The organism is Limisphaera sp. VF-2, assembly GCF_049537125.1.
Classification (GTDB): domain Bacteria; phylum Verrucomicrobiota; class Verrucomicrobiia; order Limisphaerales; family Limisphaeraceae; genus Limisphaera.
Genome location: NZ_JBMVQY010000002.1, coordinates 57,672 through 115,342, shown reverse-complemented (window position 1 = coordinate 115,342; position 57,671 = coordinate 57,672). Strand labels below are relative to the sequence as shown.

44 protein-coding genes (2 of these 44 cut by a window edge) are annotated in these 57,671 nt (G+C 65.2%); 18 read left to right on the top strand and 26 right to left on the bottom strand.

Annotated elements, in window-relative coordinates:
• The 16 genes from ACPDIT_RS07915 to ACPDIT_RS07840 all read right to left on the bottom strand — a co-directional run.
• Positions 1–3,577: the 5' portion of a hypothetical protein gene (locus ACPDIT_RS07915; RefSeq protein ID WP_423442659.1), read on the bottom strand. The gene continues 386 nt to the left of window position 1, outside the view; only the first 3,577 of its 3,963 coding nucleotides appear in the window; it begins with the start codon at positions 3,575–3,577; its stop codon lies beyond the left edge, outside the window.
• A complete protein-coding gene (locus tag ACPDIT_RS07910; RefSeq protein WP_423442658.1) occupies positions 3,574–4,404 on the bottom strand; it encodes a PilW family protein in 831 nt (276 codons plus the stop codon). Before ACPDIT_RS07910 ends, ACPDIT_RS07915 begins: the two co-directional genes overlap by 4 nt.
• Before the next feature lie 44 nt (positions 4,405–4,448).
• Complete coding sequence (locus ACPDIT_RS07905) at positions 4,449–5,303, bottom strand: type IV pilus modification PilV family protein (protein WP_423442657.1); 855 nt, start codon at positions 5,301–5,303, stop codon at positions 4,449–4,451.
• A gap of 17 nt (positions 5,304–5,320) precedes the next feature.
• Positions 5,321–6,211 (bottom strand): pilus assembly FimT family protein, encoded by an 891-nt coding sequence (locus ACPDIT_RS07900; protein ID WP_423442656.1) that lies wholly within the window; start codon positions 6,209–6,211, stop codon positions 5,321–5,323.
• Positions 6,208–7,074 carry a type II secretion system protein gene (locus tag ACPDIT_RS07895; RefSeq protein ID WP_423442655.1) on the bottom strand — a complete coding sequence of 289 codons (867 nt, stop codon included), beginning with the start codon at positions 7,072–7,074 and terminating at the stop codon, positions 6,208–6,210. Before ACPDIT_RS07895 ends, ACPDIT_RS07900 begins: the two co-directional genes overlap by 4 nt.
• Positions 7,075–7,223: 149 nt before the next feature.
• The gene (locus tag ACPDIT_RS07890) at positions 7,224–7,940 is read right to left on the bottom strand and encodes a type II secretion system protein (protein WP_423442654.1); all 717 of its coding nucleotides are present in this window, start codon (positions 7,938–7,940) and stop codon (positions 7,224–7,226) included.
• On the bottom strand, positions 7,937–8,230 hold the full coding sequence (locus ACPDIT_RS07885; RefSeq protein ID WP_423442653.1) for a CopG family antitoxin: 294 nt from the start codon (positions 8,228–8,230) through the stop codon (positions 7,937–7,939). The genes ACPDIT_RS07890 and ACPDIT_RS07885 overlap by 4 nt, the downstream gene beginning before the upstream one ends.
• A gap of 47 nt (positions 8,231–8,277) precedes the next feature.
• Positions 8,278–8,565: a hypothetical protein gene (locus tag ACPDIT_RS07880; protein ID WP_423442652.1), complete on the bottom strand. Its 288-nt coding sequence runs from the start codon at positions 8,563–8,565 to the stop codon at positions 8,278–8,280.
• A 205-nt stretch (positions 8,566–8,770) separates the two neighbouring features.
• Positions 8,771–10,093, bottom strand: a complete 1,323-nt coding sequence (locus ACPDIT_RS07875) for a type II secretion system F family protein (protein ID WP_423442651.1) — start codon at positions 10,091–10,093, stop codon at positions 8,771–8,773.
• A gap of 33 nt (positions 10,094–10,126) precedes the next feature.
• Positions 10,127–11,827 carry a type II secretion system ATPase GspE gene (gspE, locus tag ACPDIT_RS07870; RefSeq protein ID WP_423442650.1) on the bottom strand — a complete coding sequence of 567 codons (1,701 nt, stop codon included), beginning with the start codon at positions 11,825–11,827 and terminating at the stop codon, positions 10,127–10,129.
• A gap of 11 nt (positions 11,828–11,838) precedes the next feature.
• Positions 11,839–12,957: a type IV pilus twitching motility protein PilT gene (locus ACPDIT_RS07865; RefSeq protein ID WP_423442649.1), complete on the bottom strand. Its 1,119-nt coding sequence runs from the start codon at positions 12,955–12,957 to the stop codon at positions 11,839–11,841.
• Between the two features lie 80 nt (positions 12,958–13,037).
• Positions 13,038–14,753 (bottom strand): GspE/PulE family protein, encoded by a 1,716-nt coding sequence (locus ACPDIT_RS07860; RefSeq protein ID WP_423442648.1) that lies wholly within the window; start codon positions 14,751–14,753, stop codon positions 13,038–13,040.
• An 897-nt stretch (positions 14,754–15,650) separates the two neighbouring features.
• Positions 15,651–19,061 (bottom strand): efflux RND transporter permease subunit, encoded by a 3,411-nt coding sequence (locus ACPDIT_RS07855; protein ID WP_423442647.1) that lies wholly within the window; start codon positions 19,059–19,061, stop codon positions 15,651–15,653.
• A 16-nt stretch (positions 19,062–19,077) separates the two neighbouring features.
• Positions 19,078–20,538 carry an efflux RND transporter periplasmic adaptor subunit gene (locus ACPDIT_RS07850; RefSeq protein WP_423442646.1) on the bottom strand — a complete coding sequence of 487 codons (1,461 nt, stop codon included), beginning with the start codon at positions 20,536–20,538 and terminating at the stop codon, positions 19,078–19,080.
• On the bottom strand, positions 20,535–22,034 hold the full coding sequence (locus ACPDIT_RS07845) for a TolC family protein (RefSeq protein WP_423442645.1): 1,500 nt from the start codon (positions 22,032–22,034) through the stop codon (positions 20,535–20,537). Before ACPDIT_RS07845 ends, ACPDIT_RS07850 begins: the two co-directional genes overlap by 4 nt.
• Before the next feature lie 444 nt (positions 22,035–22,478).
• The gene (locus ACPDIT_RS07840; RefSeq protein ID WP_423442644.1) at positions 22,479–22,787 is read right to left on the bottom strand and encodes a hypothetical protein; all 309 of its coding nucleotides are present in this window, start codon (positions 22,785–22,787) and stop codon (positions 22,479–22,481) included.
• Positions 22,788–23,317: 530 nt separating this feature from the next.
• Here ACPDIT_RS07840 and ACPDIT_RS07835 point away from each other — a divergent pair.
• The 6 genes from ACPDIT_RS07835 to prsR all read left to right on the top strand — a co-directional run bounded on the left by ACPDIT_RS07835 (position 23,318) and on the right by prsR (position 31,215).
• Positions 23,318–23,638, top strand: coding sequence for a hypothetical protein (locus ACPDIT_RS07835; protein WP_423442643.1), 321 nt, complete (start codon positions 23,318–23,320; stop codon positions 23,636–23,638).
• Positions 23,635–24,135, top strand: coding sequence for a periplasmic heavy metal sensor (locus ACPDIT_RS07830; RefSeq protein ID WP_423442642.1), 501 nt, complete (start codon positions 23,635–23,637; stop codon positions 24,133–24,135). Before ACPDIT_RS07835 ends, ACPDIT_RS07830 begins: the two co-directional genes overlap by 4 nt.
• A gap of 25 nt (positions 24,136–24,160) precedes the next feature.
• Positions 24,161–24,721, top strand: a complete 561-nt coding sequence (locus ACPDIT_RS07825) for an RNA polymerase sigma factor (protein WP_423442641.1) — start codon at positions 24,161–24,163, stop codon at positions 24,719–24,721.
• Positions 24,722–25,580: 859 nt separating this feature from the next.
• Entirely contained in the window at positions 25,581–27,554 is a 1,974-nt protein-coding gene (locus tag ACPDIT_RS07820; RefSeq protein WP_423442640.1) for a LamG-like jellyroll fold domain-containing protein, read from the top strand.
• A gap of 174 nt (positions 27,555–27,728) precedes the next feature.
• Positions 27,729–29,873, top strand: coding sequence for an XrtA/PEP-CTERM system histidine kinase PrsK (prsK, locus tag ACPDIT_RS07815; protein WP_423442639.1), 2,145 nt, complete (start codon positions 27,729–27,731; stop codon positions 29,871–29,873).
• Positions 29,845–31,215 (top strand): PEP-CTERM-box response regulator transcription factor, encoded by a 1,371-nt coding sequence (gene prsR / locus ACPDIT_RS07810; RefSeq protein WP_423442638.1) that lies wholly within the window; start codon positions 29,845–29,847, stop codon positions 31,213–31,215. The genes prsK and prsR overlap by 29 nt, the downstream gene beginning before the upstream one ends.
• Positions 31,216–31,244: 29 nt before the next feature.
• Here prsR and ACPDIT_RS07805 read toward each other — a convergent pair whose 3' ends face one another.
• Positions 31,245–33,092, bottom strand: coding sequence for a hypothetical protein (locus tag ACPDIT_RS07805; RefSeq protein ID WP_423442637.1), 1,848 nt, complete (start codon positions 33,090–33,092; stop codon positions 31,245–31,247).
• A gap of 328 nt (positions 33,093–33,420) precedes the next feature.
• Positions 33,421–34,434 carry a S1C family serine protease gene (locus ACPDIT_RS07800; protein ID WP_423442636.1) on the bottom strand — a complete coding sequence of 338 codons (1,014 nt, stop codon included), beginning with the start codon at positions 34,432–34,434 and terminating at the stop codon, positions 33,421–33,423.
• A 183-nt stretch (positions 34,435–34,617) separates the two neighbouring features.
• On the opposite strand from ACPDIT_RS07800, the gene ACPDIT_RS07795 reads away from it, so the two are divergent.
• Positions 34,618–34,854: a ferredoxin gene (locus ACPDIT_RS07795; RefSeq protein WP_423442635.1), complete on the top strand. Its 237-nt coding sequence runs from the start codon at positions 34,618–34,620 to the stop codon at positions 34,852–34,854.
• 273 nt (positions 34,855–35,127) lie between these two features.
• Here ACPDIT_RS07795 and ACPDIT_RS07790 read toward each other — a convergent pair whose 3' ends face one another.
• Both ACPDIT_RS07790 and hpt read right to left on the bottom strand, forming a co-directional pair.
• Positions 35,128–36,462 carry a nicotinamide-nucleotide amidohydrolase family protein gene (locus ACPDIT_RS07790; protein WP_423442634.1) on the bottom strand — a complete coding sequence of 445 codons (1,335 nt, stop codon included), beginning with the start codon at positions 36,460–36,462 and terminating at the stop codon, positions 35,128–35,130.
• 61 nt (positions 36,463–36,523) lie between these two features.
• The gene (gene hpt / locus ACPDIT_RS07785; protein ID WP_423442633.1) at positions 36,524–37,201 is read right to left on the bottom strand and encodes a hypoxanthine phosphoribosyltransferase; all 678 of its coding nucleotides are present in this window, start codon (positions 37,199–37,201) and stop codon (positions 36,524–36,526) included.
• A 172-nt stretch (positions 37,202–37,373) separates the two neighbouring features.
• On the opposite strand from hpt, the gene ACPDIT_RS07780 reads away from it, so the two are divergent.
• Positions 37,374–40,973 carry a WD40 repeat domain-containing serine/threonine protein kinase gene (locus ACPDIT_RS07780; RefSeq protein ID WP_423442632.1) on the top strand — a complete coding sequence of 1,200 codons (3,600 nt, stop codon included), beginning with the start codon at positions 37,374–37,376 and terminating at the stop codon, positions 40,971–40,973.
• A gap of 30 nt (positions 40,974–41,003) precedes the next feature.
• On the opposite strand, the gene ACPDIT_RS07775 is transcribed toward ACPDIT_RS07780, so the two are convergent.
• Positions 41,004–41,573 (bottom strand): ECF-type sigma factor, encoded by a 570-nt coding sequence (locus ACPDIT_RS07775; RefSeq protein WP_423442631.1) that lies wholly within the window; start codon positions 41,571–41,573, stop codon positions 41,004–41,006.
• A 210-nt stretch (positions 41,574–41,783) separates the two neighbouring features.
• Here ACPDIT_RS07775 and ACPDIT_RS07770 point away from each other — a divergent pair, with 210 nt between their 5' ends.
• The 9 genes from ACPDIT_RS07770 to ACPDIT_RS07730 all read left to right on the top strand — a co-directional run bounded on the left by ACPDIT_RS07770 (position 41,784) and on the right by ACPDIT_RS07730 (position 48,374).
• Positions 41,784–42,419, top strand: a complete 636-nt coding sequence (locus ACPDIT_RS07770) for a tetratricopeptide repeat protein (RefSeq protein ID WP_423442630.1) — start codon at positions 41,784–41,786, stop codon at positions 42,417–42,419.
• Positions 42,403–43,050, top strand: a complete 648-nt coding sequence (gene lepB / locus ACPDIT_RS07765; RefSeq protein ID WP_423442629.1) for a signal peptidase I — start codon at positions 42,403–42,405, stop codon at positions 43,048–43,050. Before ACPDIT_RS07770 ends, lepB begins: the two co-directional genes overlap by 17 nt.
• A 1,602-nt stretch (positions 43,051–44,652) precedes the next feature.
• A complete protein-coding gene (locus ACPDIT_RS07760; RefSeq protein WP_423442628.1) occupies positions 44,653–45,012 on the top strand; it encodes an FtsB family cell division protein in 360 nt (119 codons plus the stop codon).
• Positions 45,013–45,227: 215 nt separating this feature from the next.
• Positions 45,228–45,788, top strand: a complete 561-nt coding sequence (gene frr, locus ACPDIT_RS07755; protein WP_423442627.1) for a ribosome recycling factor — start codon at positions 45,228–45,230, stop codon at positions 45,786–45,788.
• A gap of 37 nt (positions 45,789–45,825) precedes the next feature.
• Complete coding sequence (locus ACPDIT_RS07750) at positions 45,826–46,062, top strand: MoaD/ThiS family protein (protein WP_423442626.1); 237 nt, start codon at positions 45,826–45,828, stop codon at positions 46,060–46,062.
• 9 nt (positions 46,063–46,071) lie between these two features.
• Positions 46,072–46,506, top strand: a complete 435-nt coding sequence (locus ACPDIT_RS07745) for a molybdopterin synthase catalytic subunit (protein WP_423442625.1) — start codon at positions 46,072–46,074, stop codon at positions 46,504–46,506.
• Between the two features lie 82 nt (positions 46,507–46,588).
• Positions 46,589–46,999, top strand: coding sequence for a Holliday junction resolvase RuvX (ruvX, locus tag ACPDIT_RS07740; protein ID WP_423442624.1), 411 nt, complete (start codon positions 46,589–46,591; stop codon positions 46,997–46,999).
• Positions 47,000–47,034: 35 nt separating this feature from the next.
• A complete protein-coding gene (gene truA / locus ACPDIT_RS07735; protein ID WP_423442623.1) occupies positions 47,035–47,877 on the top strand; it encodes a tRNA pseudouridine(38-40) synthase TruA in 843 nt (280 codons plus the stop codon).
• Positions 47,874–48,374, top strand: coding sequence for a tRNA (cytidine(34)-2'-O)-methyltransferase (locus ACPDIT_RS07730; protein ID WP_423442622.1), 501 nt, complete (start codon positions 47,874–47,876; stop codon positions 48,372–48,374). Before truA ends, ACPDIT_RS07730 begins: the two co-directional genes overlap by 4 nt.
• Positions 48,375–48,380: 6 nt before the next feature.
• Here the strand turns inward: ACPDIT_RS07730 and ACPDIT_RS07725 are convergent, their stop codons facing one another.
• The 5 genes from ACPDIT_RS07725 to ACPDIT_RS07705 all read right to left on the bottom strand — a co-directional run bounded on the left by ACPDIT_RS07725 (position 48,381) and on the right by ACPDIT_RS07705 (position 53,621).
• Entirely contained in the window at positions 48,381–48,764 is a 384-nt protein-coding gene (locus ACPDIT_RS07725) for a hypothetical protein (RefSeq protein ID WP_423442621.1), read from the bottom strand.
• 21 nt (positions 48,765–48,785) lie between these two features.
• Positions 48,786–50,246 carry a TonB-dependent receptor gene (locus tag ACPDIT_RS07720; RefSeq protein ID WP_423442620.1) on the bottom strand — a complete coding sequence of 487 codons (1,461 nt, stop codon included), beginning with the start codon at positions 50,244–50,246 and terminating at the stop codon, positions 48,786–48,788.
• Positions 50,247–50,927: 681 nt separating this feature from the next.
• Positions 50,928–51,530 carry a methyltransferase domain-containing protein gene (locus tag ACPDIT_RS07715; RefSeq protein ID WP_423442619.1) on the bottom strand — a complete coding sequence of 201 codons (603 nt, stop codon included), beginning with the start codon at positions 51,528–51,530 and terminating at the stop codon, positions 50,928–50,930.
• 20 nt (positions 51,531–51,550) lie between these two features.
• Positions 51,551–52,207 carry an ABC transporter ATP-binding protein gene (locus ACPDIT_RS07710; protein WP_423443156.1) on the bottom strand — a complete coding sequence of 219 codons (657 nt, stop codon included), beginning with the start codon at positions 52,205–52,207 and terminating at the stop codon, positions 51,551–51,553.
• A gap of 139 nt (positions 52,208–52,346) precedes the next feature.
• The gene (locus ACPDIT_RS07705) at positions 52,347–53,621 is read right to left on the bottom strand and encodes an FtsX-like permease family protein (protein ID WP_423442618.1); all 1,275 of its coding nucleotides are present in this window, start codon (positions 53,619–53,621) and stop codon (positions 52,347–52,349) included.
• 387 nt (positions 53,622–54,008) lie between these two features.
• On the opposite strand from ACPDIT_RS07705, the gene ACPDIT_RS07700 reads away from it, so the two are divergent.
• On the top strand, positions 54,009–57,671 hold the 5' portion of the coding sequence (locus tag ACPDIT_RS07700) for a lamin tail domain-containing protein (RefSeq protein WP_423442617.1). Its footprint extends 2,502 nt past the window's final position; 3,663 of the gene's 6,165 nt are visible here — the first part of the coding sequence; it begins with the start codon at positions 54,009–54,011; its stop codon lies beyond the right edge, outside the window.

The following is a 57,671-nucleotide window of genomic DNA, read 5'->3' as shown; positions in this document are numbered from 1 at the left end:
GCGTCTGATTGATGCCATACACCAGGCGGACCACGGGCGACCAGGTGTTCGTGTTGAACGGATTGTAGATCCCCGCGGGGGCGATCACGAAGGGTTGGTAATGCTCCGCGAGCCATCCCCGTTGCGGGTCTCGCAACCACCGCAAGCGCACCTCGTCGTCGGGCAGGCTGTTGGTCAACGCAATGACGCCACTGAAGATGGCCGACCAGGCTGCAAGATTGGTCTGGTTGACCGAAAGTTTGCCCCGCGACGAGACCAAGTCGTAATCGGTGGTGAAAAGGTCGAACAGCAACCGATCATAAACCGGAGCCGCATTGATGGCGTCGAACAGATTCGTGTTGCCGGTCCAATCCCTGCTCCAATACGTGCGTCCGGCGTCGTCGGCCAAGATGTTGCCGGCCTTCAGGTACACCGTTTGCCACGGGGTGCCACGATGGATTCGTCCCAACCAACCGATATTGGGCAGCGAGTTGGTGGGGAACTCCCAGTCGTCCGAGGCCCGGACGCCCGGATCCTTCAAGGCCATGTCGAACGCCCGCGGGTCGGTGCTACCCAGCGGATGGCCGCCCCAGGGGCGGAAACGGTTGTTCAAGCGACCGATGTTTTCCAGCAACTGGACCGGCACGCCGGGACGAATGGATTCATCGCGAAGCTCCTCCTCCGCCGGCCAGTAACGCAAGTCCGAGGCCATGGCGTGGACCAGGGGATCGTTCGCCTGCCAGGTATGGTGGCGAGAGATCCGACGCGACGGGGTAAAGGGCACCTGTTGTTCGAGGTTGGTATTCACCAGGCCTCCGTACCGCAGCGGAGCCAGTCCCAGAAAGGCCCGGAAAGAGTCGATTTCCCACTCGCGGCTCATCCGCGGCGGGAGCCCGTAGTTCAACCAGTCCACCGTATTGCCACCATAGTCACCCAGAGAGATTCGGATCTGATAATTGATGCCGCGGGTGACATGGTTGACGGTATTCCCACCGATGCGATTGGTGTCCCACAACAAACCCCATGCCAGGCCGTTGGGATCATCCGTGCGGGTGCGGCTGAATTCCTCTGCAAGATCCCGAAGTTCGTCGAGTCCGTTCAACTGCACATAGTCGAGGATCGGTCCACTGGGCCCATCCAACTGGATGATCGCCCGCAAGCGTGCCTGCACGAGCAATCCAAAACGGGGCAGCGGGAAGCCGGGGATGTTGGGGAATCCCAGCAAGTTGGTGTTCAGGTTCGGGGAGTTGTTCTCCCAAAAGGCCGGCGGCACGAAGGTGATATTGGTTCGAACCGGGATGACGAACGACGCCGGCTCGGGGCTTTGCAACGCCCGGTATCCGGGCCACCGGACCAGGTTCGTAACCGCAACAAACGGAATACGGTTGCTCAGCACGGCACCCGAGTTGAGCCGCATCAGTCCGTACTCGTTGGTCAGGACCATCGTCACGTCCCCAACGACCCGAATGTGCACGGGATTGGTAAAGTCCACCCGATACGAATTCCACAACTCCACCGCGAGCGCGTTGGTCAGGCTGACGATGTAAAGCTGGTTGGTCTGGAACTGACTGTGATGGGCATTGACCGAAGGCTTTCGAATCTTCACTTTCCGCGTCACCTCGAACACGGTTTGCATGGCGAATTCATTGAAATTGGGCAGGCCCGACTTGGCCCCGAGGATCCAGGGCACCCCGTACACGTTGACGCGCAGGTTGGAGCCCTGGCCCACCTCCGAGGGCTCCACGGGCGGCAGGAGGTACGGCGTGGGATCGCCCACGACCTGCTCGTAGCCCGTGATGAACACATCGGGCCCCTGCCGGCTGAAGAGGGGTCGGAACACGGACGGCAATCGGTTGGTGTTCTGGGCATCGTACATGTTGGCGGCCAACTGCAGCAGCCGGTTCACCGCCGGGGTGTACACGAAGCGGTTGCTGATCCATACCGGGATGTTGGTGATGCCGAACGGCTGGTTGGTGCCATAGGTCAACAGGTAGTCGGCGGGGCTGCTGCGCAGCCATTCCGCCGTGTACGCGCGCAACATGCGATCGGCGGCGTTGGTAAAGAACGCCAGGGGACGCCACGGATAATAGTTGGTCGGACTGAAGACCCCGGAAACCGGGTTGGCCGTGGTCAAGTTGTCGAAGGTCAAATGCATGCGCTCCGGCGGCACGGGTTCCGAGTCGGTCCCCAACTGCTGCAACAACCGGTAAAAGGTGTAGCGGTCATAGGTGTTGGTTTTCGCCGAGACCGCCAGGAGACGGTCGGTAAAGCTGAACAAATCGGGCTGAGCCGGCGAGGTTTTGGTTTTATCGAAGAGATCCTGCATGCTGAAAAACGCCCGGGGATTCTCCGCGCCGGGCCAGGCGAAGTTGACCCGCAATCCGTCATTGTCGATCGGCGGCAAATGCACCCCGGTCAGCAACGGACCGTTTAACAGGTCGTCGATCCGGTTCGTGCTGAAGAACAGGGTCCCTGCGGGGCCGAACCACTGGCTGACCGAGGGCAGGTTGTTGTAGCTCAGGTTGTATCGGTAACTCAGCAGGGCGACCGCATCCTCAAAGGCGGTCCCACGGCTCGGCTGCGCGAGGTTGGTGATGTACAAATACGGAACCGACGCCGGATACGACTCTTCCAATCCGGGCAAGTTTCCCAAGTTCCACAGGTTGGTGTTCAGGTCCGCCAGGAACGCCGCGAGGTTGATTTCGAAGGGGGCCACGCCCATGTTGCGGACGAAGCCATCCCAGCGCGGATTCAACATCTTGGCCTGGTTGTGGATCGCGTTGAGGTCGAGCGTCTTGCCCGCGGGCAGGGCCAGCCAGGCATAGCGGGCCACAAACAGGTTCGTCGAAGAATGCGGTCGGTCGGGCCGTTCGAGCACCCCGATCCACTCGGGATCTCCCACCATGAATTGAAACACGGCGTTGCTGAGGCTGGTGGTTTCCGTTCCGTCCCACGCCAGATACCCGCCAGAAGGTGTGATGACGGGTTGCCATCCATTCGTGTCGAATCTGCCATTGCGATTGAGGTCCAGGTAGTAGCGAAACTCCACGGTCCCATTGGCATTGGTGACGAAGACCGGAGGGCGCGGGTCGTAATAAAGGTTGGCCAGGTTTTGACGGTAATCGTCCACGTTCAGTGGCGCGCCGTTGGCGTAGGTGTAACTGACGTTGGTCAGCCAGTGCCGGGCCGGGGGCAGGATCTGTCCGCGCGGGCTCTGCCGGGGATCGAAGCCCAAAGGATTGATGTAATTGGTGGACACACGGAGGTCGTAGAGCGCCGGGTTCGTGAACGCCAAGATGGGAGCCAGCAACTGTGCCTGCGCCCGCTCCAGGGCCTGTTCTGCCGCCAATCGGGCCCGCGCCTGGTCCGAGCTGGTCGTCACGGCCCCTTTCTCCCGGCGGGTCAGCACCAGGAATGCCACCGCCAGGAACGTAATGACCGACAACATGATGACCGTCACGACCAGGGCCACACCCCGGCGCGAGGCCTCCCGGGGCGAGGTCCGTTGGCAAACAAGGCCGGCCGGTCGGGGTGACCCGTCGGCGGTCAAGGCGGGCAGTTCTCGCACAGGGGAGAGTCTGGCTGCTGACAGGTTCATTGGTAAGCCGAAGGATCCACCGAGGGGATGTTCACCCTCTGACGGAACAGGTGCGTACGGCCTGCTTGTTGTTCCAGAAACTGGCGACGCGCGGTGGCGTCGGGAATGGACGCGGCCCGTTCCCAGGTGCGACGTTCCACCACGCCCAATTCGATTTCCACGGCCGCCGGCACGGCGTTGCTCTTGAACACGTAAAGGCCCACTTCACCCGGGACCACGCCCGAGGCGCGAATGTCGGTCTTGTGCCGGTTGAAATTGTTGGGCAGGTCCTGAGTGATCCAGACCCCATTGGTGTCAAAGGCGCGGACGCGGAAATGGACGACCCCATCCGCCACGCGGTTGAAATTGGTCAGGGGTGTCTTCATGAACTGAAGCAACTGCGCGCGCAAGGACTCGGGACCCAGATTCGTGGCCGCGTACCGAAACAGGGTGCCGCCGCCCGCGTCCGGCGTGCCCACCCGGTAGCCGATGGCATGCCAGCGGCGGTTTTCCTGGATCAGGAAAAACAGGTCCATCAAAACATTGGTTCGCCGTTGGTCGCCCGGAAGGGATTGGTAAAGCGGTTGATACACAAACGGCGGCGGAATCTCGGCATAAAAGTTGGGCACTCCCGAGAGGCGGGAAGGGGCCAGTTGGACCAACTCCTGACCGAGCATCTCGGTGACCAGCCGGCCGGACTCGAGATAGTCCGTCTGGGTCAGTCCGGCCCGGAACGCCCGTTGCGTCTGCCCGAACATCGCGACCAGACCGAGGACGATCACCGCCAGGAGGGCCGTGACCAGCAGGATTTCGATCAGCGAAAACCCCCTGCGAGCCGCTCTCGGCAAGGCGGTGGCTGATCGCCGTGGGCGAGGCTGGTGCGTCGTGACCTTCATGGGTACCTCGCAAAGGTGCCCGGGTGGAAAAAGTTCAGCGGGCCTGCATTGCTGCGCACGCCGCTGACGGCCCCGCGGAACACCATGCGACCGTTGCCCGTCTGGCCGTTGGGTCGCAGGGGCCAGGTGAAAAGCAGCCGCACCTCGTGCAGGTTGACGTGCAGGTTCCGGGTTACCCACCAGTAATTGGAGCGCTGGACCATCTCCGCAGGGGACAAGCCGGTCGCATCGAAGGCAATCCAGTTGGTGTCCCAATGCGTGTAGGGCATGACTTCCGAAACCATGCGATACCGAAAGGCCAGTTCCTCCACCGCCGGATCCCGCTGCGGGAACTTTTCCACCGCCGACCCGCTGAAGGCGCGCACATGAGCCACCACGTAGTTGCTGCGGAAGGCCACGGGTTGGAAAACGTTGGGCAGATAAACATACCGTGGCGTGCTCAGAACACCTACAATCGTATACCCGTTGGTCAGGGGAAGAAACGGAGGGGGAGAAATGCTGGTAATGTCGGAATTGGTGCGGGTGTAGAGGTCGCGTCCCTGCCCGAGCAGGGTGCCGTTCATGCTCCAGTCGGCCCAGTGGACCGTGATGGTTTCAACCGCATTGGTCAGATCATCATACCCGCGGGCCCCCGCACGAATCGCACTGAGCCAGACCTGGGCGTCCTGCAGAATCACCGTTTCCTCCCGGTTTTCGCGCTGGACCTGCAAACCCAGAGGGAGCACCCCAACGATGGCCACGAGGGCGAACCCAATGATCGCCAGACTCAGGGCGATTTCCACCATGGTAAACGCCGCCTGCCTCCGGCCGCGGACGTTTTTCGCGGTGGGGCTCCGCCCCAACGGGTTCATGCTTGGCCGACCGATTCTCATTGCACCTCCTGCCGAATGACACGCGCGCGACCGGTCAACCATTCGATACAAACCAAATTGAACGCGTTGGTGCTGTTGCCCGGAGGACGCTCGGTCACCGAGGGCGGTTGTTGCAAGGGCGCGCCCTCACGGGTGTAAGCTGCCGATACTCGCCCGCGGGCCAGTGGGATGTAAGCGTCCCGCAGTCCGCCCGGCTCGACTTCGGATACCAACTGGCCCAGGTGATTGAAGGCCAGGTAAGGAAGCCGAAAGTTGGTCGAACCCGTGGCGGAAGGGAACGGGATTCCCATGTCGGGGGTGGTCCATCGGAAGGGCGCCACTTCGTACACGCGCCGGGGTGGCAGCGGAGGCGCCGGATCGTAGATCCGCACCCGGGGCCCGTTGTACTGGAACTTCCAAGGAGGAATGAAAACACCCTCGGGCAGGGTCCGCCACGCGGTCAAGTAACGAGGATTCCGTGCCCCGGGTTGGTCACCCACGCTCCGGACGGTGATGAAATTGTACCCGATGAGTTGCTTGTCATAGAGTTTTTCGGCCCTGGCCTTTTCTTCAGAGGGCAGGCTTTGCCAGGCAGCCGCGTTGCCGGGGGCGCTCGCATCGCTCCAGAATTCGGGCGGGACAAAGACCATGTACACGGTCGTGCGCTGGCTGATGGCCAGTTGGCGGGCGCGGCCGAGCTCGTCCATGAGATGGCGTGTGCCGGAGACCTGGGCCTCTGCCTGAGCGAAGTTCTTCAGGGCCGGGACGGTTAGGGCAGCCAGTACGGCCATGATGCTGAGCACCACCAGCAGCTCGATCAGGGTAAACCCGTTCGGGCCATGGCGGCTCCAGTCATGCCGAACAAGGCTGCTGTGACTCGACGACTGTCGTTCGGCCGGCCTCATCATTCCTTCCAGCTCAGAATGTTGTCCCGGTTGGCGCCCCGGTCGGCTTTCTGATTCGGATCCACCATGCCGTCCGGCCCGGCCGACCAGACCATGATGGGGCCATTGTATTCATAAAAGGTTTGGTTTGCGACGGTCTTGCGGAGCAGTCCATTCAGGCCACGGGCCGGATTGGCAGGGTCGGCGGAAACCTGGGCAGTGCGATAGAAGGCGTCCCGGGCGGTTTCGTCGTAATTCAGGTCCATCGTGATGATGTACGGGTTCCCCCACGGATCCCGGTACACACCATCCAGGCCCACGCCGGGGTCGGTGGTCGTACTGACCATCTTGGGGTTGATCAGCTTTTGTCGCTGAGGGTTCCGCCGATGCCCGGCATTGACCTGGTTGACCTGGGGGGTCGCCGACGGGAACGACTCCACATCCATGAGGATGGCCATGACCTCGGCGTTGTTGGCCACGCCCGGGCCACCCGCCGTGTAACCGGGCGTGCCAATGTTCATGACCCCCACGGGCGTCCGGAACTGGCCGCCGTAAGTGAAGTCGTCAGGCGGGTTGAGTTTCGCGGCGGCTTGTTGGGCTTCGGTGGACGTGGGAAAGCGGCTGTACATGGTTTCGTATTGTCGGATGGCCTGGACCAAATCCGCGATTTCCATCTGGGCGCGTTTCACCAGGGCCTGGCGTTTGGCGCGTCCGAGCGTGGGAAGTAAGAGGCCCGCCAAAATGGCGATGATGGAAATGACCACCAGTAACTCGACCAGCGTGAAGCCCCGTGCTCGGACCTCGTAGGACCTTCGCCGCGGCGCACACCGTCGGAACGACGCGCCGTGGTCGGGAAGGGTCCCGGGGCAAGCACCCGGCTCGGGCACGGGCCGCCGCGAATGGGATCCGGCCGAACGAAACCCGCAAACCGGAGGTTCCCACCTCGTCTGGTACCAGGCCACCGGGACGGACCGTCTGGAGGCCTGCCGCATACGTTGGAAAAGGGCGAAACACATGACGCAAAAGCGGTTGACGGTTAGGGTTGGCTCACGATTTGCACTTTTTGGCTCCAGTTGGAAATGCGGTTCGTCTTGCCCCCGATGAGCACATCCACCCAGAGATCGAACCCGCCGGGATTGTTGGTTGGGTTTTGGGAGACGTATCGCCACGGGTTGACCCCGGGCGCGGTTGGGATGGGCTGGTAAGGGTGGGTATCCGGCCAGTTCACGGAGCAGGTCAGAAGGCGCACGGTTTGCCCTCCAAGCGTCACCTCCCGGTAGTGGCCGGGCCTCACCTGGGTAAGGAACGACCGCGCCCGGGCAGCGTCATCGGGATCCGTAGCCCTCGTGGTATTCAGGAAGCCGCGCAGGGCGGGCCGGCCGTCCACGGTCCCGAACACCGCGCTGAACGCGGCGTCGGTGTCCCGGATTCGCACGGTGCCATCGAGCGTCTCATACACGCGTGTGTCCGGGAGATATCGCGTCCCGAGCAGTTCGAAGTAGAGCGGGTTGATGACGGGGTTGCCCGGGTTGTCGGGCGGGTACTGGCCGTAATGGTCCTTGTAGGCCTCGATGGCCAGGGAGATCTGTTCGAGCTCGGCCTGAGCTTTGGATCGGATGGCCCGGGCCTTGATGGCGGCGCTCAACGGCAGAATGAGCCCGGCCACCACGGCGATGATGGCAATGACCACCAGCAATTCAATGAGCGTAAAGGCCGCCCTGCGGGCCATCGTCATGGTGCGATGCGCTTTCATGGATGCCGGTTTGGGCCGCGATCTCGCAGTTCCTGCTCCATGCGTTCGCTGAGCCACTGCTTGATCATGCTCTGATAGTTGAGGTACCGGGATCGGGCCAGCCGCTTGATCCGGGCCAGCATGCGCGGGTCCATGCGCAGCGTGATGGTCACGGACTCGGTGAGATCGCCGCTCCCGGCCACGGCGCCTTCCATGAGGCGCAAATCGGGTCGGTTTTCCGACCAAAAGTCGGCCTCTGCCTCTTCGCTGTCGAAGAGGGGTACTTCTTCCCACGAGGTAAACGTGCGCATGGCGACCTAGAGTTGTTCGGCCCGCGCCTCCCTGGCTGCGGCGGGCTCTACAGGTTCAGGCTCTCCTGCATCTTGCGCTGGTAAAAAAACTGCTCCTCCGGCTCGAACGGGCGAGCGAAGATCACGCGGATCAGTTTGCCATTGGTGCGGTACACGCTGAAGATGCCCCGCCCCGCGGCGGACATGCCCAGGTTGAAGAACCGGGCCTGCTTGGCGAAGCGGGGCGAATCGGGCATCAAGCGGACGGCAAACGGATCTTCAAAGGATTCTTCGATCTCCCGTTGAGTCAAAGAACTGTTCAGAGCGAAGGGCGGGTTGGACCAATCGAACTCCATTCCGGTTCAATCGTCATGCCATCGCCCATGCATTGTCACTACTTTGTATTTACAGGCACCGCTCCGCTTTGTCAACCAGGGCAATGGAAGCCTGCTGCGCCGCCTTCCATGTCATCGACCGTCCTGCGGCGGCATCCCAACCACGCCGCCACGCCGGCCCCGAACAGGGCGTTCCTCACAAGCCGATGAGGCGGACGTCCCTGCGTCAATCCTCCGCCCCGCGCCGACCGCCGCCGGCTTCGCCCACCCCCTCCATCAGCTTGATCAGCGGCAGGAACATGGCGATGACGATGCTGCCCACGATGACGGCAAGGCAGACAATCATGATCGGCTCCAAGAGCGAGGTCATCGCAGCCACGGCGTTGTCCACCTCGTCATCGTAGTTGTCGGCGATTTTCAGCAGCATTTCCGGCAGGGCACCGGTCTGTTCGCCCACGTCCACCATGCTGATGACCATGGGAGGGAACACGCCCGAGGCTTCCAACGGAGCGGTGATGGTCTCTCCCTCCTTCACACTGTCGTGGACGGCGGCAATGGCGTTGGCGATGACGACGTTGCCGGCGGTTTCCTTGACAATGGTCAGTGCCTGCAAGATGGGCACGCCGCTGCTGACCAGGGTCCCGAGGGTCCGGGTGAAGCGGGCAATGGCCAGCTTGGAGATCAAGGGGCCGATGGCCGGCAGTTTGAGCTTGATCTTGTCCCAGATCAGCCGGCCCAGCTTGGTCTTGGTGGCCAGCTTCAGAAGCACGAAAAAGCCCACGATGACTCCGAACGTCATCAGGATGTTCTCTCGGATCACCCGGCTGATGTTGAGTACGAGGCGCGTGAAGGCGGGCAACGCTTCCCCCTCCAGCAGGCCGGCAAACACTTCCTCGAACTTCGGAATGACGTACACGGTCAGCACCGTGATGATGGTGGCAGCCACGAACAACACCGCCACCGGGTAGAACATGGCGGCCACCACCTTGCCCTTGATCTTTTGGGCTTTTTCTTGGAACTGGGCCAGACGGTTCAGGACCACTTCCAACACGCCGCCCATTTCGCCGGCCTTGACCATGTTTACGTAGAGGCGGTTGAAGATCTTGGGGTGCTGGGCCAGGGCTTCCGAAAACGTGCTGCCGCCTTCGACCGCCAGGGCCAGCTCGCCGATGACGTTTTTCAGGGTGGGATTTCGCTCCTGTTTCTCCAAAACGCGCAGGCCGCGCAGCAGGGGCAGACCGGCATCCACCAGGGTGGCCAACTGTCGGGTGAAGGTCATGAGAACCTTGGGTTTCACCCGACCGCCCAGGCCCGGAATCTTGATCTGGATATCGAGGGCCCCCCGTTTCTTTCCCTTGGCGGCCGGGCGTGCCGGAGCGGCCTTGCCCGTCTTTTTCGCCGCCTTCGCGCCGTCCACCTCCACGATCTTCGTGGGGAACAGGTTCATCTCGCGGATGCGGCCGATGGCCTCGTTTTGGGAGGCGACCTCGATGACGCCCTTGACCTCCTTGCCGTGGGCGTCCATGGCAACGTAGCTGTACTTGGGCATGGCGGCTCCTGGGCTGGATGAGTGACGATGGTCTTACGTGTACTTGACGACCTCTTCGATGGTGGTCTCCCCTTCAAAGATGTTCCGCAAGCCGTCCTCGCGCAAGGTGGTCATGCCCAGTTCAATGGCCTTCTGGCGCAGGACCACGGTGGGCGCGCGTTCATTGATCAGGGCCCGAATCGGCTCGGTAATGACAAGGAGTTCGAAGATGCCCTTGCGGCCCTTGTAGCCGGTGTCGTTGCAATTGGAACAACCGCGGCCGTAATAGAAGACCTTCTCGCCCAGGTCGTGCGGGGACAGGTTCAACAGCGCCAACTGGCTTTCGGTGGGTTCGAACGGAGTGCGGCACTCCCGACAGATCTTGCGCACCAGCCGCTGGGCCAGCACCGCCACCAGAGTGGACGAAATCAGGAACGGCTCGGTGCCCATGTCAATCAGACGGGTAACGGCTCCCGGGGCATCGTTGGTGTGCAACGTGCTGAGAACCAGGTGCCCGGTCAGTGAGGATTGAATGGCGATCTGGGCCGTTTCCAGGTCGCGCATTTCCCCGATCATGATGATGTCCGGGTCCTGACGAAGGAATGCGCGCAGGGCACGGCCGAAGGTCATGCCCACGGCCTCGTTGATGGGGACCTGCATGATCCCTTCGATGTCGTACTCGACGGGGTCTTCGGCGGTGAGCAGTTTCGAGTCGATGGTGTTGATCCGCCGCAGGCAGGCGTACAGAGTGGTCGTTTTGCCGCAGCCGGTCGGGCCGGTCACGATGATGATCCCGTTGGGCCGCTGGATGGCCTCGGTCATGTAGTCGTAGATGAATTTGGGGAAGCCGAGGTTTTCGAGTTCAAGATTGACCGTGGACCGATCCAGCACACGGAGCACCACCGACTCGCCGAACTGGGTGGGGAGGGTGGAAACGCGCAGATCGACCACCCGTCCGCCGATGTTGTGGGTGATGCGGCCGTCCTGGGGGAGCCGGCGCTCCGAAATGTTCAGGTTGGCCATGACTTTGATCCGGGAGATGACCGGCAGCGCCAGATGTTTCGGAGGCGGGGTCATCTCGTAGAGCGCACCGTCCACCCGGTATCGGATCTTGAACTCGTCCTCGAACGGCTCGAAATGGATGTCGCTGGCACGGTCCAAGATGGCCTGCTGGAGCACCAGGTTCACGAATTTGACGATGGGCGCCTGATTGGCCAGGTCCTCGGCCACGGAGATGTCCTCACTGGCTTCCGCTGCTTCCCGGGCCAGCTCGGCGTCGGCGCCCAATTCTTTAAGGACTTCCGACACGCTGGTGGCTTCCTCGCCGTAATGGCGTTCGATGGCCTTCTGGACCTCGGCCGGGTCCGCCACCACGGGTTGGATGTCCCGTTTCACCACGAAACTGACCTCGTCGATCTGGGCCGGGTTCAAGGGATCGGCGAAGGCCACCTTCAGGGTGGAGCCGTCGTCCTCGACGGGAATGCACTGGTAAAGCCGGGCGGTCTCCGCCGGAACGAGCTCGAGGACGTCCGCAGGGATCTGGCGGTCGCGAAGGGAAACGACCTCGGTACCCAGGTGATCAGCCATGACGTGCAGGATGGAGTCCAGGTCCAGCACGCCATAGTCCTGCAGGACCTGGATGACCGGGTTGCCGGTGCGTTTGCACTCGGCCACCACCTCCTCGTACTGGAGGTCGTCGATGAGGCTGCGCTCCCGCAGCAGGGCCAACAACGGACTGTGGAATTCCTCGGCCATGACTCGTCCCTTCAGCCTTTCCGGGCCCTGCCATGGCCCTCGGCGCCCACGGCCCGGGCCAGGTCGAGCTCCTGCAACTTCTGCTGGACCGTCACGGGATCCATGGCTTTGGTGATGACTTCTTCCCGAGCAATAATGCCCTGTTGGTACTTTTCCAGCAAGAAGCTGTCGAGGGTGACCATCCCGTACTTGGCACCGGTTTGGATGTCCGACTGGATCCGGAAGGTCTTGTTGTCGCGGATGAGGGCCGCAATGGAGGGGGTGTTGATCATGATCTCGAAAACGGCGACCCGGCCCGGCTTGTCGATGCGGGGAATCAGCAATTGAGAGATGACCGCCTGCAGCACGGTGGACAGCTGGATTCGAATCTGCTCCTGCTGGTTGGTGGGGAAGGCGTTCACGAGACGGTCGATGGTCTTGGCGGCGCCGGTGGTGTGCAAGGTCCCGAACACCAGGTGGCCGGTCTCGGCGGCGGTGATGGCCGCGTCGATGGTCTCCAGGTCACGCATCTCGCCGACCAGGATCACGTCCGGGTCCTGTCGCAGGGCCCGGCGCAGGGCCTCGGCGAAATTCGGGACGTCCACGCCGATTTCGCGCTGGGTGACGATGGCCTTCTTGTGCGTGTGGTAGTACTCGATGGGGTCCTCGATGGTAATGATGTGGACCTCCTCCCGCTCCTCGTTGATGATGTTGATCATCGAAGCCAGGGTGGTGGTTTTCCCCGAGCCCGTGGGGCCGGTCACCAGAATCAGGCCACGGGGCTTATACAGCAGCTCCTTGACCGAGGGTGGGATGCCAATCTCCTCCATGGTCAGGAGCTTGTTGGGGATCTGGCGGAGCACCAGGCCGAAGTTCCCCTTTTCTTTGAACACGCTGACGCGGAACCGGGCCAGATCGCCGAAAGCAAAGCCGAAGTCGGCACCGCCGCGTTCGCGCACATGCTGGATGTGTTCCTCCGAGGTGATGCTGCGCATCAACTCCTCGGTGTCTTCGGGTTTCAACGCGGGGCCCTCCACCCGGTGCAGGATGCCGTGGACCCGGATCACCGGCGGGGTCCCCACGCGAATGTGCAGGTCGGACGCGCCCTCGGACACGACCAACTGCAGCAGATCAGACATCGAGTAGGACATGGCTTGCTTCGTCTCTCCCTGGTTACGGACCGGCGCGGGCGCCGAGCCGGGCGGGCTCCTCCCACCCGGACCGGCCAGCCTCAGGCTTCATCGCCCACCGTGGCGCGGATCACCTCCTCCGGCGTCGTCAGGCCGGCCAGCACTTTGCGGACGCCGTCCTCGCGCAACGTGCGCATGCCCATCTCCCGGGCCCGATTGCGCAAGACCGAGGCCGGCACCTTCTCGTAAATCAGCTTCCGCGCCTCGTCGTCCACGACGAAAATCTCGAAAATCCCCATGCGACCCCGGTACCCGGTATTGGAACATTCGGGACAGCCCCGGCCGGCCATGCACTTGGCGGTGGCCAGCTGTTCCGGGTCCAGATTCAACTGCCGGATCTCCGCCTCGGTCGGCTGCCGCGGCTCGGCGCATTTCTTGCAAACTTTTCGCACCAGCCGCTGGGCCATGATCGCCCGGGTGGAAGAGGCCACCAGGAAGGGTTTGACTCCGATGTCGATCAACCGGGTCACGGCACTGGGGGCGTCATTGGTGTGCAGCGTGGAGAAAACCAGGTGACCGGTCAGCGAGGCGTTGATGGCGATGGTGGCGGTCTCCAGGTCACGGATTTCCCCCACCATGATGACGTTGGGGGCCTGACGGAGAATCGAGCGCAGGGCGGTGGCAAAGGTCAACCCGACCGCCTCGTTGACCTGCACCTGGTTGATCCCGGCCAGGATGTACTCCACGGGGTCTTCCACGGTGATGATCTTGCGGTCGGGCCGGTTGATGAAGTGCAGGACCGCATAAAGCGTGGTGGTCTTGCCCGAACCGGTCGGCCCCGTCACCAGCAGGATGCCGTCGGGCAACGTGATCAAACGCTCGAACGTCTGCTGGTCGTCGGTAAAGAAGCCCAGCTCGGGCAGGCCCAACCGCAGCCCCTCCTTGTCCAAAATACGCATGACGATGCTCTCGCCGTGCGTCGTGGGGATGCAGGAAACACGCAAGTCCAACACCTTGTTGCCCACCTTGGTCTGGATGCGGCCGTCCTGGGGGATCCGGTGCTCCGAGATGGACATGTTGGACATGATTTTGATCCGGCTGATGATGGCCGCCTGCAGCCGCTTCGGGGGACCCTTGACCTCGTGCAGAATGCCGTCGATGCGGTAGCGGACGCGGAACCGCTTTTCCAGAGGCTCCAGGTGAATGTCCGACGCGCGCATTTTCACGGCGTCGGTGATGATGGAGTTGACCAGCCGAATCAGCGGCGCGTCCGCGTCCACCGCCGTGCCATCGTCCTCCGTCAGGGTCGGGGTGGCCTCCACATGCTCCCGGGTCAGCTCCTCGATGACGCCCTTGAACCGCTCGTCGTCCGCAACGCTGCGCTGGCCGCCATAGTACTTGGACAAGGCGGCCTCGATTTCCGGCTCCGAGGCCACCATGACCACAATTTCCTTGTTCAACAGGTGGGTCAGGGAATCGATGGTGGCCAGGTCCGAGGGATCGGACATCGCCACGGTAAGGGTGTTGTCGTGGAGGTACACCGGCACCACGCGATACTTCTTGGCGATATGGCGCGGGACGGCAGCAAGCACCTGGTCGTCGATCTGCATGCCGGCCAGGTGAACGACCTCGGCCCCGAAGTGCGCCGCTTTGGCCTGGGTCACGTCGGCCGGCCGAAGGATGCCGTTGGCCACCATGTAATCCACCACCCCCACCCCGGCGGCCTGCGCCTCCTTGCGGGCCTGCTCGACCTGGTCACTGGTGACAAATCCCAGGTCCACCAGCAAATCGATCAAATAATCGTCTTTTTCAGCCACAAGCGTGACGTCGTCGATTCCCCCGTTCGTTTCGAGGACACAAGAGACTAATCGCCCGACTTCCCTGCTGTCAAATGTGCACCCGGCCCGTGGCCTGATCCACTGGACCGGCCGCAAAACCGGCCGCCGGGCAGCGTCGCGAAGCCACGGAAGAGCCACCGTAACCGGCCTTTCGGGCCAGGCACGCCGCCCCGCACAGCTCCCCCGCGTTCGCCCAGCCCGGGTCAGTGAAGGCCGGCCTGCGGGGCCATCACAAAGGGCCCAAACAGGGCCTCAGGCGTTTAAAACCGTCACCGCAAGTCGTTGATCACAAAGCTCTGTTTTTCTTTGAAAAGCGCTCCTCAGCGCCTCGGAAGCCCTCGGGCGGCCCCCATTTCCAGCCGATCCACTTGAGAATCAGGATGAGCCAGCCCGGGGTCCAGAGGCCCCCGCAACCTTCGAATGCTCTCCGCCGGGGGACGTCACTCCGCTTCCGAGACCTCACCGCCCGGGCATCTGGAGGAGATGCCACTGCGCCGTGCCGCAGCAGCACTGGGGGACGTCTCGTGAGACAGGCACGAACGGGGGTGGCCCTGATCAGCCGCTGTCGCCCCCACGGCCTGGTCCCTCAGGGCACGGGCCGAAAAGTCTTCGACGACGGGCGGGGCTTGCCGGGAAGGGATCGACTGGTCCCTTTCGGGAAGAGCCGGCCCAGGGCCCCTGACTTCGTCGAAGCTACTGCCGGCTCAGCGCTGCCTCAGCGCCCACAAAACTCAAGCCGGTCATCGTTCACCTTGGAAACAGGAACGGGAGGGTCTTCCTGCCAGGCCGTGGAACGGCGGCGGCGCGACTTCCGAAACGCCACCGGTTGGACCCGGCCCGGGTGCCAGGAAGAAGCCGGTATTTTTGCGCCCGTCTTCAGGACGACGCAGTGCCGTGCCAGCTTTTCTCCCACTCGGCAAACTGGCGGCTCAGCTCCTCCCAGCTCTTCCGCGGGGGCGGAGGACCTTTGACCCACTCGACCTGACGGCCGCGCCACAGACTGTAGATGGCCGGCACGATTTCCAGCGTAAGGACGGTGCTGGTGATCATGCCGCCGACCATCGGCGCTGCAATCCGTTGGATGGCCTCGGCCCCTGCGCCTTCCGCCCACAGGGCCGGCACGAGGCCCAGGGTCATCATCGCCACGGTCATCAGTTTGGGGCGCACGCGCTGGACCGCCCCGTAGGTAATGGCCTCGAAAAGATCGTGTTGCGTCCTCATTCGCCCCGCCCGTTGCCAGGCATAGAAGGCCTCGTCCAGGTAAATGATCATGACCGTGCCGGTTTGGGCCGCCAGTCCGGCCAGCGCAATGATCCCGACCCATACGGCGATGCTCAAATGATAGCCCATCAGCCAGAGCATCCATACGCTGCCGGTCATGGCAAACGGGACGGACAAGAGGATGATGAGGGTCTCCGCCACACTGCGAAAGTTCAGGTACAGCAGCACGAAGATCAGCACCAGGGTCACCGGGACAACCAACTTCAGCCGCTCCCGGACCCGCAACATGTGTTCGTACTGGCCCGACCATTCCAGTCGATACCCGGCCGGCAGCAGGCCGGCCCGGATGATCTTCTCTTCCACGGCCCGGCGAGCCTCCGCCACGTAGCTGCCGATGTCGCGGTCGGCCACATCCACATAGACCCATCCGGTCAAGACCCCGTCTTCACTTCGAATCAACGGAGGGCCTGCGACCAGCCGGATCTCGGCCAACTGGGCCAAGGGCACCTGCGTTGCTGCGGCATTGGCCATGGCCTCGGCCCTGTCCATGCCTTCCATGGCCCCTGTCCCTGCCGGGGGAACCGGCACGAGCACGCGATGCAACTTCTCCACATCGTCACGCAGTTCACGGCTGTAGCGCACGTTGATGGAGTAACGCTCGCGGCCCTCCACGGTGGTGTCCACGGCCATGCCACCGATGGCCGTTTCCACCATCATAAGCACGTCCTCGACATTCAGGCCCAAACGCGCGATTTCATCCCTCCGTGGCACGATTTCCAGGAAGTAGCCGCCGGCGGTCCGTTCGGCATAGACGTTGCGGGTGCCGCGGACCCCTCGCAGCACGACCTCGAGTTGCTCGCCCAGCCGCTGAATCACCTCCAGGTCCGGCCCGAAGACTTTGATCCCCACCGGCGTCCGAATCCCGGTGGTGAGCATGTCGATCCGCGCCTTGATCGGCATGGTCCAGGCGTTGACCTGGCCGGGGATTTGCAGCGCCCGATCCATCTCGTCAATCAGTTCCTCCCAGCGGAGGGGCCGTTCTTCCGGCCAGATGCGACGCAACACACCGCGGAGCCACTCCGGTGCCCACTGCGAGTACCAACGTGGCCGCGGCACCTTACGCCACTCGGACTCGGGACGGAGCACCACGACCGTTTCGAACATCTCCAGGGGCGCCGGGTCCGTGGCGGTTTCCGATCGGCCCACCTTGCCGTGCACGGTCAACACCTCGGGAAACTGGGCAAGGATCCGGTCCTGGATCTGCATCAACCGGGTCGCTTCCGTGATCGAGATCGTGGGCAAGGTGGTGGGCATGTACAGGATGGATCCCTCGTTCAACGGCGGCATGAATTCCGAGCCCAGGCGTTTGTAGATCGGCCAGGCGGAACCCACCGCGAGCACGGCCAGCGCAATGGATAGCAGCCGCCGCCGCATGAGCATGCTGACCCACGGGTAATACAGCCGGTGCAGCAGCCGGCTGACCGGGTGCCGGTGTTCCGGAATGACGCGTGCGCCGGTCAGCCAGACAATCAACGCCGGGCCCAGGGTGACCGACAAAAACGCCGCCCAGGCCATGGTGAACGTCTTCGTGAACGCCAGCGGCTTGAACAGCCGGCCCTCCTGGGCCTCCAGGGTGAACACCGGCAGAAAACTCACCGTGATCACCAGCAGGGCAAAGAACAGCGGTTTGCCCAACTGCCGACAGGCCCGAATGATGATCTCCTGCCGCTGGCGGCGCGACAGCCCGGGCGGGGCATGTTCCAGGTGCTTGTGCACGTTTTCGACCATGACCACCGCCTCGTCGCAAATGGCGCCAATGGAAATCGCGATGCCCGCCAGGGACATGATGTTGGCCGTCAAACCCATGTAATACATGGGGATGAACGCCAGGCATACCGCGATGGGCAGCGTCACGATGGCCCGGACTGCTCCGCCGAAATCGAGCAGGAAAACGATCACGATGATCGCGACCAGGATGGATTCCTCGATCAGGGTCCGCCGCAGCGTCTGAATGGCGCGTCGGATCAGGTCCGAGCGATCGTAGGTGATCACCAGCTCGACCCCGGGCGGCAACGAAGGTTTGATCTCCTCCAGTCGGGCCTTGATCCGCTCGATAACCTGCAGGACGTTTTGGCCGAAGCGGACCACGACGATTCCGCCCACCACCTCGCCCTCGCCGTTCAAATCGCCGGCACCGCGGCGCATCTCGGGTCCCAGGGCGATATTCCGGGCCACATCACGCAATCGCAATGGCGTGCCGCGGCCATCGGTGCCCACCACCACGTCGCGCAAATCCTCCAGCGATCCGATGTACCCGCGTCCGCGCACGATGTAGGTGGTCCCGAACCGCTCCAGCTCCCGTCCGCCCACTTCGTTGTTGGCCGCCCGAATGGCGGCGATGATTTGGGGAACCGTGACGTTGTAAGCCAGCAACCGATTGGGATCCAACTCCACCTGATACTGTTTCTGAAAGCCGCCGAAGGTGGCCACTTCGGCCACCCCTTCCACGCTTTCGAGCCAATAGCGCAGGTACCAATCCTGGAAGGTCCGCAAATCGGCCAGGTCATGGCGGCCGCTGCGGTCCACCAGGGCGTATTGGAACCCCCAGCCCACCCCGGTGGCATCCGGCCCCAGGGTTGGCGTCACTCCCGGCGGCAGGCCACCGCTCAGACCCTGGAGATACTCCAGGACGCGGGACCGCGCCCAATAAATGTCGGTGCCATCTTCGAAGATGACGTACACGAACGAGTAACCGAAGAACGAGTACCCGCGCACCACCTTCACCCGAGGGGCCGCCAGCAGTCGGCTCACGATCGGGTAAGTGATCTGGTCCTCCACCAAATTCGGGCTGCGCCCCGGCCATTCGGTGAAAACGATTACCTGGACATCGGAGAGGTCGGGGATTGCGTCCAGCGGCGTGTGTCGCATGGCGTGGAGCCCCCACAAGACCAGCGCCCCGGTCATCATCAGGACCAGAAACCGGTTGCGCGCGCTCCACTCGATGAGCCTTTCGATGAGGCTGCCCTGTGCCGCCGGCCCGGTCGAACCCTGTCCCGAAGCATTCATGCCACACGCTCCCGGCTCAATGCGCATGGGCCCCCATGGCGGCCATCGCAGCCTTCAGCTGGCTTTCCGCATCCACCAGGAACAGCGCCCGAGTCACCACCCGCTCGCCCTCCGCCAAACCGGATCGCACCTCGTAAAAATCCTCCGTGCGCCATCCCACCTGCACCTCCCGCGGCTCCAAATGTCCGTCCCCGCGATCCACAAACGCCACCATCCGCAGTCCGGTGTCAATCAACGCACTCGCTGGCACCGCCAGTCGCTCCCCTGCATCCAGTACCAGTTCCACGTCCGCCCACATGTCGGGCCGGATTTCATGGCGGGGATTGTCCAGTTCCAGGCGCAGCTCGGCCCGGCGCGTCCGCGGTTCGATGTGCGGATACACGAAGCTGACCCGGGCCGGATAGGTCCGGTCCGGCCATTGGGGAAACCGCACGAGGGCCGGCTGTCCCACCGCAATGCGCGGCAGATCCATCTCAAACACAAACGCCCGCAACCACAACCGGGACAGGTCGGCCACCTCCAGCAGCGTCTCCCCTCCCTGAAACGCCTGTCCTTCCACGACGCGCTTTTGCACCACGTGACCCGACACCGGGGCGCGGAACTCGATCTCCGCGGCGGCCTGGCCTCGCTCCTCCAGCGCGCGGATTTCTGTCTCCTCCATTTCCAGCAGCTCCAGCCGGAGGCGGGCAGCCTCCCACAAGGCCCGGGCCGCTGCACGGGTTTCCGCGTGGGCATCCGGGGGCAACTGCTGCCACGCCCTCCAGGCCACCAAGTAGTCGTTTTGCGCGGCATACAGCTCCGGGCTGTACACGCGGAGCATGGGCTGGCCGCGTTCCACCGGTGCGCCCGTGAAGTTGACGTATAGTTTGCGCACCCAGCCGGCAAACCGAGGGGCGACGCGGTAAAAACGAGTTTCGTCGTGCTCCACGACGGCCGCCGTGCGGAGCGTTCGCACCAACCGGCGCCGTTCCACCGGGGCGAGGGTCAGTCCGATCAACTGCCTTTTTTCCGGAGAGAGATGGATCATCGTGCGTCCGGGAACGGTCTTCGCCCAAGCGGGCGGCGCCGGCGGCTGGTCCGGCCTGCCCTCGTCCGCCTTCTTTTCCACCAGGTGCATATCGCACTTCGGGCAGCGGCCCGGTCCGTCTTGGACCACCTCGGGATGCATGGGGCAGTAAAACTGGCCCGGCTGAATGTGCGCCAGGGCGGCGGATGGTTCGTGTCCCGAGGAGTCCCCGCCGGCCGGACCCGCGGTGGCCACGTCCTTGATCGGAACCAGGCGCATCCCGCAAATCGGGCAGTCGCCGGGCCGATCGGTGATGTAGGTGGGGTGCATGGGGCAGTGGTATTTCTGTCCGGCCGGGCCGGCCGGGCGTTGGCAACCCACCCCGGCCCATGCCAGCAATCCCAACACCACAACGAGCAGGAGGAATCTCCCGGTCTGACAGACAAGCTCCATCGAAGGTCTCGCGTTCATGGGCTGGTTTCTTGATGCGGCAACGCTGCGCCCGTGTCGGGGGCTTTTTGCGAGAATTCTGAGAATGCAGCCCGTGTTGCGGCTGGTTGCCCCCGAGCCTCAGCGGATGAGGAAAGCCATTCCGCACCTGCTGGAGGCAGGCCTGCAATGAGCAGAGACAACTCCGCCAGAAGAATCTCCCGACGGGCTCGGGCTTCGAGTTCCTGCAACCCCAGCTCCAGCCACGCGCGTTCGGCTTCCAACACCTCGATCAGATCCGTCCGTCCCACCCCAAGGCCCGCGCGGGCGGTCTCCAACGTCTGCCGGGCCCTGGGCAGGAGGCGATCCTGCAGCAGCGTCAGGTTTCGCGTCCACTGGCGGTATTCGAAGCTCTTGACGGCCAGGTCCACCGCGAGCTGGATCTGCTCGGCATTCAGGCGGGCTTGCGCCGCGTCCTTCTGCGCCTGAGCACGCGCGATTTCAGCGGCGATTTTGTCTCGCCACACCGGCAGGGTCATCCCGGCCAAGGGTCGAAACATCACCGGCGCCGCCTTCAAATCGGACATCACACCCAGACTGAAGTCCGGAACCCGCGATTTGGCGGCCAGCGTCAGGTCGGCCTCGGCCATTCGCACTTCCGCCTCCATCTGGCGGAGCCGCGGGTTCCGAGCAAAGGCCGTCTCCAAAAGCGTCTCGGCATCGACTTCCAGCGGGGTGCTTTCGAAGCGGGCAGGAAGCGGAGGGTCCGGGAGCTCCGGCCCGAGGCCCAGCGCGCCTTTCACTTGCGCGCGCCATGCCCGACGCAAGTCCTCAAGGTTCGCGATCTCGGTTCCCACGCGATCGCGGTCCATCTGGGCCCGGTAAACCGCCTCGATGGAGGTGCGTCCGGCAGCGTTTTGCGCGCGCGCAGCCGCCTCCAGCGCGTTCAGCACTTCGAGTGAGCGGCGCAGGAGGCGCAATCGTTCCTCCGAAAACCACCATTCGTAATACGCCCGTTGAACCTCATAAGCCGTCTGCAGCACCATCCGCTCGAACGCGAAGTATTTGGCCCGGCTCTCGGCGCCGGCCACCGCGGCCGCCGCGCGGAGCTTGCCCGGGCCGGGGAACTCCTGCATGACCCCCGGCATGACGGTCATCACCACATCCGCGATGTCCGATTCGAACGACAGGCGAGGATCGGGCAGCGACCGCGCAAGCGTGATGCGCTCCACAGCCGCAACCCATTCCGAATAGGCCGCTCGAACCGAGGGGTGATTGCGCACCGCAAACAGCACCAGATCGGGCAACGTGGCAGAGGGGCTCAACGCCGACGCCGGGCCGTTGGTGGGGTCCCTTTCCCACTGCACCCGCACCCGCTGCAACTCCGCGCGGGCCTGAACCTCCGGTGGCGTGGATATGCCGCGACATCCGCTTCCGGCCAACCCCAGGCCCAGGGTCATCGAAAGCCCGAGGGCTGTCGACCGCATCCGGACCACGCTGCCCGGGCTCCGCAGCCAGCGGCAACCCCACCAGCGCATGGCCCGGCCATGGATCCGTTGCCGCCCAGCTTCAGATTTCGATGTCATTGCACCCGGCCCGGCTCTGCCTCTTGGACGGTTCGCACCCGCAGTCGCAAGCTCTCCGCCCGGCTGACCCGCGATCGCACTCAGCCTTGGAACCCGTGCCGGAACCCGCCTCTCCTTTCGAAGTCCCGCAGCAGGAACCCTCAGCGCAAACTCTTTGCACTCCCGACCCGGCCCGACTGCCGCGACCGAATCGCCCGCCTCGTTCCCGGACCGCGCCGGCCCGACCCACGCCGTTGACCACCCCGCGCTCCCCCCGCGGGCTTCGTGCCCGTTCCGGTCGACGTGCGCGGCCAACACCTCCCCCGCCCCGCTTTCCCTGATGTGTCGGGCGGAAGGTTCCACGACGCTTCCGCAGCCGCAGTGGCGAGGACGCGGTGCAGTGGCAGGCCGACCGCCTCAGTGGGCATGGCCGGGATTTGGCCCGTCCGTTCCGCCGCCGGATGCCAGCTTCTGAAGATACCTGGCCGGTTCGGCCCGAAAGTCTTTCAGACAACTTTTGCAGCAGAGCTTGATCTCCTGGCCCTCGTGCACAAACACGTACGGAGCACCGTGACCGCCCAGTTTCTCTCCGGAGACGAGGCAAACATCCAACGGATAGGGCTTGGCGTTGGCGCTGGATCCGCCGGAACCGCAGCCCACCAGGGCCTGCGTCAGCACCAAACTGCCCACCCATCCCGCGAGCAGGAGCATCGGTTTCGTCTTCATCGCACTTGTCGTCTTGTGTCTCAATACCGAATCACGGGCGGCCGGTTCGCCACACAGCGGCGGCTGCCCGTCAACCTGCATTACCCCGAACCCGAGCAAATCCCGCAAACTTTCCACGGGTCGCCCCGTGCCCGGGCCGGAACGCAAACGCTCCGCGAACCTCCGGGGCTTGCCCCAGCAACGCAGACAAGCGCGGCAGGGAGCCCAATCCGAATCGCCGGCAGCTGAGATGCACGATCCAGGCGAAGGGCGCCTCAACGTACTTGGGCCTTTGGGGGCAGGGCCCGGCCGGGGCGGCTCCCGCCCACCCCCACCTGGGTCCCCGCCTCCGGCCCGAGAAACTGCCGTTGGGACCTCGAGCGGCAAAGATGCGGATCGTTCCTGCGGGAATTTCGGAGGGCCGGGGTAGAATCAAGTAGCGGGCCGGTCGCGGCTGGGCGTTGCCGGCTCCGGAGGGCTGCCCTAAGCTGACCCGAAGGCGAAAGGCTTCCGGACCCGACAGCCGCGGCCGCCACCATGATGACGGGTTCATGAAAACGAACGATTCGGACGACATCGCGCTGCGACAGTTGTTGCGGGCGGCCAGGCCGGAGGGCACGTTGCCGCCGGGATTCGCCGCGGCAGTCTGGCGGCGCATCGAACAAACCGAAGCAACCTCCGCGGGTGCCTGGGCCACCTGGCTGATGGAAGCCGCGGGGTTTCTTTGCGAGCCACGGCGTGCCCTGGCGCTGTTGGGGGGGATCGCCCTGCTGGGCGCCGTCACGGGGCTCGTTCTGGGCTGGCAACAATCCGAAGAACTGGCGCGGCAGCGCTACCTTGCCGCAGTCAGTCCGCTGAGTCCCTGGCCATGAATCCTCGACTCGCAGGTTGGGCCCTGCTTTGCGCAGCCCTGCTGGCCGCCGGTCTCTTTTTCAGCAGTGCTCATCTGGTGGCCCGTTGGTCCGCCGAGCGCTTTAGCAACCCTCATGACGACCTCGAATGGCTCCGACGTGAATTCGGCCTGAGTCAAGCGGAGCTGACCCGCGTCCGCCAGTTGCACGAGGGTTACCTGCCCCAGTGCCGCGAGTGGTGCGCCAAAATCGCCGCCGCCAAAGCGGAACTGGAAGCGGAGCTGGCGCGTGGGTCGGACTTGACCCCGCGGGTTGCCGAGCTGGTGCGCCAAGTGGTCGCACTGCGCGCCGAGTGCCAAATCCGCATGCTCCAGCATTTCACCGAAGTCAGCCGGGCCATGCCCCCCGAGCAGGGCCGCCGTTACCTGGCCGAAATGCTGCGGCTCACCCTGACCGCGCACGAGCAAACCGAGCAGGCCATGGCCCCCGCCGCCTCTCACCGACATGGCCACCCCTGAGAGCGACGCCCAGGATCGCGCGGACATGCAGCGTCTGGTCGCCGGCGACGATGCCGCGCTGGATGCCTTGATGCAGCGCCATGGCAGAGCTGTCCACCGCCTGCTGTTGGGGCTCCTCCAGGACCCACAGGACGCCCTCGACCTGACCCAGGAAACGTTCGTGCGGGTGTACCAGGCCCGAGGCCGGTTCCGGTCCCGCGACCGGTTTGTCCCCTGGCTGTTCACCATCGCCACCAACCTGGCCCGCAATCGCATCCGCTGGCGCCGGCGACATCCCACGGTCCCGTGGGAACCGGATCCCACCGGGCCCGAGGATCCCTGGGCCGGTACGGGTCGCAGCCCGGACTGCGTGGAGCCTGTACATTCCCCGTCAGACATTGTTTTAAGCCGCGAACGCGCGGAGGCCGTGCGTCAGGCCGTCGCGAAGTTACCCCCGGAATTGCGGGAAGCCGTTGTGCTTTGTGAATGGGAGGAGCTTTCCCAAGCCGAGGCCGCTGCCATCTTGGGCACCACCGCCAAAGCGGTGGAATCCCGCCTCTACCGCGCCCGGCAGATTCTGCGGGCCGAACTTCAGGCGTGGCTTTGACCGCGAGCGGGCTTGCGGCTTCCGCCGGTTCAATCCGTCACGGGACTGTTGACGGTCTCGGACACCGGTCGTGCAAGAAACGGTTCCGACCAAAAGGATTTCCGTGTCCGAGACGGCGACCTCGGCTTTCGCCCGTGTCCCGGCCCAATTGAAACAGCCATCCGGCATCACTCCCCATCCCCGGGCTTTCCATGGTCGAAAAGGATCCCGAGCCGCCCTTTTCTTTCCCCGCAGTCCCGATACGGGCCCGGGTTGAGCTGGATTTGGGGGGGATGGTTTCGCCTGCTGGCGCAAGCGCTGACGGGCTTGCTCGTCTGCCTCTGGAGCGCCCACGCGAGACTGCGCCCAGCCGAAAGCGTTTGGCATTCAGGAGTGAGCCGGTAGGACCTCCTGTGCAGTCTGTCCGCGTTCGTGCGAGACGGGATCCGGCCACGCTGGACCTTGCGTCGTCCCTGGAAGCCGGCCGGCCATGGGATCCGCACGGTTTGGTGGACCGATGAAATCAGACTTAACTGGCCAAAGGGCACTTGCACGACCCACGATGCGTGCGGCGGATGTAGGTAGGTGGGCTGGACATCTCGAGCTCGATCGGAGGGGAGCCAATCCCGGGGAACGGAAGCCAACTTGTCTTCGCAGCCGGCGACGTAGAGTTCGCTCGCCCGGCCCACAACCCCGTTGTCGCGGCGTCCGCAACCGGCACTCTTTCCCGCTTCCAGGCTTGATGCCTCCACCGGCGAACCAAAAGGAGCGGTGCGCTCTGATGGGACAGGATTCACCACTCCGCCTCGGCGCTCCGCCAGGGAGCCGAGGGCCCGATGCGGCCGCGGGCGCAACGGGAAGCGCGCTGCAGCTGCCAGCCATGGGCCCATCGGACGAGGGGATTTATCACGTGGTGGCTTCCAATCTTCATGGCCGTTCGACCAGTCGGCTCGCGCGGGTGCTCGGTCGCTGGGTGCGCCATCCCCGCCTCCTTGGAGATCCCCAATCCCTGGTGCGAACGCAATCCTACTGGGCGGCCTTGACCGTGACTGCCCTGGGGGCCGAACCGAAGTCTTACCTTTGGTTCAAGGATGGCGAGACTCTCGGCAGTGGCTGGAGCCCGCGACCCCTGCTCCTTCTCACCAATCTGAGTCCTCTGGATGGCGGGCTGTATCACGTCGTGGTCAGCAACGAGTACGGCACCGCCACGAGCGCGGTCGCCAGGCTGACGGTGATGAGCCCGTGGGAATTGGAACCCCTGGTTCCCTTCGGAAGCCGGTGGCAATACCGCACCGAACCCGTCAAGGACGAGAGGTGGCGGGAGCCCGGGAGCATGACGAACGACTGGGAAGAAGGCTCGGCCCCGTTCGGTCAGGGGGCACTGCCCTGTCGGACGCCCCTGGCCTCGCGCAGCCTGCTGCCCGTGGACGTTGCCTATTTCCGGGGGATGTTCAAGCCGGGGGAGGAGCAGTGGGAAGCTCCGCTGCTCGTGCAGTTGAAGGCCGGCCCGGGGGCGGTGGTTTATCTGAACGGCGTCGAAATCCGACGCATCAACATGCCCGAGGGCCCGCTGCGATGGGACACCCCTGCGTTGTCTCCACTCGAGGGCACCGCGCCTCCTGCGACCGTCGCCTTTGAGATTCCTGCGGGGAACTTGCGGGCAGGACCCAATTCCCTGGCGGTGGAGCTCCACGCCTTCAGGAATTCCGCAAGCCCCACGGCATTCTGGACTCTGGACGAGGCGGAGCCACCCTGGCGGGATCTGGTCGGCGGACACGATTTTGTTCCCATGGGGACCGGCTGGGTGAGTGCCGGGGGCCGGATCGGTGCCTGCGTATCGAACGCCGCTTCGGCGTCCACGTGGCTGGAAACCGCGAGCACACCCGCGCTTCAAATCGACGGCCCCTTTACCGTCGGCGGCTGGTTTGCCTATGGCTGGAGCACCGGCGATGATCCTCCCGGCGTCGCTCTGGAGAAGGAGGGCGAGTTTCGGCTCTACTACACCGGAACGCGCACAAACCGCTACCGGTTTGCGGTTGGCGCCGTGGAGGTGCAGGACGAGACACCGGGAACGCTTCCGGGCCAGTGGCGCTTTGTCGTCGCCTGGTTCGACGGCACACAGGCGTGTATCCAGGTCGATCAAGGGCCCGTCTATTGCACGACCGCCGAGCTCCCCTCCCCCACCTCCAATCCCCTCCGGGCCCTGCGGCGGAACCGTTCGGAGGGCGGTTTCGCCATGGACGAGGTGTTCCTCTACCGCCGCGTGCTTTCAGCCTCGGAACGGGCGGAATTGTTCACGCTCGGGGTGCGCAACCGGATTCTTTCCCCGTCCACAAATCTCTGGTTTGATCTGCGGCTCAGCAGACTGGTCCGGCAACGGCCCTTCTTCCCCGAGGTCTCAGTTCGAACCCTGGTGCGCAAAGAGGGTGAGTCGGCAGGGTTTCGTCTTACCGCCTGCAGCGCCTTTGCACCGATCCAATACCAGTGGCTACGGGACGGCCACCTCTTGCCCGGGGCCACAAATGAGGTGCTCTTCCTGCCCTTCGTAGGCATTGAGGATGCCGGAAGATATCATCTGGTGGCTTCGAACGCGGCAGGGGCCACCACGAGTGCACCGATTCACCTGGTCGTCGTCCGCGCTCCGGTGCTCTCCGTCGTGAAGGATCCCGACCAGGGCGGCTGGTCGTTGCAGCTTCCGCCCGTGCCAGTGCCCTGCACCCTTTGGATGTCCACCAATCTCCTGGAATGGGTTCCGGTGACGACGTGGTCGGCCAGTCCCGAAGCAAGCTTCTGGCCGCTGCCCGTGTCGCCCGACGGGCCCGCGGCCTTCTACCGCTTGGAACTGAGCTGGTGAGATCGCGGGCCACCACTGCCGGCGAAGGTTTCATCACCGGTCAACTTGCGGGGCCCGTGGAGGCAGGGGCCGGGACGCAGAAGCCCAAACCCCAGCTTTGGGTTGCCTGAGTCGCCGGGCTCGGGCACCCTCTCGGTGAATGGCCGGCTGATTCGTGCGAATCCGCAACGGCACATGGATTGGTTTCCTGCCATTTTGATTGCGGCGGCCCTGGCGGGCGTGGGGCTTGCGGTGGCCGGGCTCCTGGTCAGGCCCCGACACCCGGCGCAAGGCTGGTTGGCGGCCGGGCTCGCCCTGTTGGTCATCGAAACCCTCTGCCAACACGCCAGCTATCGAGCCCCGTCTCGCGAAGCCATGCTCGCTTGGCAACGGGGCGCGCTGTTGGTCAGCGCGCTGCTGCCGGCCGTGTGGTTGGGATTCAGTCTGACGTTCGCGCGCGGGGAACCGGGCCGTTACTTGTATCGGTGGCGATGGGTTCTGCTGGGGCTGGGGTTGGGCCTGCCCGGATTGATGCTCGGTTTTTATCCGGCCCTCATCCAGGATGCAGGTCCTCTGCCGCCCCCGGGCAACTGGTATTTCCGGGGGCATCCCGTGGTCCGGCTGCTCTACGCGGGTTCCGTGGCGGGCGCAGTGCTGGTCCTTACCCAGCTTGAATGGACGTTTCGCGCCGCGGTCGGGACGGGCCGGTGGCGGGTAAAGTATGCGGTGATCGGCCTGGCCCTGCTGTTCGGCACGCGGATTTATACCGGCAGCCAGGCGCTGTTGTATGCGGGGCCGAATTTCCAGCTGGCCCTGCTCAATGCGGCCGCGTTGCTGCTCTGCTGTCTCCTGGTGGGACTGGCCCTGTACCGATCGCGCCTGGCAGCCCTGGATTTGTATCCCTCGGCCGTGGCCATTCACCGGTCTCTGACGGTCTTGTTGTCGGGTGTGTACCTCGTTGTGGTGGGGCTGCTGGCGAGCTGGGTCACACGGGCGGGCGGGCAACAGGCGTTCCCCATTGTCGCCTTCCTGCTGTTGCTGGCGGCGGTGGGGTTGAGCGTCCTCTGGATGTCCGATCGTGTGCGCCAGCGGCTGCGCCGGTTCGTCAGCCGGCATTTCCGTCGCCCGTTTCACGATTACCGTCAGGTGTGGTCGCGGTTTGCCGAGCGCACATCGGCGCGGTTGGACCGGGCGGAGCTGTGTCGGGAGGTGGCCCGGCTCATTTCCGAGACCTTCGAAGCGCTGTCGGTGAGCGTCTGGCTGCTGGATCCGACGCGCGGGCGGCTCGTGCTGGCGGCTTCCACCTCCCTGCCCGCCGGCACCCAGACCTCCGTGGATGCGGGCGAGCTGGTTCCCGAACTGGGCAAACTGGCCGGGCGCACGCCGGAGCCGGTGGATTTGGAACGTTCTTCGGAACGTTGGTGCCGGGTGTTGCGGCAGTTGAATCCCTCCTTTTTCGTCGAGGGAGGCCCGCGCTGGTGTGTGCCGCTGGTCTCCGGAGGCGAGGTGGTCGGTTTTCTTGTCACCGGCGACCGGGTGGCGGGCATGCCGTACGGTCCGGAGGACCTCGAGCTGCTGACCTGCCTGGCCGAACAACTCGGCAGCGCTTTGCGCACGCTCAACCTCTCCGAACAACTGGCCCAGGCCCGCGAATGGGAGGCCTTTCAGGCCATGTCGGCCTTTCTGGTGCATGACCTGAAGAACACCGCTTCCACGCTCAATCTGATGCTGCGGAATCTGCCGGTTCATTTCGACAAGCCCGAGTTCCGCGAGGATGCCATCCGGAGCCTGACCCGCTGCATGCAGCACATCAATGAACTGATTACCCGCCTGACCAGCCTGCGTCAGAAGCTCCACATCCAGCGCGCGCCGACCGACCTGGAGTCCGTGTTGCGCGCGGCGCTGACCGCGCTGGGACAGCCCCCCGGGATCGAGGTTCACACTCAATGGCCGGCGCTGCCCCCTTTGCTCCTCGATGCCCGGGCCGTCGAGAGCATCCTCACCAATCTGCTCCTCAATGCGCGCGATGCCATCACGCCGCCCGGCCGGATCTCCCTGGACGTGGCCGTGCAGGGCGACTGGCTCTGCATGCGGGTCGCCGACACCGGCTGCGGCATGAGCCCCGAGTTCATCGCGCAGAAGTTGTTCAAGCCCTTCCAGACCACCAAAAAGGACGGCCTGGGCATCGGCATGTTCCAGGTGCGCACCCTGGTGGAAGCGCATGGCGGACGTTTGGAAGTGCAAAGTGAGCCCGGCCGCGGCACAGTGTTCCGCGTCTGGCTGCCGCTGATTCCAGCTGATCGAACCGTGCATGAAGCCGAACCTGCTCATCGTGGATGACGACGAGGCGATCCGGTCCCAGCTCCGCTGGGCACTGGCGGACGACTACAATGTGTACTCGGCGGGGGATCGCCTGCTCACGCTGGAGTTGTGGCGTCAGCATCGGTTCCCCGTGGTGCTTCTGGACCTGGGCCTGCCCCCCCGCCCTGCCGATCCCGACGAAGGCCTGGCCACACTGACGGCGTTGCTGGAGCTGGACCGCAACGTGAAGGTCATCATTGTTTCGGGTCAGGGCGAAAAGGGCAACGCGCTTCGAGCCGTGGCCGAAGGGGCCTATGACTTTCTTACCAAACCCGTGGAGCTGGAAGAGCTGCGGGTGATCCTGCGCCGCGCCTTTTACCTGGCGGATCTGGAGCGCGAATTGCGCCAGCTCCACGCCCTCTACGGCGGGGAGGGCTTCGAAGGGTTGATCGGCGATTGCCCCGGCATGCAGGCGGTCTTTCACACCATTCGCCGCGTGGCTCCCTCGGATGCCCCGGTGCTGATTCTGGGGGAGAGCGGTACCGGCAAAGAGGTGGTGGCGCGAGCCATTCATCGCCGCAGCCCGCGCCGGGAAGGTCCGTTTATCCCCATCAACTGCGGCGCCATTCCGGAAAACCTGCTGGAAAGCGAGCTGTTCGGACACGAACGCGGGGCTTTCACCGGAGCGCACGTGCAACGCAAAGGGCGGATCGAAATGGCCGAGGGCGGCACGTTGTTCCTGGACGAGCTCGGCGAACTGCCCCTGCCCCTGCAGGTCAAACTGCTCCGCTACCTGCAGGAGCAGACCATTGAACGCGTGGGCGGGCGCGAAACCATCCCGGTCAACGCCCGTGTCATCGCCGCCACCAACGTGGACCTGCGCAAGGCCATGGAAGCGGGCCGGTTTCGGGAGGATCTTTACTACCGGGTGGCCGTGGTGACCATTCAATTGCCCCCGCTGCGCGAACGCGGCGACGACGTGGTGTTACTGGCGCGCACCTTTCTGCGTCGCTTTGCCGCCGAGGTGAAGCGGACGCCGGCCCCCCAGTTCACTTCGGCCGCACTGCGGGCCATCCAGCGGCACGATTGGCCGGGCAATGTGCGCGAACTGGAGAACCGGGTGCGACGCGCGGTGATCATGGCCGAAGGCCGCGCCATCACGCCGGAAGACCTGGAGCTGGCCGATCCGGGGGCGGCACCCCCGCCGCTGCGCACGCTCCGCGAAATCCGGGATGCCGCCGAACGCACGGCCATCCTGAATGCCCTGCAACGCAATCAGTGGCGCATCGCCCCCACCGCTCAGGAACTCGATATCAGCCGGCCCACCCTCTACGAGTTGATGGAGCGCTTGGGCATTCAGAAGCCCACCTCCTCCAGCTGAGCCCAAAGCCGGGGGCCCGCTCCGGCAGCTCAGGGTGCCCTCCCGCCGGCCGACATCAAAAAGGTCCACCGGATGCGATCGGCATCCCGTTCCGTGCTCAGCAATCCAAAGCCCACGTAGCGGGCCACCGCCTCCCACGGCGGCAGGGCCTGCGGATCGACCCACCGCCGCAGCCGCTCCGGGTCGCTGTGCAGGTGAATCCGAAACCCCAGGGGGCCGGGAATCAGAGCCTGGTGCAGGTTCTCCGGATCGGCGCGGGCGGCCTGCAAAACATGCTGCAGCACCGCCGCATAGTCCTCATAGCCCACGCATCCGCGGCCTCCTCGGATCTCGGCAAGAGCCTCGCGCCAGCCTCCCTGCCATGCCGCCGAGGCACCCGAGGTGTCCAAACTGCGCAGCCAATCCTCCAAAAGGCCCGGCTTGAACGCGAATCCCACGTAGCGTTCGGAAGCCCCAAAATGCAACCGCGGCGCCGCGCCCGAGGGATCGGCCGACCGCACGGCCCAGGGCAGAACCACCGAGTACAACTTCCGGCCGAGAAACTCGCGCTCGGTCATCGCCTCCGACCGCAATGCAGCCCCGGCAAGCACCTTGGCCAGGCTCGCCGCCAGGGCCTCGCTGTGACCCGAACCTACCAGCAGCAGCGACGGCGCCTGCTCCAGACCGTCCCAGCCCTGCTCCCGCGGAGTCACCTGCCAATAAACCCAGTCGTCTCCCAACTTCTCCACCACCTCGCGGCGCACGTCGAAACCGGGATCCTGCTGCCGGCCCGCCTGTTGGGCCGTCTCGACCAAAAAGTCCCACGTCCGCTTCCACGCCGGACTCAACTGCGCGAGGAACTCCTCCATCCGCTGCCAACCCTGGGGACCGTTCAAGCGTACCCGGTAAAAGCGGAGCACCCCGGCCGGCACCCACTCCGGAGGCAGGGCGTCCAACGGCTCGAAGTCCAGGACGCGCACCAGTCCTTGTCGCTTTTCTTGCGGGACGTGCAGGGTGACTTCGCATCGCAGCCCTGCTCCGCTACCGACCACCCGAAACGTCACCAACTTCGCCTCGCTGAGACCCGCCGCCCGCAGCAGGTGCGCCCATCCAAAACCGTCCCCCTCCCTGGCTGCTGCTCCGGCTTCTCTCTCCGCCAGCCCGGGCAAACGATCGGGAAACAACGCCCCAAACACCATCGATCCCCGCAACGCGTCGAGGTCGCCGGGCCCCAGCCGCCCGCTTTCTTTCAACGAAGGAACCTGGGAGCCGTCGATTCCGGCCAGGATCCGTTCCAACAGGCTCAAGTCATCGCTCATCCACAGGACTCCGCCGTGCAAGCCCATCGCAAGCTCGAACGGTTTCTGCGCCTTTGCTGAATCCGAGGGTGCGGCACTGGACGGCTCTGCCGGGGGCAACTCCGCGCGATCGTGTAACGCAGCCGAGACCGCCTCGGTCCAACCTCCGCCCGGCAGCAACAATACCAGGCAGGGAATCCCTCGCACCATTTCCGTGCGCACGGAGCGCCCCGCAGCCACCCACCGCTGCTGCAAGGCCGCCAAATTCGTCCGCACCTGCTCTCTGCGGTCGCCCACTTCCAACCCCATCACCACGCCCCCGGGCGGTCCGCCGTTCACAGCCGAACCATCCACCCACGCCAGCGTCCACTGCCCCTGCAGCCACTCCGCCAGCTCGGTCCACGAGATCGCCCATCGCTGTTCGATGGGGCGCAGCACCGCTTCCCGCCAGGCTTTCAGGAAGTGTTCTCGAAACGGGGTCATGGCCGGATCGGCCCACAAGCGAATCAACGACAATCGATTCCAGGTCTGGCGAAACTGCCGAGCGTCTGGAATTGTGACCCAGGCAACCGTCTCTGCGGGCAACCATGCGGGCGCCATGGGAAGGGACCCTGGCGGGTTGGCCGCGGCCGGATCGGCTTGAACCGTTGAGCCGGGGGCGCCTTCGACGGCGACCGTCCCGGCGCCGCTCGCCATCATCAGCCACGCGCTCACCACGAGCCACCAGTGTCCGGAGCCCGTGCGGGGCTTGACCACCGATGGCCTCCCCGTCGTCCGGGCCTCGCACCCACTGCCCACCGGACACCCGTGGTCGCGCGGATGCTTTCCCGAGCGATCGGCCATGGCCTCTCTGGACTTCACCGGGTCGAAGGCCGATCGCTGCGATGGCCCTGGCAGGCCGGCAATGGGAGGGCGACGGTCATGGACATCAAGGCGCTTCCGGGCTGCGCTCGGCACGCCGTGGCGGCGGCAAATACCGGTACGGGTTGTTCGGATTGCTGTTGTCGTAGGCGTAGGCGTCCCGATGGTCCAGAAACTCCCTGACCCGCTCCACGGGGATCGCAAAGCCCAACCCCTCGCCAAAAGTGACTTTCATGTTCGTCACCCCCACAACCAGTCCCCGCAAGTCGAACAAGGGCCCGCCACTGTTTCCCGGATTGATCTGGGCCGTGGTTTGCAGGTACAAAACGCCCTGCAACTCCCGCGTCTTGGTGCTGACGATCCCCTCGGTCACCGTGCGCTCCAGACCCAGCGGGCTTCCCACGGCGAACACCGGCTCGCCCACGGCCAACAGTCGCGAGCTGCCCAGTTGCACCGCCCGAAACCGGGGCGCGCCCTCGTCCTCGATCTTCAGCAACGCCAGATCGAAGAACTTGTTCAGCGCCACGATTCGAACCCTGCGATACGTGCGCCGTTCGAGCTGTCCTCCCCGCTGGTGATACACTTCCACCGCAAGGTCCGTCTCGCCCTCGATGACATGGAAGTTGGTCAGCAAATAGCCCTCCTCGTTCAGAATGAAACCCGAGCCCAGTCCGGACGGGGTGCGCACCTGGACCACCGCCTCGCCCACCTCCGCGGCCAGTTCACGCACATTCCGGACCGGCAAACGCGCCGACCCCACCCGATAAAACCCATCCTCCCCGACCGCACCCTCTGGCAGATCCGCAGCCTCTGGCTCGGCCCACGGCCCTGCGCCGGACCGGATCCGCTCTCCCTCCGCCGCGCCGCGGTACCAGGCCGCCACCTCCCGACGCGGAATCACCAATACCGTAAATCCCAGGTCCACCACCAAAGCATCGCGTCTCTCCGCGAGCACGCTCCCCCGCACCGCGTTGCCGTTCCGCAACTCCACCACGTCCGGTCCCTTGGCCCCCGCCGACCCCACACCGGGCCCCAGCGTCATCGCCGCGCCAAGAACCCACCACCGCCAGTCAGTGCTCATGGCCCCACCATAAGGCCTTCTCCGACGCGAGGCAACGCCACGCCCCACCATGAAGCCGGCCCCGGGCAGCTCGTGGTCCGTCCCCGGATTCCGGCTCCGGGACCGCACTTTCCTCGATTCTTTGGCATTTGCCATTCGGGCCAACCGCCTCTATAAATGCCGCAACCGAAAGGAACAGGCTTTATGGCAGACAAAGCGAACAAGTATCCGGACAACGTCCCCGGCAAATACTACGTGGACAACCAGTGCATCGATTGCGACCTGTGTCGCGAAACCGCGCCCAACAATTTCCGTCGGAACGAGGAGGGCGGGTACTCCTACGTGTACAAGCAGCCCTCCACCCCCGAGGAAGAGGCCCAGTGCAAAGAGGCCAAGGAGGGTTGCCCCGTCGAGGCCATCGGCGACGACGGAGATCAATAAGTGCCTGCAATCCCGCTGCAGCGTTCCGGCACTCTTTTCCGCCCGCGGGTCACAAGCGTTGATGGCCCGCGGGCGTTTTGCTGTTCCTCCCCTCCCGCAACCCGATCACCGGATTTCACTGGCCGTTCCCGGTGCTGCGCGCTTTTGGCTGCGGGGATCTCGTCGCTCCCCCGCATTCCAAAACCCGGCCGCAATTGAGCCGGCCGGGGCATCCTCAGAGCGCAATCATTGACCCGGCTCAGGGGGCCCGAACCACCCTCATTTTCTGGCCGTTCAGAGCCCCTCGGCCTTCTCCAACAAGGCCCGACGCAACAGATCCAACGCCTGCGTGATCGTGACGGCCTTGAATGTTTCCCGATCGAAAGGGTTGAACCTGTGGATCACCCGGGTGGGCGCGGGCCCCGCCAGAGCGATGTAAACCGTGCCCACGGGTTTGTTCGGCGTCCCCCCGGTGGGCCCGGCAATGCCCGTCGTGGCCAGGGCGTACGTGCTCCGCGCCCTTTGCCGCGCGCCTTCGGCCATTTGACGGGCCACCTGTTCGCTCACGGCGCCATGCCGTTCGAGCGCGGCCGGTTCCACACCGAGGCAGTCCACCTTGGCCGCATTGCTGTACGTCACCCAACCGGCCAGGAATACTGCCGAGGCTCCGGGAACGTTCGTCAGCCGGTGCGCCAACCCACCGCCGGTGCACGACTCGGCCACGGCCAGGGTCTCGCCCCGGCTGCGTAACAGCTCGAGTACCACCTGCTCCAGGGAGACTTCCCCCCGGCCATACACCGCCGGACCGAGGGCCTCGACCACCGCCTGTTCCGCTCCCGCCACCCGTTCCTGCGCCCCCGCACCGCGCGCCGTCAGCCGAACGTCCACCAGCCCGGCCATCGCACAATACCCCACCTCCACCCCCATCTCTCTCCACCGCGCCAAAGGCCCCGCCAGTTGTTGTTCCACAGCCGATTCCCCCAAGCCCACCGTGCGCAACGTCACGCCGGCCCACGCGTCCCTCACCGGCAGTACCTGCCGAAGCAAAGGCACGACCGCCTCATCGAACATTGGGTACAGCTCGCGCCCCGGCCCGGGTAACAGGAGCACCCAACTCCCCGCGGCCCTGTCTCCGACTGCCTCTGCGTCCGCCGGTTTCGCCCCGATGATTGCGCTCGCCCGCTGCCGAAAAACATTCGGCCGCACTTCCAACGCCAACCCCGGAGCGGTCCCGTGGGGATTCGGCAGGACACGGGCCCCTTCCGGAACCAGCGCCTGCACGCGGTTCCGCGGCGGCATTGACCGCCCTCGCGCCGCATAGAAGGCCTCCAAATGCCGGAGCACCTCCGGATCCTCCCGCAGCGGCCGACCCAGCAACCGCGCAATCTCCTCTCGCGTGCAATCGTCCGAAGTGGGCCCCAGCCCGCCCGTGACCACCACCAGGTCGGCCCGTCCCAACGCTTCTGCCACGGCGTCGCAAATGGCTCGCGCCTGATCCGGCACCGTGGTCTGCCGAGTCACCATGTACCCCAGCTCCGTGAGCCGGCGACTCAACCACCACGCATGCCGGTTCAGCCGCGCCCCCAGCAGCAGTTCAGTTCCCGTGTGAACCAGTTCGACGGTCACCATGCCCAAGTGGAGATCCTCCCGGGTGCCGCCTCCATACAACTCCGGGACAACGGGTGGTTCGTCACACCCGCCTGGCAGTGCGCCCGGCGCTGTGGCGCGCCGCCGGGCCGTTCCTGGCCGAACCCCTCTCGGTCTCCACCACCTCGGCCCCGTCCAATAATTGCGGATGCAACACCCCCACAAACGGCAAGTGCCGGTACCGCTCCGCGTAATCCAAGCCGTAGCCCACCACGAACAGGTCCGGGATCTCGAAACCCACGTAGTCCGCTTTCACCGGTTCCACCCGACGCCCCTTTTTCTCCAGCAGCACACACACCCGCAGCGACCTTGGCCGCAGCGCTTCCAGCTTCTCCAGCACCCGTCGCAGCGTCCGACCCGTGTCCAAAATGTCATCCACCACCAACACGTCCCGCCCTGCCACATCCAGCTTCAGCTCTTTTGTGAACACCAGCCGACCCGGCACCGTGCCCGCTCCGTAGCTCGACACACCGATGAAATCCAGCCGCAGCGGCAGGGTCAGATGCCGAATCAAATCGGCCAGAAACACCAGCGTCCCGCTCAACAACGCCACCAGAACCAAATCTCGCCCCTGGTAATCCTTCTGAATTCTTCGCGCCAACGCGCGCACCCGACGCGCCAGGCGTTCTTCCGGGATCAACACCGCGGCCACGTCCCGACGCCAGACCCGGGGAACCAGCCCGCCCCTGCGGGACAACGCAACCACAGGAACCGCTTTCATCAAGCCCGCAGGCTAAAACGAGGCGTCACCCGCCTGAAAGCTCTTTCCTGCATGCTCCCGGTCGCCAGACCCTTGCCAAAGCGGGCCCACGCCGGCGGGGGCAACCAACTCACCTTGAATCCGTGGCGGAAATCCGGTCCAAATGGCGCATGTTCTAAGGGAACAGACCGCCATGAAACCGGCGCAAGACCCAAAACCCCGAACCGAATGCGAGCTCTTTCTCGAGGCGCTGGAGCAGCCCACTCCCGAGGCCCGCGCCGCACTCCTGCAGGAGGTCGGCGCCCGGGACCCCGCCCTCCGCGCGGCCGTGGAGACGCTGCTCCGCCACCACAAGCAGGACGACTTCCTCGAGACCCCCGCCCTGGCACGTCTGGCCACCCACGAGGGCCCCCCCATCCGCCTCGTCTCACCGACCTCGGAAGTCCCCGAAAAGCCCGGCGACCGCATCGGTCCTTACAAGCTGCTCCAGCCCCTCGGCGAAGGGGGCGTGGGCATCGTCTTCATGGCCGAACAGGAAGCCCCCATCCGGCGCCGCGTCGCCCTCAAAGTCCTCAAACCGGGCATGGACACCCGCGCCGTCATTGCCCGCTTCGAATCCGAACGCCAGGCCCTGGCCCTCATGGACCATCCGAATATCGCGCGCGTGTTCGATGCCGGCACCACCCCCAGCGGCCGCCCCTTCTTCGTCATGGAGCTGGTCCCGGGCCTGCGCATCACGGACTATTGCGATCGACACCGGCTGCCCCTCCGAGAACGGCTGGCGCTCTTCATCCAGGTGTGCGAAGCCATTCAACATGCCCACCAAAAAGGCATCATCCACCGTGACATCAAACCGTCCAACGTCCTCGTCACCCACCAGGACGGATCGCCACGGGTCAAGGTCATCGATTTCGGCATTGCCAAGGCGCTCGACCACCCCCTCACCGACAAAACCCTTTTCACCGAATTGCGCGCCTTCCTCGGCACCCCCGCCTACATGAGCCCTGAACAGGCCGACCTCCGCAGCCCCGACATCGATACCCGCTCCGACATCTACAGCCTCGGCGTCCTCCTCTACGAATTGCTCACCGGCCTGACCCCCTTCGACGAACAGGAACTGGCCGCTGCCGGCCTTGACGGCATGCGCCGCATCATCTTGGAACGCGACCCCGTCCCGCCGTCCCAGCGGCTGCTCGCCCTGCCACTGGGAAAACGCTCCGCCCTGGCGGCCCTGCGCGGGATCGACCCTCACCGGTGGCCCAAACTGCTCAAAGGCGACCTCGACTGCATCGTCACCAAAACCCTGGAAAAAGACCGCTCCCGACGCTACACCACCGCCCACGCGCTCGCCCAGGACATTCAGCGTTACCTCCACTCCGAGCCCATTCAGGCGCGACCGCCCAGTACCCTTTACCGGCTCCGTAAAATCATCCGCCGACACCGCCTCGTTTCCGCCACCGCCGCCGCGGCAACCCTCGCCCTCCTCCTCGGCCTGGCCCTCACCTCCTGGCAGGCGCACCAAAAAGATCTCGCCTACCAACGCGCGCTGCAGGCCGAACAGGAACAAGCGCGCCTCCGCCAGGAAGCCGAAACCGCACGTCAAGACGCCGAGCTGCGTGCCCATCTGGCCCGACTTCACGCCTACGCCGCGGACATGAACCTCGCCCACCAGGCCCTGGTTGCCAACAACCTCGGCCGTGCCCGCGAACTGCTCGACCGACACCGGCCCGCCACCCCGACAGGCCCCCACAGCCCCATCCCCGGCAGTGTGCCCCCGGTTGCCAGGCCGGAGCGCGACCTTCGCGGATGGGAATGGCGATACCTGTGGCAGCTCTGTCAAAGCGACGCCCTCTTCACCCTCGTCACACTCCCGCACGAAATCACCCGCTTGAGCATCTCGCACGACGGCCGGTGGCTCGCCATCGGCCAGCAGGGCCGCCATGGCATCTTGCTCTGGGACCTGCGCACGCGCCGACAACACTCCCATCTCCCCCCGGACACCGCAGACGAACCCTTCGTGTTCAGCCCCACGGCACCCCTCTTGGCTTTCGTCTCCCCGCGAGAGCAACCAGCCCCGCCCGGCCGGGGCACCACCACCGAAGTCCATCTCTGGGACATCCAAACGCAAACCCTCCGCGGCAGCCTCTCCTTGCCCGGTCCTGTAACCGCGCTGGCTTTCTCCTCCGATGGCGATCGCCTCCTGACCGTCAGCGACGACAGCACATTCACCCTTTGGCGCATCTCCGACGCCTCCCCCGTGGCCCGGTTTCAATTCCCGTACCCCAGGGGCCCGGGCAATCGCCCCGTGCTCGGCAGCCGCACCACGGTGACCCCGGACCTCGCGCTGGCCGCCCAAGCGATCAGCGACGGACACGTGCGCGTCCTCGACCTCACCACCAGCCGCGAACTGTGGAATGCCCGCGTGGCCGAAGAGCATGTCACCGCCCTGGCACTCTCCCCGGACGGCCAATGGCTCGCGTCGGCAGGCGGGTTCGTAGAGTCCACCGTCCGTCTTTGGAACGCCACCAACGGGCAGGCCGTGGCCCGCTTGGAAGGTCACCGCACCTACGTACGCACCCTCGTCTTTTGGCCCCATGGCCGAACGCTGGCTTCCGGCAGCGGCGATCAAACGATCCATCTTTGGGACCTCGGCCCGCTCCTGGCCCGGCCCAACTCCCTGACACCTGACTCGCCGTCCGGCCCCCGCATCCTCGCCGGGGCCGGCACCGACTGGGTGCTCTCACCCCGTACCACCCTGCGCGGGCATCGCCTCGAGGTTTGGAGCCTCGCCCTGGCCCCGGACCGAACCATCCTCGTCAGCGGCGCCAAAGACGGCCAAATCTGCGTTTGGGACACCCAGGCGCCTCAGCGCCGCAAGTTGCCCATCACGCTTCCCGCACAGGTCGAAGCCTGGACCTTTACGCCGGCGGGCGACGCCATTCTTACCCTGGACCAGGCTGGCCACGTGGTCCGATGGTCGGGGTCCACGTTCGAACTGTCCCTGCCCTTGCGAAACCTCGGATCGCCACCGCGCGGCCCGGCCCATTTCTCCCCCGACGGTGGTCTTCTGGCCGTCACCACGTCCGAAGGCTCGGTTCAGGTCTGGTCACTCGAAACGGGCCAGCTCCTCATCGAACTCGGGCAACCGGAAAACCGGGAACGGCTCGTCGGCTTTTTGAGTCCTTCCAACCACCTGATCACGGTCCAACCCTCTGCAGCGCTCTACCGCGGATGGGACCCGTCCACCGGCCGGCTGCTGTGGGAGTGGCACACACCGCCATGGAAAGGCCCCACCAAAGTCCAGCTCTCCTCCCACGGCCCGTGGCTCATCAGTCTCGCCCCGGACGATTCGATCCTTCTGCGTCTCTTGCCGGACGGACCCGAGCAACCGGTCTCCCTGCCTCTTCGACAGATTACTGCCGCGGCAATGTCTCCTGACCAGCGCTGGTTGGCTGCCGTCAGCCTTCAGGGCACAGGGCTGCTGTTCGATCGGCAGCGCCAACTTGTGTCCGCCCCCGTCCAGGGCTTCCTGCAGGGCGCTCACTCCGTTGCCTTCTCTCCGGACGGACGGCGGATCGCCATCGGCAGCAACGGCAACGAGGCAGTCAAACTCTGGGACGTGGAGAGCCTGCAGGAGTTGCTCACTCTGCCCGGACAGGGCTCGATCTTTAACCAAACCGCCTTTTCGCCCGATGGCAATCTCCTGGTCTCCTGCAACATGCAGGGCACTCTCCATATCTGGCGGGCACCCTCCTTCGAGGAAATCGCGCGCTGGGAAAGCTCCGCACCCTGAGCCCGAAGCCACGCTGCAAACGAACCTGGTTCAGTTCTCCGGCTGCAACCTGCGTCGCAACCACGCCCGCGCAAAGGCCCAGCGACGCTCCGCCGTCCGCACCGGCAGCCCCACCACCGATGCGGCCTCTTCCATCGTGAGTCCCACAAAATACCGGAGCTTGACCAGTTCGGCCGCCACCGAATCTTCCGCAGCCAGCGCATCCAGGGCCTCGTGCACGGCCAGAACCTCCTCCGCCGGCGGGTCGGTGACCGCGCAACCCTCTTGGAGTTCGACCCGCTCGGCTCCGCCTCCGCGCTTTTGCGCCCGGCGACGCCGCGCCGCTTCCACCAGGATCCGTCGCATCGCCTCGGCCGCCACCCCAAAAAAGTGCGCCCGCCCCGTGGGCGCTTCCTGCCCCGGCCCGACCATCCGTAACCACGCCTCGTGGACCAACGCCGTCGGTTGCAAGGTCTGCCCCGGTGCCTCCCGCGCCAGCATCCGCCCCGCCATCTGCCGCAGCTCCTGGTACACCAGCGCCAGTAACCGATCCGCAGCCTCCGGCTCCCCCCGCCGCATCGCTTGCAGAAGTTCAGTCACCGTGCCCACGGGCCGTAACATGAAACCGCCCTCCCAGCCGGTCAAGGTCCCTCCCCGGCGCGTGCCCGGGAGTGGCGGAATCAGCGCTTCCTTTGCGCATGAAAGGGCGTGAGAGCAAAAACCAAACGGCAGAACCGCCTGATTCGCGTAACCCGATCGCGGACGCAGACGTAAGCAGGTGCGATGAGTGGGCTCAACTCCAAATCGAGAGCCGGGCGACCATCGAGCGGCTTGGAACGATGGCGTCCCCTGATCGTGGCCGGCCTGCTCGGGTTCACCGCCGGTCTGTTCTGGCCATTCCGCCCTTCGGGGCCCGAGCCTCAGCCAACTTCAGGAATCGATCCGCGCGTGGCCTGGCGCTCCTTTTCGGAAGTGGACCTGGCCCGCGCCACGCTCGAAACCATCGCCCAAGAGTACATCCTGCAGGCTCAAACCAAAATCGCACGTGCCCTGCTCGATCGAAACTCCGCCAGCAACCGCGCGCCCGCCGCATCCCAGCGGGATCTCTTGGAAGCCATCGAACAACTCGAAGAAGCCCTGGCCGAGTTCCGCGGCACGGGTCTGGAGCCCGAACTCATGCGGCCGCTCCTCCTCGCCCTCAAACACGCCGGCGGTTACGACCGCTGGCTGGAGTTGTACCTGGAGGCTGCCTACCGCTTTCCCACTCATCCCTTGGCCGCAGATTTCCGAAACGACGCCCTGCGCATTGGCCAGAGCCTCGGCCGGCAAACCGAGCTGGAGCGCGCCCTGAGCTACCTGCAACAAGTTCCGGGACCCTACCTGGCCGGGATTTACGAACAGGCGCCTCTGGCGCACCTCCCGGCGCCCGCAAGTACGGTGCCTGCCGAACATGAGCCACCCCTCTGACGCCACCGCAGGTGCCCGAGCCCGCAGGCAGCGCAGGTGGCTGGCCGTCGCCATGACGGTCGGAGCGACGCTGGCGGTGCTGAGGTTCCGCTTCATGCTGGCCGTGGTCCAAGGTGAAAGTATGCTGCCCACTTTGGCCCCGGGCGATCTGCTGGTCATTGACACCCGCGCCTATGTCCGATCCGCCCCGGAACGCGGTGACCTTGTCATCGCCCGATGGGGCGACGAACTTCTCGTGAAACGGATCGTTGGTCTGCCCGGAGAAATGGTCGAGCTGCGCGCCGGACGCGTGTGGATCAACGATCGCCCGCTGCAAGAGACCCATCCCCTCCTCGAGGGCAACCTGCGCCTCGGCAAAGGCCGGCTGCGCCCCAACCATTACGCCCTGCTCGGCGACAACCGGACGGTCTCCGACCTTCTTCCGTTGCATGCCGTCGTACCCCGGGAGGGCATCTTGGGAAAGGTCGTCGTCGTCCTCCCGCTCCGCCCTCGCGCCGGACCCACCGGCACCCCCTGCCCCTCCAACGGCCACGCATTGCAACAACCCATGATCGACCTGATGAAGGGCTGCCGAGCCGCTGAAATCAGCGCCGTTCGTTCCCCTGAAAGGATTCAAATGGCTCCATCCTGAATCGGGATGCCCTTGCCAAGGTGTTCGATCCATCCTTGTACGAACCAGCATGCAGCCTCTCTTGAACCACCGGAGGTCACGTTCCTGACGCATGCCTCTTTCGAGGATCGGGAAAGCCACAACCTCTTATCGGGTTACTCCCGAACCCCTGCCACGGCACGCTCGCCGGTCGTCGCAGGGCTTCTGCGCCCCGGACCGCTGCCGGTCCTCAGGGGTCGGGCGGCAGCCAGCGGTTGCCATCCGCCGCGATCAGGCAGCGAACGAGGGACCTGAAAACAGCCTTCCCTCCCAAAAGGCAGCCGCCGGGGTAACGCGGTGCGTCCACGGGTGCCCCGCCGTGGAAGCCGGGGCAGCCGCCGCGTAAACGCGGCGCATACGTTCCGGATGGACTTTCCGCCAACTCCCACAGCGGCCCATGCATCTGGAGGCGCCGGCTGCCGCCGTCAGGCCGCTTGCCCAGGCATCAAGAAACCGGACGCCCATCCCGAAGGTACCGGCTCGTGCAGCCTGGCGGCTGCGGAGGCCGTCCTTCGTAACAGTTCGTCGTCGCGTCGCGCCCACTCCACAGGGCGTCGGGATACAGCCCGTGGGACCATTTCCCGCGGGTTTCTCCTGACGACCACCAACCCGCGTTTGCGTACTCTGCGCGCTCTCTGGGCCTTGCTTTCTGCGCGTTCTGCGTGCTCTGCGGACCTCCTCCATGCCGCAGAGCTGTAATTTTGAGCATGGCTCCCGTGCGGCCCTTGGTGGCACACAGGTGACGATTGGTCGGAACCAGGGGACTGAGGTTGGGAAAAAGAGACACTGGGCCCGGGCTTACCGAGTTCCACGCATGCCGGTTCGGGACTGCTCCCATCCATTTTGGCAAGGTCCTCGCACGACCTTTTCCACAACTTACTGGACGCTCCTTGGTTCGACGTTCTATTCCCCAAGCCTGCCAGACCGAAATCCTGCACTTTCATGGCGGCGGCAATCCCGCTCGTGGCGGGAGCGTATCAGTAAAACCCGGTCTTTTCGGAGGAAGCCCGTTAACCGGAGCGTCGCCCCGGGCCGACGAATCGCGGCCCCCTCGGGGGGCGAATCCACGGCGCGCCGAAGCCGCATCGTATCCACCAGCCCCGGGCACACTCCGGGAACTCGGTCCGCCAAACGCACCGCCCCCGGAACCGGCGCAACCCGCTGCCCCCATCGCAAGCCCCCGCCGTGCCGCGCAACAGGAGCGCAAGGATCGGTGCCTTCGCCGGGATTCCGGATTCCCGTAGGCCCGTTGCTTCTTCGTCGCTCAGGTGCAAAGACGTACACCGTGTTGGGGCTGAAAGGGAAAGGACTCGCTAAACACGATCTCGTGCCAGATCCCCGGCCCCGGTCGAGACCCTCGCAGGACCCAACGAGCGGTGGAGGCCGCGGCGTTTTCGGAGGGCGACCTCGGAGTTTTTTGCGGGCGTTCGCAGTTTTGCCGGCAACAGTGATCCTCAGCGACCTGCCGATCCCCACAGAGCCGTCTGGAAACCCTTCCGGCTGCCCGGCGCGTTCTCGTTCCAGAGAACATGGAGTCCTCAACCGTTGGCAACGGCGGCAAGATTTGGGCTTTTCGGATCGGGCATGCGGGGTTTAACTGAGGACGTGAACGCCGAGCCGGGGATCTGGAATCGTTTGATCCGATGGACCACGCGCCTGCTGGTGGCTGCCGTGGTTCTGGGCGTGCTGGTCCTGGCGGCCCAGTGGTATCTACCGGTGATCCGCCAGCACGAGCGGATGCGTCGGGAGCTGCTGCGGCTGGACCAGGAGATCCAGCAGGAAGAACAACAGGGCCGGCAAATGAGTGCGGCCATTCAGGCGTTACGGGAGGATCCGAAAGTGGTGGAACGGCTGGCCCGGGAACGACTCGGGTACGCCCGGCCCGGCGAAACGGTGATTCGCTTCGAACCCCCGGTGACGAACCCTGCCCCTGCGTGGCGTTAGCTCGTGGGTCCGGAGGCAGGCAGCTGGCCCCGGATCGCGCACCGTTGACTTCAGCCCGGCTCGCAATTCGGCCATTCTGCTCCACACGGCCCCGCCTTCGACCCGACGACCATCGCGCCCTCGACCGGAGCGCCGGCAGACCCGGGAAACCCGCCCGTCCTCTTGTCGCTTGCCCCTATACAGCCCGACCGGTTTTTGTTAGCGTTTGCGGTACTATGACACTTGACGAGATCCTGCTGGAGGCCGAGGAAAAGATGTCCAAGACGGAGCAGATCGTCTTGCGCGAGTTTGCCGGCGTACGCACGGGCAAGGCCTCGCCGGCTCTGGTCGAAAACATCATGGTGGAAGCCTACGGCGGCCAGATGCGGATCCGCGAGCTGGCGGGCATCACCACGCCGGAGCCGCGCGTGCTGGTGATCCAACCCTGGGATGCCAGCCTCGTCCACGCCATCGAGAAGGCCCTGCAGAAGGCCAACCTCGGGCTCACCCCTTCCATCCAGGGCAAAACGGTCCGGCTCTACTTCCCCGAGCTCAGTCAGGAACGACGCCTGGAGTTCGTGCGCATCGTGCGCAAAATGGCCGAGGACGCGCGGGTGGCCATCCGCCACGTTCGCCGGGATGCGCTGGAGGAACTCCGCAAGCACAAGCACGACAGTGGCATTACGGAGGACGAGGAAAAACAGGCCGAAAAGGAGCTCCAAAAGCTCACCGACGATTTCATCGCCCGAATCGACCAGCACCTGGCGCACAAGGAGAAGGAGATCATGACCGTGTGACATCGGCCGGGACCCGGCCCCTCGCCCGGGTTGTCTCATGCGCGTTCTGTTTTTCGCCCACCTCAAAGATGTGACGGGTTGCGCCCACACGGAGCTGGACTGCGGGGAAGTGGACGCCGACGGTTTGTGGGATGCGCTGCTGCAACGGTATCCCGGCCTGGGCCCGTACCGTTCCACCGTGCGTCTGGCCTGCAATGCCCGTTATGCCGGTCCGGACACCCGCTTCGGGCCGTCGGATGAAGTGGCCCTCATTCCCCCGGTGTCCGGCGGCTGATCCGCGTCCATGATCACCCAGGTGACACTGACCACGCAGCGGCTGGAAGAGCTGCCGGGACCGCCGGCCACGGCCGGGCCCGTGGGGGCGCAGGTGGAGTTTCTGGGCATCGTGCGCAGCGAGGAAAACGGCCGTCCGATCGCGGCGCTCGAGTACGAGGCCTATCAGCCGATGGCCGAATGTGAAATCGAGCGACTGCTGAACGAACTGGGCTCCGCTCATCCCTGTCACACGGTGCAGGTCCTTCACCGGCTCGGGATCGTGCCCGTGGGGGAAGCCGCGATCATCGTTCGCGTCCTGGCCGCCCATCGCCAGGAGGCGTTCTCCCTGCTGGCGCGTTTCATGGACCGGCTCAAACAGGACGTGCCGATTTGGAAGTGCAAAGCCTGGACGCGGGAGGAACTGGCGCGGCGATTTCACCCGGGCCCCTTCCGGCCCTCCTGACGAGGCCCGACTCCGGCGCTCCGCCGATGAGCGCCGCATTTGCCAGTGGCAGAACCGGCCCGTTTGCGGCATGCTGGCCACGATGCGAGTCATGGCTCTCGATTACGGGACACGCCGGGTCGGCGTGGCCATTAGCGACGCCCTGGGTGTGCTGGCACGGCCGCTGGGTTCCCTGCCGGCTCAGCCCTTCCCGGAGTTGGTCGCGGCCCTTCAACGCCTCATTCAGGAGCACGAGGTCGAGCGCATCATCGTGGGATTGCCGCGCAATATGAACGGGACGTACGGCCCGGCGGCCGCAGCCGTACAGACCTGGGTCGCCGAATTGCAACCCCACCTCCCGGTGCCCGTGATGCTCTGGGACGAGCGTTTAACCACCGTTCAGGCGCATCGAAGGCTGCGGGAGGCCGGTCACTCCGAAAGGAAACGTCGCCAACGGGTGGACAGCTCCGCCGCCGCGATCCTGCTGCAAAGCTATCTGGACCGAGTCGCGTGAGCCCCGCCGAGCCCATGCCCGCGCCACGGCCGTCCATGTCTGCGCCGACCTCCCTCGTGCGCCTGAAACTTGTCATCGCCTACGACGGCACACGCTATGAAGGCTGGCAGGTCCAAACCATCGGCACCGGTGTCCAGGAAAAGGTCGAGGCCGCCCTGGCCGCGCTGTTTCCCAGCCGGCCGCGCGTGCACAGCTCCAGTCGCACGGACACGGGCGTACATGCGCTCGGGCTTGTGGCGCACTTCGACGTGCCCCGGACGGAGTGTCGCATTCCGTTGCGGAAACTCGTCCTGGCCATCAATGCCCATCTGCCACCGGACATCCGGGTGTTTCGTGTCCAGCGCGCTCCGGCGGATTTTCACGCACGCTTCAGTGCCATCGGCAAACAGTATCGCTACCAGGTCTGGAACCACCCGGCCATGAACCCGCTGCTGAGGTTTACGGCCTGGCATGTACCCCGACCGCTGGACGTTGCCACCCTGCGCGCCGCCGCGGCCCATTTCCTGGGCACCCACGACTTCCGCGCCTTCACCGCCAACCCCGGCTATCCCCGGCGCTCCACCGTGCGGACGGTGCGCCGCTGCGAATGGCGCCGGCAGGGTCCATTGCTGACGTGCATCATCGAGGCCGACGGCTTCCTGTACAAAATGTGTCGGGGCATGGTGGGGACCATGGTTCAAGTGGGTCTGGGCAAATTCCAACCGGACGACATTCCCCGGATGCTGGCCGCGGGGGATCGCCGCGTGGCGGGCATGACCGCCCCTGCGCACGGCTTGATTCTGTGGAAGGTTTTCTACCCGCCGCGGTCCCGCACGAGCCGGCCGCCGGCCGGTGCCATGTCGGAAACCACCGCGGATCTTGAATCTTTGCCGGAATGAATGTCGTTTTGGTCGAGCCCGAGATCCCGCCCAACACCGGCAACATCGCCCGGCTGTGCGCCGCCACGCGCACCCGTCTCCACCTCATTGAACCGCTTGGATTCCGCCTGGACGAACCCAGCCTGCGGCGGGCCGGACTCGACTACTGGGCCCACCTGCAGTGGCAACGCTGGCCCGATTGGACCACCTTCACCCGGGCCCTGCCGCCCGACGCGCGACTCTGGTTCATCGAGGCCGGCGGACCTCGCCTTTACACCGAGGTCCGTTACCACCCGGAAGACTACCTTGTGTTCGGTCGGGAGACGGCCGGTCTGCCCCGGGCTCTGTTGGAGGGTCAACCCTCTGCCTGGCTCCGGCTGCCCATGTTTCATCCCCGGGTTCGATCTCTCAACCTGGCGAACTGCGTGGCCGTGGTTTTGTTCGAGGCGCTCCGCCAGCAGGGGTTTCCCGGCGAATACCGGCCCGCCGACAACCCGTCCGCGCATCCAGCCGTGTAACGCGGACTAAACGTCGATCACCGGCCCACGGCTTTCTCCGGCCGCGGAGTGTGGCTCTCGCGTGGCACCTCCGGGTGGGCGGGGGGCCCGCGGCCGTCGCAGCATCACCGCCAGCACGCACGCCGTCCATGTGGGCATGAATTCGACAATGGGCAGGACTTCGAGCACGAACGTGGGCAACAGGAGCGGATGAAATCCCAACAACCCGATCTCCAGCGCAGCCACCACCAAATCCAATACGTCATCCAACCCGGTGACCCCCAGAGGGCCCAATCCGATTTGCACAAAGTCCGCCGCCAGGGCCACCAGCAACGCCAATCCGGCCCGCAGGGGCGTCAGGGGCCGCGGGCCTGCCCGGCCAAGCCATTGCCTGTTCGGAGCGAGAGCCATGCGCCGGCTTCCCTCAGGAGGTTACGGTGACACGCGACGCTCCGGCTCTGTGGCCCCCTCCGACTCTGTGACCGGCGGTCGATACCCGAACAATCGGTCGCGCTTGATGACAGCCGCCACCGGGGGCGGCACGTACGCCTCCCAGTCCGGATCGCCCCGCTGGATTTTGGCCAGGATCTCGGCACGCCGAATCGACACGAAGGCCTCGTCCGTGGGCGTCAAGCCCACCAGATACCGGTTCTCGCACAAAAACGCGTACAGGAGCCTCAGCCGCGGTGGCACGGGAAAGTCCTCCACGCGCACTACCCGGCCCAGGCGGGCGTCGAGGCTGGGGTACACATACAGTCGGCCCGGGTTCTTGAACAATTGACCCAGCCCGCCGAGCAACCCGCCCTCGGCGTTGTTGTAGAAGCTTTCGTCGAAGATCTCGAACAGCTTGGAGGCGCCCAGCGCCAGCCCGATGGGGCGGTTTGTATAACGACTCAGGTACCAGGCCAGTCGATGGAACCGCCGAAAGTTGGAGATCAGCACCGGCTTCCCTAGTGCCCGCAACATCTCGGCACGCTGCAAAAAATCGCGATGATCCACGGCATCGCCGGTGGTCAGATGGCGGAGCGTCATTTCCAGCAACACCACCGGCGTCTGGCCGGCCAGCTCCGGTTCCCGGACGAACTGGTCGTAGGCCCGTTCCAACACATCCAGGGCGGCGTTGGTGTAGGGGCGGAAGCTGCCCCGCTGCACCAGGACCGGCCGTTTGTACAGGACCTCAGCCCACTGCACCGGTTCGCCCGCGGCGGTGAACATGGCCGCCTCGGTCAGGTCCTGTTCCACCAGTTGCAGGGCCATCAACCGGTTGTCCACGTGGCGAAAGGCCGGACCCGAGAAATGGATGAGGTCCACCTCGATCCGCTCCCACGTCAAATGGTCGAGCAGTGAGTGAATGAGCCGGTCGGGCTGCTCCCGCAGGTAGAACGCTCCGTACAACAAATTCACGCCGAGAATCCCCAGGGCCTCCTGTTGGCGCACCGGTTCCTTGTCCAACAGACGGACGTGGATCAGGAGGTCGGACGGCGGCTGCCGCGGCGCGTGCTGGAAGCGAATGCCCATCCAGCCGTGACCATCTTCTGGCCGCGAATAACTCCGCGTTGCCACCGTGTCGGCAAAGGCAAAAAAGTTGCGGTCGGCCCCTCTGATCGGGTCCAGGCGTTGCACGACCAGATCGAACTCGTAATTCAGCATCGCCTGCAGACGCTGGCGACTGACGTATCGTTCGGCCGGCCCGTACAGGGCGTCGCTCACCGCCATGTCATAGGCCGAGATGGTCTTGGCCACCGTGCCGGAGGCCCCGCCCACGCGAAAAAACCAGCGCGCCACCTCCTGACCGGCGCCGATCTCGGCAAACGTGCCGTACCATCGGGCATCGAGATTGATCCTCAACGCCTTCTCGTGCGGACTGCCAGATTCTTCCCAATGCGCTTCCATGAGACCCGATCCGTTGCCGGCCCAATAAACGACGGCCCCGCCCCGCCCGCAACGCCGGAGTGAGCCGTGCCCGCCCGCAAACAGGACCGGCCCACAAATCCGTCTGCAACGCGGCAGCGGCTCCGGCTTCCCGGGGGCACGGGGCCCGCTCTCCCCCGCTGTATCCTCGGCCCGGGGCCATGGCACGTGGCCCTGGAGAAGTCGCGGCTCATCGCTGCGGTCACAACCTGGTCGCGTCAACGTCGGAACGGTCTTGTGGGCGGGGTCCAGGCCGCGAAAGAACACGTGGTGCGGCCCGGGCAGCGGATCGCTCGGGCGCGGGTTTTCCCTCGCGATCCCCACTTCCCTCGCCTCGGCAGTCCGGTGACTCCCGGACTGCCCCCTTCACGACCGTGGAGTCGGCCCCCGGTGCGTCGGGTCGAACGTTGCCGACCAGGCCCTGCCGAACTCATGGATGGATGTGCGCCTCCGGTAAACTGCGTGTCTTGCTCCCCCGGGCCGGTGGGCCCGATGAAAACTCGCCGGTGTCCGAAGCCGTGGGGACGCTCCGACGCCGGCTTGTTCGGGGACCGTTTGCCCTTGCCTCGCGCGGATTCGTTCGCGGCCGGCCTTGGGCGCGCTCCCGGCGGTGTGGTGCGGGGAAGGGATTGCGCCAGAGTCGGGAGCGAGAGCTCCTCCCGCTCACGGCTTTCGTCGCCACCAAAACATCCGCTCGAGGCCGACCCGGTTGGGGTAGGACCGCGGCACCCAGTCCGCCACGAGTTCGAAATGCGGCCCGAAACGATCCACGACCTCCTCGCGCGTGGTGCCAAAGGGCGGTTCCGGGCCGGCGTCCGGGATGAGGTAGTGAATGGCCAGCAACTGTCCGGCGGGCGACAGCCAGCGCAACACCGCTTCGAGGTAGAGGGCCCGGTCTGCAGGCGCGATTGCACAGTAAAGCGTATGCTCGAAGATCCAGTCGAACACTCGCCGGGGCGGATCGCGCAAGAAATCACCGAGCCAGATCTCTCCGGGCAACCCGGCTCCGGCCAGGCGTTGTTGCGCGCGAGCCACTGCCGATGGGGCAAAGTCCATGCCCACGACGTCGAAACCGGCCCGTGCCCAGGCCACCACGTCGTGGCCCGTGCCGCAGCCGGGGACAAGTACCGTGCCCCGGGGCAGCTCGGGATGCGCTCGCAGGAAATCCACCAAACCGGGAGCGGGCTCGCCTTTGTCCCAGCGGGTATCCCCGCACTGATAGCGGTTTTCCCAGTAATCCGGTTGATGGACAGGGGCGAGGTTCATCGGATCAGGGCCCCACAGGCTCAAGCCGGCGCCGAGGGCATCGCACCGGGCTTGTGGATTTGCCCATCCACCAGATCCACGATCATCGGTGCATGCGCCGCGACGCGGTGGTCGTGGGTGGCCATGACCAGCGTGACCTGACGTTCGCGCCGGATTTCCATCAACAGGCGCAGGATCTCCTCGCCGGTGTGCGAATCGAGGTTGCCCGTGGGCTCGTCGGCCAGAATCAGGTCGGGCTCGTTGATCAGGGCCCGGGCAATGGCCACCCGCTGTTGTTCGCCCCCGGAGAGTTCCGTCGGTTTGTGTTCCATGCGGTCGGCCAGGCCTACGCGCGCCAGCAGTTCGCGGCCGCGACGGACGGCCGTGGCGGCATCGAGCCGCGCGATGCGCGCCGGCAAACAGACGTTCTCCAAAGCATCCAATTCCGGGAGGAGATGGTACGCTTGAAACACAAACCCGATGTGCCGATTCCGCAGGCGGGTCAGGGCCGTCTCCGGAAGCGCAGCCAGGTTCTGTCCCTGAAACCAGATCTCGCCCGCATCCGGCACATCCAGCCCCCCCAGCAGGTGCAGGAGGGTGCTTTTGCCGGCGCCCGAGGCCCCACGGAGCGCCAGGAACGCACCTCGCGGTACGACGAGATCCACGCCCCGCAAGACTTCCAAGAGGCGGCGGCCCATCCGATATCGTTTGACCAGGCCGCGGGCCCGAAGGATCGGTGGCTCCGCCGTGAGCGCCGCCGCGGGAGTCGCCACGGCCCCCGGGCCGGTCTCCAGGGAAGCGGAAGACCGCCCGGTGGGATTCGGCCCGGACAACAACTCACTCATGGCGCAGGGCTTCCACGGGGTTGAGCCGGCTGGCGTGCCGCGCGGGAAACGCGGCCGCCAGCAGACAAATCAAAAGCGAGCCGCCGCAGATGATGGCCACATCCCGCGGCAGGACCAGGGCAGGCAGTTGATCGAAGCCGTAGATGGAGGCGGGGAACAACTCGAACCCGGTGGCCCGGCGCAGGAAGGCGAGGAATTCATTCCGGTAAGCGATGGCGGTCAGTCCGAGACCGACGCCGGCGGCCACGCCACCGATGCTGACGATCAGGCTTTGGCCCAGGAACACCCACAACACCTGGCGGTGGGTGGCGCCCAGCGCCTTGAGCACTCCGATCTCGCGCGTCTTCATTACCACGAAGGTGATGAGCGTGCAGGTGATCCCGAAGGCCGCCACAATCACGATGAAAAACAAGATGTAGAGCATCACGTTCTTCTCCACCAGGACGGCCAGCATGAGGGGACTGTCTTCCATCCAGGTGGTCACCACGTATTCCGGCCCCAGTTGGAGCCGCAGGGTGCGCGCGGCGGTCTGGGGCTGCAGGGGATCGTGCAGCGCCACCATGAGGCCGTGCACCGCATCGTCGCCGGCCAGGTCGAACAACTCCTGGGCATCTTCCAAACCGGTCACCACCACGTTGGCGTTGAACTCGTAATACCCGGCGTCGAAGATCCCCCGCACGGTGTACTCTTCCGGAAGAATCGCCTCGGGTTGTTGCCGCTCATGGCTTTCCTTCAGACGCCGCAACTCCTGCCACGAGTAGAGCGTGACGCGGTCCCCCACCGCCAGGCCCATGTTCTCCGCGAAAACGGTGCCCACCAGCAGGTCGCGCGGTCCCAGCTGGAAGCCGCCGGACACCACGCTGCGCGGCAGGGCACTCACCCGGGGCTCCAGCTCCGGGGCACATCCCCGCACCACGGGGGCAAAGACCCGGGGCTGACCAAAGGGCGGCTGGGTTTCCACCAGGACCTGGCCCAGGACAAAGGGCGCAGCACCCTGAACGAGCGGATTGGTTTGCACCTGCGCCAGCACGCTTTGCCAGTCCGGCATGGCCCCGTCGCGGCGCAGGACCTTGAGGTGCGCGTTGAAGCCAAAAACGCGCTCGCGCAAATCATGATCGAACCCGCTCATCACGCTGATGACGATGATCAACACGGCCACTCCCAAAGTGACTCCCAGCACGGAGATCAGCGTGATGACGGACACGAACGAGCGCTTGGGCCGGAGATACCGCAGCGCCAGCAGCAGCTCAAACGGCAATCGCGACATCCGCCGCAGCCTAGGAATCCGGTGCTGCGGTGTCAACGAACGGAGCTTCCTCCGTGCAGTGGAAGGCGGCCCATCCCTTCTCCCCACGGGTGAGGCGTTGCCGAGAATCAGCGCGCTTTTCGGCCCTTCCGAGTGCGGAGGCGCCGTCCCATGGATCGGGCCTTCGCACTCCCGATCCGTCGCCGTCGGCCTGGCCATGGGGCCGACTGATCGTTGACCCACGGCGTCGGTCCCCGAGGCCGGAGCCGGCCATTGCGGCAGTGCCAACCCTTGGAAGGGGCAGGAGGTCCCGACCTTCTGGGCCGCGGGGGACCGGCCCGAGCCGCGGCGCTTCCGGAGGCGTGGCCGGCATTGCCCGTCTGGTCAGGCGGTGATAGAGGTTAGAGCGTGGACATCTTGTCCCTGCCGGGGATCATCCGCCGACCCGCTCCCCCGGGCGGTCGGCGTCGTCGCGCCACCGGTGCTGCACTGGCGATGGCGATCGCGGGGCATTTGCAGGCCTCGGTTGTGTTTCATGAGATCCATTTTCACCCGGCGTCCGAAGATGTTCGGGAAGAATTCATCGAGCTCTACAACGCCGGCAACGAGCCCGTGAACCTGGCCGGTTGGCGCCTGACGCGGGGCGTGGAGTTCACCTTCCCGGCGGTCACACTGCCACCGGGCGGCTTTTGCGTGGTGGCCGCGGATCTGGCCACCTTTTCGAGCCTGTATCCCGACGTCACGAACGTGGTCGGCAACTGGACCGGTCGCCTGAGCAACAGTCGCGACACGTTGCAGCTGGTCGATGCGCGGGGAGAGCTGGTGGACGCGGTGACCTACGCCGACGAGGGGGACTGGGCCGTGCGACTGCGGAGCCCGCCCGACCGTGGCCAGCGCGGCTGGACATGGAAGTCGGCGGCCGACGGTGGCGGATCCTCGCTGGAACTCATGCAGCCGGCGTTGTCCAACGACCCCGGCCAGAACTGGGCTCCCAGCCGGGTTGCCGGTGGCACGCCGGGCCGACCCAATTCGGTGGCGCAGACCAATCTGGCCCCGATGATCGTGCAGGTGCAGCACTGGCCGGCGGTGCCGCGTTCGACGGATCCGGTCTGGATCACGGCCCGACTCTTGGATGAGCAACCGGGCGGCGCCACGCTCCGGTTATACTGGCGGTTGGATGGCAGCCCGGCTTTCGAGACGGTTCCGATGCACGACGACGGGCAACACGAGGATGGCGCCCCGTTCGACGGCCGATTCGGTGCGGCCATTCCCCCGCAGACCAACGACGCCGTGGTCGAGTTCTATCTTGAGGCGCGCGATGACCTGGGTCAGGTGCGCCTCTGGCCCGCGCCCGCGGTCGAGACCAACGGCGTGATTCTGGGCCCCGTGGCCAATGCCCTCTATCAGGTGGACGACACCCGTTATGCCGGCCCGTTCCCGTTGTACAAGATCGTCCTGACCGAGGCAGAACGTCGGCAGCTGGCCTACATCGGTTCTGCCACGGACGGGTCGGCGCTGTCCGATGCCCAGATGAATGCCACCTTCATCAGTCAGGACGCCACGGGGCTGCAGGTCCGGTACCTGATCGGGGTACGCAACCGTGGGCATGGCAGCCGCACCGCCAAGCCCAACAACTATCGGGTCAATTTTCGAAGCGACGAGCCGTGGCAGGGCGTCGTCGCCCTCAATCTGAATGCGCAGTACACGCACCTGCAGATTCTGGGGGCCACGCTGGCCTTGAAAGCCGGTCTGGCAGGCGCCTTTTCCCGCCCCGTGCAGGTGCGGGTCAACAACCGCAACCTGGCCAACAACGGCCCGCAGACCTACGGGGGGTGTTACGCAGCCAACGAAGTGGTGAACAGCGACTGGGCGGAGCGCTGGTTTCCGGAGGACCCGGCCGGCAACGTGTATCGGGCGCTGCGGGACATTGCCCCCTCTTCCTTCACCTGGCGGGGCAGCAACTACCTGGCCTATACCAACACATGGTTCAAATGGACCAACAACAGCGAAAACGACTGGTCGGACCTGCTGACGCTGCTGCGAATCCTGGGCACCAACGACCTGTTGACCGCCGACGCGGTTCGCTCGGTGATCCATTGGGAGCAATGGATGACCTATTTCGCGGTCATGGCCCTGCTCGATAACCGCGAAACCTCGTTGTACAACGGTTACAACGACGACTACGTCCTGTACGCCGGGGCTTCGGATCGGAGGTTCCGGCTCATGTATTACGACCTGGACACGATCCTCGGCCAGGGCAACCATCCGGGGAGCCCCACGCTGGATTTCCTCCAGTGGACGCGAGACGCGGACCTGCCCGCACTGCAGCGGCTGTGGTCATTGCCCGAGACACCGGCGCTGTTTTATCACACGCTGGATCGGCTGCTCCGCACCGCCTTCAGCCAGGCGGAGTTCGACCTGACGGTGGACCAGACCTTGCGCGACTTCGTACCGGGGCCCGTGCGGGACGCGTTGAAACAGTGGATGGCTGCACGGCGCAGCCATCTGGCGGCCCAGATCGCGCCGCATCTGCAAACCAACCCGCCCCTGCCGCGCGCCCGGATCTCCGGCGAGCCCCGCTCGCCCACTCCGCTGACCACGGCCACGCTGCACGTGGGCGGCTCGAACGTGGTCGCCTACCGCTTCCGTCTCAACGGCGGCGTCTGGAGCGATCCGCAGCCCGTGGAGCAGGCGATTGTCCTGACCGATTTGGCGCACGGCAGCACCAACCGGGTGGAAGTACTCGGGGCGGACGCGCAAGGCCGTTGGCAGGCTGAATCGGAACCCACACCTTCCGCGAGCTGGGTGGTGCTGACCAACTGGCCCGGCGTCCGGATCAACGAGGTCCTGGCCAACAACCGCGCGGCCGTCGCCCACGAAGGCACCTATCCGGATGCCATCGAGCTCTACAACGAGACGGCGCAACCCGTGGACCTGTCGGGCATGCGGCTCACCGACAACCCGGCCACGCCGGGCAAGTTTACCTTCCCTGCGGGCACGGTGCTGGCGCCCCACTCGTATCTGGTGTTGTGGGCCAACAATCCCGACGGCACTTCGGGCCTGCACACGGGGTTTGCCCTGAATCAGGACGGCGAGGGCGTCTATTTGTTCGACCGACCCAGCCGCGGGGGCGCACTGCTGGACCAAGTAACCTTTGGACTTCAGCTGCCCGATCTTTCCATCGGAAGGATCGGAAACACGGGCGAGTTTGTTCTCACCCAACCGACCTTGGGAGGCACCAACATGGTCCAGCCGCTCGGAGATCCCCACAAGGTGCGCATCAATGAATGGTTGGCCCGACCGCAGCAACTGGCGCCGCGCGATTATGTCGAGCTGTACAATCCGGAACCCTTGCCCGTGGCCCTCGGGGGCCTGTACCTGACGGACAACCCCATCGGCCTCCCCCGTCGCCACCGGATCGCTCCCCTGTCTTTCATCGGCCCGCAGGGTTTCCGGCGGTTTTGGGCCGACAACGATCCGCAACAGGGCGCCGATCACGTCGCTTTCCAACTGTCCGCCGAGCAGGGACTGATTGCGCTGCTGGGAAACGACCTCAGCCTCATCGATGTCGTTGCCTATGGGCCGCAGCAGATCGACGTGGCCCAGGGACGCGTGCCGGACGGCGGCACCACCATTCAGAATCTCACGTTGCCGACCCCGGGTGCCGCCAACAGCGAGGGCCCGCCACCCTGCGTGGTCACCGTACTCTCCATCCCCCTGCTCACCTACACCAATCTCTGGCGTTACCAGCAGACGGCCGGTTTCGACACGCAGGACTGGGCCCGGCCGGATTACGACGACTCCCATTGGCCGGTCGGCCCGGGGTTGCTGGCCTACGAAAGCAACCCGGCCATCACTGGTCTGGTCAACACGGTATTGCAGGATCCGCGCCGGCCCCCTGCCGGTTCGGGGCTGCTGCCCGGTCATGCCTATTATTTTCGCACGACCTTTCTGCTGACCAACGCCCCTGACGAGTTCCTCTTTCAGGCCTCGACCCATTTGGACGATGGAGCGGTCATCTATCTCAATGGCCGCGAAGCCGTGCGCATCCGCATGCCCGAGGGCCCTGTC

What these genes read in the sequence shown, in the direction of transcription:
- ACPDIT_RS07905 (WP_423442657.1), bottom strand. Translation starts at nt 5,303, where the DNA reads ATGAACCCGTTGGGGCGGAGCCCCACCGCGAAAAACGTCCGCGGCCGG.
- ACPDIT_RS07900 (WP_423442656.1), bottom strand. Translation starts at nt 6,211, where the DNA reads ATGATGAGGCCGGCCGAACGACAGTCGTCGAGTCACAGCAGCCTTGTT.
- ACPDIT_RS07890 (WP_423442654.1), bottom strand. Translation starts at nt 7,940, where the DNA reads ATGAAAGCGCATCGCACCATGACGATGGCCCGCAGGGCGGCCTTTACG.
- ACPDIT_RS07885 (WP_423442653.1), bottom strand. Translation starts at nt 8,230, where the DNA reads ATGCGCACGTTTACCTCGTGGGAAGAAGTACCCCTCTTCGACAGCGAA.
- ACPDIT_RS07880 (WP_423442652.1), bottom strand. Translation starts at nt 8,565, where the DNA reads ATGGAGTTCGATTGGTCCAACCCGCCCTTCGCTCTGAACAGTTCTTTG.
- ACPDIT_RS07875 (WP_423442651.1), bottom strand. Translation starts at nt 10,093, where the DNA reads ATGCCCAAGTACAGCTACGTTGCCATGGACGCCCACGGCAAGGAGGTC.
- gspE (WP_423442650.1), bottom strand. Translation starts at nt 11,827, where the DNA reads ATGGCCGAGGAATTCCACAGTCCGTTGTTGGCCCTGCTGCGGGAGCGC.
- ACPDIT_RS07865 (WP_423442649.1), bottom strand. Translation starts at nt 12,957, where the DNA reads ATGTCCTACTCGATGTCTGATCTGCTGCAGTTGGTCGTGTCCGAGGGC.
- ACPDIT_RS07855 (WP_423442647.1), bottom strand. Translation starts at nt 19,061, where the DNA reads ATGAATGCTTCGGGACAGGGTTCGACCGGGCCGGCGGCACAGGGCAGC.
- ACPDIT_RS07850 (WP_423442646.1), bottom strand. Translation starts at nt 20,538, where the DNA reads ATGAACGCGAGACCTTCGATGGAGCTTGTCTGTCAGACCGGGAGATTC.
- ACPDIT_RS07845 (WP_423442645.1), bottom strand. Translation starts at nt 22,034, where the DNA reads ATGCGCTGGTGGGGTTGCCGCTGGCTGCGGAGCCCGGGCAGCGTGGTC.
- ACPDIT_RS07840 (WP_423442644.1), bottom strand. Translation starts at nt 22,787, where the DNA reads ATGAAGACGAAACCGATGCTCCTGCTCGCGGGATGGGTGGGCAGTTTG.
- ACPDIT_RS07835 (WP_423442643.1), top strand. Translation starts at nt 23,318, where the DNA reads ATGAAAACGAACGATTCGGACGACATCGCGCTGCGACAGTTGTTGCGG.
- ACPDIT_RS07830 (WP_423442642.1), top strand. Translation starts at nt 23,635, where the DNA reads ATGAATCCTCGACTCGCAGGTTGGGCCCTGCTTTGCGCAGCCCTGCTG.
- ACPDIT_RS07825 (WP_423442641.1), top strand. Translation starts at nt 24,161, where the DNA reads ATGCAGCGTCTGGTCGCCGGCGACGATGCCGCGCTGGATGCCTTGATG.
- ACPDIT_RS07820 (WP_423442640.1), top strand. Translation starts at nt 25,581, where the DNA reads ATGGGCCCATCGGACGAGGGGATTTATCACGTGGTGGCTTCCAATCTT.
- prsK (WP_423442639.1), top strand. Translation starts at nt 27,729, where the DNA reads ATGGATTGGTTTCCTGCCATTTTGATTGCGGCGGCCCTGGCGGGCGTG.
- prsR (WP_423442638.1), top strand. Translation starts at nt 29,845, where the DNA reads ATGAAGCCGAACCTGCTCATCGTGGATGACGACGAGGCGATCCGGTCC.
- ACPDIT_RS07805 (WP_423442637.1), bottom strand. Translation starts at nt 33,092, where the DNA reads ATGGCGCCCGCATGGTTGCCCGCAGAGACGGTTGCCTGGGTCACAATT.
- ACPDIT_RS07800 (WP_423442636.1), bottom strand. Translation starts at nt 34,434, where the DNA reads ATGAGCACTGACTGGCGGTGGTGGGTTCTTGGCGCGGCGATGACGCTG.
- ACPDIT_RS07795 (WP_423442635.1), top strand. Translation starts at nt 34,618, where the DNA reads ATGGCAGACAAAGCGAACAAGTATCCGGACAACGTCCCCGGCAAATAC.
- ACPDIT_RS07790 (WP_423442634.1), bottom strand. Translation starts at nt 36,462, where the DNA reads ATGGTGACCGTCGAACTGGTTCACACGGGAACTGAACTGCTGCTGGGG.
- hpt (WP_423442633.1), bottom strand. Translation starts at nt 37,201, where the DNA reads ATGAAAGCGGTTCCTGTGGTTGCGTTGTCCCGCAGGGGCGGGCTGGTT.
- ACPDIT_RS07780 (WP_423442632.1), top strand. Translation starts at nt 37,374, where the DNA reads ATGAAACCGGCGCAAGACCCAAAACCCCGAACCGAATGCGAGCTCTTT.
- ACPDIT_RS07775 (WP_423442631.1), bottom strand. Translation starts at nt 41,573, where the DNA reads ATGTTACGGCCCGTGGGCACGGTGACTGAACTTCTGCAAGCGATGCGG.
- lepB (WP_423442629.1), top strand. Translation starts at nt 42,403, where the DNA reads ATGAGCCACCCCTCTGACGCCACCGCAGGTGCCCGAGCCCGCAGGCAG.
- ACPDIT_RS07760 (WP_423442628.1), top strand. Translation starts at nt 44,653, where the DNA reads ATGCGGGGTTTAACTGAGGACGTGAACGCCGAGCCGGGGATCTGGAAT.
- frr (WP_423442627.1), top strand. Translation starts at nt 45,228, where the DNA reads ATGACACTTGACGAGATCCTGCTGGAGGCCGAGGAAAAGATGTCCAAG.
- ACPDIT_RS07750 (WP_423442626.1), top strand. Translation starts at nt 45,826, where the DNA reads ATGCGCGTTCTGTTTTTCGCCCACCTCAAAGATGTGACGGGTTGCGCC.
- ACPDIT_RS07745 (WP_423442625.1), top strand. Translation starts at nt 46,072, where the DNA reads ATGATCACCCAGGTGACACTGACCACGCAGCGGCTGGAAGAGCTGCCG.
- ruvX (WP_423442624.1), top strand. Translation starts at nt 46,589, where the DNA reads ATGCGAGTCATGGCTCTCGATTACGGGACACGCCGGGTCGGCGTGGCC.
- truA (WP_423442623.1), top strand. Translation starts at nt 47,035, where the DNA reads ATGTCTGCGCCGACCTCCCTCGTGCGCCTGAAACTTGTCATCGCCTAC.
- ACPDIT_RS07730 (WP_423442622.1), top strand. Translation starts at nt 47,874, where the DNA reads ATGAATGTCGTTTTGGTCGAGCCCGAGATCCCGCCCAACACCGGCAAC.
- ACPDIT_RS07725 (WP_423442621.1), bottom strand. Translation starts at nt 48,764, where the DNA reads ATGGCTCTCGCTCCGAACAGGCAATGGCTTGGCCGGGCAGGCCCGCGG.
- ACPDIT_RS07720 (WP_423442620.1), bottom strand. Translation starts at nt 50,246, where the DNA reads ATGGAAGCGCATTGGGAAGAATCTGGCAGTCCGCACGAGAAGGCGTTG.
- ACPDIT_RS07715 (WP_423442619.1), bottom strand. Translation starts at nt 51,530, where the DNA reads ATGAACCTCGCCCCTGTCCATCAACCGGATTACTGGGAAAACCGCTAT.
- ACPDIT_RS07710 (WP_423443156.1), bottom strand. Translation starts at nt 52,207, where the DNA reads ATGGGCCGCCGCCTCTTGGAAGTCTTGCGGGGCGTGGATCTCGTCGTA.
- ACPDIT_RS07705 (WP_423442618.1), bottom strand. Translation starts at nt 53,621, where the DNA reads ATGTCGCGATTGCCGTTTGAGCTGCTGCTGGCGCTGCGGTATCTCCGG.